General features: G+C 38.8%; 59 protein-coding genes (2 of these 59 only partly in view). 39 read left to right on the plus strand and 20 right to left on the minus strand.

Translation table 11 applies throughout. The features are described 5' to 3' along the window. Positions 1 to 905, minus strand: the 5' portion of a protein-coding gene (locus ATK78_RS02360; protein ID WP_133574449.1) for an NAD(P)/FAD-dependent oxidoreductase. 373 nt of this gene lie to the left of the window's left edge; only the first 905 of its 1278 coding nucleotides appear in the window; the start codon lies at positions 903 to 905; its stop codon lies beyond the left edge, outside the window. Positions 906 to 1130: 225 nt separating this feature from the next. Between ATK78_RS02360 and ATK78_RS02365 the strand changes: the two genes are divergently transcribed. Then, entirely contained in the window at positions 1131 to 1478 is a 348-nt protein-coding gene (locus tag ATK78_RS02365; protein WP_133574450.1) for a hypothetical protein, read from the plus strand. Positions 1479 to 1547: 69 nt separating this feature from the next. Here the strand turns inward: ATK78_RS02365 and ATK78_RS02370 are convergent, their stop codons facing one another. From ATK78_RS02370 to ATK78_RS02385, 4 genes are all read right to left on the minus strand, one after another. Continuing rightward, positions 1548 to 2183 carry a response regulator transcription factor gene (locus ATK78_RS02370; protein ID WP_133574451.1) on the minus strand — a complete coding sequence of 212 codons (636 nt, stop codon included), beginning with the start codon at positions 2181 to 2183 and terminating at the stop codon, positions 1548 to 1550. A gap of 136 nt (positions 2184 to 2319) precedes the next feature. Further along, positions 2320 to 3123 (minus strand): sensor histidine kinase, encoded by an 804-nt coding sequence (locus ATK78_RS02375; protein WP_133574452.1) that lies wholly within the window; start codon positions 3121 to 3123, stop codon positions 2320 to 2322. Then, positions 3087 to 3746: a hypothetical protein gene (locus ATK78_RS02380; RefSeq protein WP_133574453.1), complete on the minus strand. Its 660-nt coding sequence runs from the start codon at positions 3744 to 3746 to the stop codon at positions 3087 to 3089. Before ATK78_RS02380 ends, ATK78_RS02375 begins: the two co-directional genes overlap by 37 nt. Further along, positions 3746 to 4273: a hypothetical protein gene (locus tag ATK78_RS02385; protein WP_133574454.1), complete on the minus strand. Its 528-nt coding sequence runs from the start codon at positions 4271 to 4273 to the stop codon at positions 3746 to 3748. Before ATK78_RS02385 ends, ATK78_RS02380 begins: the two co-directional genes overlap by 1 nt. Before the next feature lie 282 nt (positions 4274 to 4555). On the opposite strand from ATK78_RS02385, the gene ATK78_RS02390 reads away from it, so the two are divergent. From ATK78_RS02390 to ATK78_RS02405, 4 genes are read left to right on the plus strand one after another with little or no spacing between them, the layout of a single operon-like run. Beyond that, the gene (locus ATK78_RS02390) at positions 4556 to 4912 is read left to right on the plus strand and encodes a hypothetical protein (protein WP_133574455.1); all 357 of its coding nucleotides are present in this window, start codon (positions 4556 to 4558) and stop codon (positions 4910 to 4912) included. Next, a complete protein-coding gene (locus ATK78_RS02395) occupies positions 4896 to 6959 on the plus strand; it encodes a S8 family serine peptidase (protein ID WP_133574456.1) in 2064 nt (687 codons plus the stop codon). The genes ATK78_RS02390 and ATK78_RS02395 overlap by 17 nt, the downstream gene beginning before the upstream one ends. A 20-nt stretch (positions 6960 to 6979) precedes the next feature. Further along, complete coding sequence (locus tag ATK78_RS02400) at positions 6980 to 9307, plus strand: hypothetical protein (protein ID WP_133574457.1); 2328 nt, start codon at positions 6980 to 6982, stop codon at positions 9305 to 9307. Next, positions 9304 to 10659, plus strand: coding sequence for a hypothetical protein (locus tag ATK78_RS02405; protein WP_133574458.1), 1356 nt, complete (start codon positions 9304 to 9306; stop codon positions 10657 to 10659). The genes ATK78_RS02400 and ATK78_RS02405 overlap by 4 nt, the downstream gene beginning before the upstream one ends. Positions 10660 to 10661: 2 nt before the next feature. On the opposite strand, the gene ATK78_RS02410 is transcribed toward ATK78_RS02405, so the two are convergent. Next, entirely contained in the window at positions 10662 to 11732 is a 1071-nt protein-coding gene (locus ATK78_RS02410) for a hypothetical protein (protein WP_133574459.1), read from the minus strand. Positions 11733 to 11865: 133 nt separating this feature from the next. On the opposite strand from ATK78_RS02410, the gene ATK78_RS02415 reads away from it, so the two are divergent. From ATK78_RS02415 to ATK78_RS02440, 6 genes are all read left to right on the plus strand, one after another. Next, positions 11866 to 14820 (plus strand): VIT domain-containing protein, encoded by a 2955-nt coding sequence (locus tag ATK78_RS02415; protein ID WP_133574460.1) that lies wholly within the window; start codon positions 11866 to 11868, stop codon positions 14818 to 14820. A gap of 37 nt (positions 14821 to 14857) precedes the next feature. Beyond that, positions 14858 to 15481: a DNA/RNA non-specific endonuclease gene (locus ATK78_RS02420; protein WP_133574461.1), complete on the plus strand. Its 624-nt coding sequence runs from the start codon at positions 14858 to 14860 to the stop codon at positions 15479 to 15481. A gap of 104 nt (positions 15482 to 15585) precedes the next feature. After that, positions 15586 to 18087 (plus strand): patatin-like phospholipase domain-containing protein, encoded by a 2502-nt coding sequence (locus tag ATK78_RS02425; protein ID WP_133574462.1) that lies wholly within the window; start codon positions 15586 to 15588, stop codon positions 18085 to 18087. Between the two features lie 57 nt (positions 18088 to 18144). Continuing rightward, a complete protein-coding gene (locus tag ATK78_RS02430) occupies positions 18145 to 18627 on the plus strand; it encodes a DUF4112 domain-containing protein (protein WP_166664802.1) in 483 nt (160 codons plus the stop codon). Positions 18628 to 19042: 415 nt separating this feature from the next. Next, positions 19043 to 19594 (plus strand): GNAT family N-acetyltransferase, encoded by a 552-nt coding sequence (locus tag ATK78_RS02435; protein ID WP_133574463.1) that lies wholly within the window; start codon positions 19043 to 19045, stop codon positions 19592 to 19594. 133 nt (positions 19595 to 19727) lie between these two features. Further along, positions 19728 to 21611: a gamma-glutamyltransferase family protein gene (locus ATK78_RS02440; protein WP_166664803.1), complete on the plus strand. Its 1884-nt coding sequence runs from the start codon at positions 19728 to 19730 to the stop codon at positions 21609 to 21611. Between the two features lie 108 nt (positions 21612 to 21719). On the opposite strand, the gene ATK78_RS02445 is transcribed toward ATK78_RS02440, so the two are convergent. From ATK78_RS02445 to ATK78_RS02455, 3 genes are read right to left on the minus strand one after another with little or no spacing between them, the layout of a single operon-like run. Further along, a complete protein-coding gene (locus ATK78_RS02445; RefSeq protein WP_133574464.1) occupies positions 21720 to 22844 on the minus strand; it encodes a family 10 glycosylhydrolase in 1125 nt (374 codons plus the stop codon). Further along, the gene (locus tag ATK78_RS02450) at positions 22841 to 23950 is read right to left on the minus strand and encodes a carbohydrate-binding family 9-like protein (RefSeq protein ID WP_133574465.1); all 1110 of its coding nucleotides are present in this window, start codon (positions 23948 to 23950) and stop codon (positions 22841 to 22843) included. The genes ATK78_RS02445 and ATK78_RS02450 overlap by 4 nt, the downstream gene beginning before the upstream one ends. Then, positions 23911 to 26391 (minus strand): carboxylesterase family protein, encoded by a 2481-nt coding sequence (locus ATK78_RS02455; protein ID WP_243732415.1) that lies wholly within the window; start codon positions 26389 to 26391, stop codon positions 23911 to 23913. The genes ATK78_RS02450 and ATK78_RS02455 overlap by 40 nt, the downstream gene beginning before the upstream one ends. Positions 26392 to 26610: 219 nt before the next feature. Here ATK78_RS02455 and ATK78_RS02460 point away from each other — a divergent pair, with 219 nt between their 5' ends. Continuing rightward, on the plus strand, positions 26611 to 27489 hold the full coding sequence (locus ATK78_RS02460) for an OmpA family protein (RefSeq protein WP_133574466.1): 879 nt from the start codon (positions 26611 to 26613) through the stop codon (positions 27487 to 27489). A gap of 16 nt (positions 27490 to 27505) precedes the next feature. Here ATK78_RS02460 and ATK78_RS02465 read toward each other — a convergent pair whose 3' ends face one another. Next, entirely contained in the window at positions 27506 to 27880 is a 375-nt protein-coding gene (locus ATK78_RS02465; RefSeq protein ID WP_133574467.1) for a hypothetical protein, read from the minus strand. Between the two features lie 488 nt (positions 27881 to 28368). On the opposite strand from ATK78_RS02465, the gene ATK78_RS02470 reads away from it, so the two are divergent. The 4 genes from ATK78_RS02470 to ATK78_RS02485 all read left to right on the plus strand — a co-directional run bounded on the left by ATK78_RS02470 (position 28369) and on the right by ATK78_RS02485 (position 30913). Continuing rightward, positions 28369 to 28581: a hypothetical protein gene (locus tag ATK78_RS02470; RefSeq protein ID WP_133574468.1), complete on the plus strand. Its 213-nt coding sequence runs from the start codon at positions 28369 to 28371 to the stop codon at positions 28579 to 28581. 9 nt (positions 28582 to 28590) lie between these two features. Beyond that, a complete protein-coding gene (locus tag ATK78_RS02475) occupies positions 28591 to 29808 on the plus strand; it encodes a DUF2931 family protein (protein ID WP_133574469.1) in 1218 nt (405 codons plus the stop codon). 9 nt (positions 29809 to 29817) lie between these two features. Further along, positions 29818 to 30435 (plus strand): hypothetical protein, encoded by a 618-nt coding sequence (locus tag ATK78_RS02480; RefSeq protein ID WP_133574470.1) that lies wholly within the window; start codon positions 29818 to 29820, stop codon positions 30433 to 30435. A gap of 70 nt (positions 30436 to 30505) precedes the next feature. Next, positions 30506 to 30913, plus strand: a complete 408-nt coding sequence (locus ATK78_RS02485; RefSeq protein ID WP_243732416.1) for a (deoxy)nucleoside triphosphate pyrophosphohydrolase — start codon at positions 30506 to 30508, stop codon at positions 30911 to 30913. A gap of 71 nt (positions 30914 to 30984) precedes the next feature. Here the strand turns inward: ATK78_RS02485 and ATK78_RS02490 are convergent, their stop codons facing one another. Beyond that, complete coding sequence (locus tag ATK78_RS02490) at positions 30985 to 31329, minus strand: DUF6266 family protein (protein ID WP_133574471.1); 345 nt, start codon at positions 31327 to 31329, stop codon at positions 30985 to 30987. Between the two features lies 1 nt (position 31330). Further along, entirely contained in the window at positions 31331 to 31561 is a 231-nt protein-coding gene (locus ATK78_RS23100; RefSeq protein WP_394346936.1) for a DUF6266 family protein, read from the minus strand. A gap of 55 nt (positions 31562 to 31616) precedes the next feature. Here ATK78_RS23100 and ATK78_RS02495 point away from each other — a divergent pair, with 55 nt between their 5' ends. The 5 genes from ATK78_RS02495 to ATK78_RS02515 all read left to right on the plus strand — a co-directional run bounded on the left by ATK78_RS02495 (position 31617) and on the right by ATK78_RS02515 (position 36806). Then, on the plus strand, positions 31617 to 32030 hold the full coding sequence (locus ATK78_RS02495; protein WP_243732417.1) for a very short patch repair endonuclease: 414 nt from the start codon (positions 31617 to 31619) through the stop codon (positions 32028 to 32030). A gap of 79 nt (positions 32031 to 32109) precedes the next feature. After that, entirely contained in the window at positions 32110 to 32628 is a 519-nt protein-coding gene (locus ATK78_RS02500; protein ID WP_133574472.1) for a hypothetical protein, read from the plus strand. A gap of 146 nt (positions 32629 to 32774) precedes the next feature. Then, positions 32775 to 33878, plus strand: coding sequence for a DNA cytosine methyltransferase (locus tag ATK78_RS02505; RefSeq protein ID WP_133574473.1), 1104 nt, complete (start codon positions 32775 to 32777; stop codon positions 33876 to 33878). A gap of 7 nt (positions 33879 to 33885) precedes the next feature. Continuing rightward, a complete protein-coding gene (locus tag ATK78_RS02510; RefSeq protein ID WP_133574474.1) occupies positions 33886 to 34917 on the plus strand; it encodes a restriction endonuclease PLD domain-containing protein in 1032 nt (343 codons plus the stop codon). A 5-nt stretch (positions 34918 to 34922) separates the two neighbouring features. Beyond that, on the plus strand, positions 34923 to 36806 hold the full coding sequence (locus tag ATK78_RS02515) for a Z1 domain-containing protein (RefSeq protein WP_133574475.1): 1884 nt from the start codon (positions 34923 to 34925) through the stop codon (positions 36804 to 36806). On the opposite strand, the gene ATK78_RS02520 is transcribed toward ATK78_RS02515, so the two are convergent. After that, complete coding sequence (locus ATK78_RS02520) at positions 36803 to 37516, minus strand: HNH endonuclease (protein ID WP_133574476.1); 714 nt, start codon at positions 37514 to 37516, stop codon at positions 36803 to 36805. The two genes, ATK78_RS02515 and ATK78_RS02520, sit on opposite strands and share 4 nt — an antisense overlap. A gap of 106 nt (positions 37517 to 37622) precedes the next feature. Between ATK78_RS02520 and ATK78_RS02525 the strand changes: the two genes are divergently transcribed. Next, positions 37623 to 38360, plus strand: coding sequence for a phytanoyl-CoA dioxygenase family protein (locus tag ATK78_RS02525; protein ID WP_133574477.1), 738 nt, complete (start codon positions 37623 to 37625; stop codon positions 38358 to 38360). Positions 38361 to 38516: 156 nt separating this feature from the next. Here ATK78_RS02525 and ATK78_RS02530 read toward each other — a convergent pair whose 3' ends face one another. Further along, on the minus strand, positions 38517 to 38969 hold the full coding sequence (locus tag ATK78_RS02530) for a hypothetical protein (protein WP_133574478.1): 453 nt from the start codon (positions 38967 to 38969) through the stop codon (positions 38517 to 38519). Between the two features lie 181 nt (positions 38970 to 39150). Between ATK78_RS02530 and ATK78_RS02535 the strand changes: the two genes are divergently transcribed. Continuing rightward, positions 39151 to 39918, plus strand: coding sequence for a hypothetical protein (locus ATK78_RS02535; RefSeq protein WP_133574479.1), 768 nt, complete (start codon positions 39151 to 39153; stop codon positions 39916 to 39918). Here ATK78_RS02535 and ATK78_RS02540 read toward each other — a convergent pair. After that, positions 39907 to 40560, minus strand: coding sequence for an alpha/beta fold hydrolase (locus tag ATK78_RS02540; protein ID WP_133574480.1), 654 nt, complete (start codon positions 40558 to 40560; stop codon positions 39907 to 39909). The genes ATK78_RS02535 and ATK78_RS02540 overlap by 12 nt on opposite strands. Positions 40561 to 40710: 150 nt before the next feature. Here ATK78_RS02540 and ATK78_RS02545 point away from each other — a divergent pair, with 150 nt between their 5' ends. Next, entirely contained in the window at positions 40711 to 41445 is a 735-nt protein-coding gene (locus tag ATK78_RS02545; protein WP_133574481.1) for a hypothetical protein, read from the plus strand. A gap of 9 nt (positions 41446 to 41454) precedes the next feature. After that, on the plus strand, positions 41455 to 42300 hold the full coding sequence (locus ATK78_RS02550) for a toxin-antitoxin system YwqK family antitoxin (protein WP_133574482.1): 846 nt from the start codon (positions 41455 to 41457) through the stop codon (positions 42298 to 42300). Between the two features lie 128 nt (positions 42301 to 42428). On the opposite strand, the gene ATK78_RS02555 is transcribed toward ATK78_RS02550, so the two are convergent. Further along, positions 42429 to 43322 carry a DUF4274 domain-containing protein gene (locus ATK78_RS02555; RefSeq protein WP_133574483.1) on the minus strand — a complete coding sequence of 298 codons (894 nt, stop codon included), beginning with the start codon at positions 43320 to 43322 and terminating at the stop codon, positions 42429 to 42431. Between the two features lie 137 nt (positions 43323 to 43459). Beyond that, positions 43460 to 43948: an SHOCT domain-containing protein gene (locus ATK78_RS02560; RefSeq protein ID WP_133574484.1), complete on the minus strand. Its 489-nt coding sequence runs from the start codon at positions 43946 to 43948 to the stop codon at positions 43460 to 43462. Between the two features lie 320 nt (positions 43949 to 44268). Here ATK78_RS02560 and ATK78_RS02565 point away from each other — a divergent pair, with 320 nt between their 5' ends. From ATK78_RS02565 to ATK78_RS02590, 6 genes are all read left to right on the plus strand, one after another. Beyond that, positions 44269 to 44805, plus strand: coding sequence for a hypothetical protein (locus ATK78_RS02565; RefSeq protein ID WP_133574485.1), 537 nt, complete (start codon positions 44269 to 44271; stop codon positions 44803 to 44805). A 173-nt stretch (positions 44806 to 44978) separates the two neighbouring features. After that, positions 44979 to 45905, plus strand: a complete 927-nt coding sequence (locus tag ATK78_RS02570) for an Rpn family recombination-promoting nuclease/putative transposase (protein WP_133574486.1) — start codon at positions 44979 to 44981, stop codon at positions 45903 to 45905. A 24-nt stretch (positions 45906 to 45929) separates the two neighbouring features. After that, positions 45930 to 46154, plus strand: a complete 225-nt coding sequence (locus ATK78_RS02575; protein WP_133574487.1) for a hypothetical protein — start codon at positions 45930 to 45932, stop codon at positions 46152 to 46154. Continuing rightward, positions 46151 to 46345 carry a hypothetical protein gene (locus tag ATK78_RS02580; RefSeq protein WP_133574488.1) on the plus strand — a complete coding sequence of 65 codons (195 nt, stop codon included), beginning with the start codon at positions 46151 to 46153 and terminating at the stop codon, positions 46343 to 46345. The genes ATK78_RS02575 and ATK78_RS02580 overlap by 4 nt, the downstream gene beginning before the upstream one ends. Positions 46346 to 46401: 56 nt before the next feature. After that, the gene (locus ATK78_RS02585; RefSeq protein ID WP_133574489.1) at positions 46402 to 46998 is read left to right on the plus strand and encodes a hypothetical protein; all 597 of its coding nucleotides are present in this window, start codon (positions 46402 to 46404) and stop codon (positions 46996 to 46998) included. A gap of 21 nt (positions 46999 to 47019) precedes the next feature. After that, positions 47020 to 47202, plus strand: a complete 183-nt coding sequence (locus ATK78_RS02590) for a hypothetical protein (RefSeq protein WP_133574490.1) — start codon at positions 47020 to 47022, stop codon at positions 47200 to 47202. Positions 47203 to 47314: 112 nt separating this feature from the next. On the opposite strand, the gene ATK78_RS02595 is transcribed toward ATK78_RS02590, so the two are convergent. Next, on the minus strand, positions 47315 to 47974 hold the full coding sequence (locus tag ATK78_RS02595; RefSeq protein ID WP_133574491.1) for a hypothetical protein: 660 nt from the start codon (positions 47972 to 47974) through the stop codon (positions 47315 to 47317). A 106-nt stretch (positions 47975 to 48080) separates the two neighbouring features. On the opposite strand from ATK78_RS02595, the gene ATK78_RS02600 reads away from it, so the two are divergent. The 3 genes from ATK78_RS02600 (at position 48081) to ATK78_RS02610 (ending at position 50707) form a co-directional block, all read left to right on the plus strand. Continuing rightward, positions 48081 to 48911 (plus strand): hypothetical protein, encoded by an 831-nt coding sequence (locus tag ATK78_RS02600; RefSeq protein ID WP_133574492.1) that lies wholly within the window; start codon positions 48081 to 48083, stop codon positions 48909 to 48911. Positions 48912 to 49086: 175 nt separating this feature from the next. Continuing rightward, complete coding sequence (locus ATK78_RS02605) at positions 49087 to 50061, plus strand: YARHG domain-containing protein (protein ID WP_133574493.1); 975 nt, start codon at positions 49087 to 49089, stop codon at positions 50059 to 50061. Continuing rightward, positions 50024 to 50707, plus strand: coding sequence for a DUF2306 domain-containing protein (locus ATK78_RS02610; protein ID WP_208112287.1), 684 nt, complete (start codon positions 50024 to 50026; stop codon positions 50705 to 50707). Before ATK78_RS02605 ends, ATK78_RS02610 begins: the two co-directional genes overlap by 38 nt. A 236-nt stretch (positions 50708 to 50943) precedes the next feature. Here the strand turns inward: ATK78_RS02610 and ATK78_RS02615 are convergent, their stop codons facing one another. Continuing rightward, complete coding sequence (locus ATK78_RS02615) at positions 50944 to 51741, minus strand: M48 family metallopeptidase (RefSeq protein WP_133574494.1); 798 nt, start codon at positions 51739 to 51741, stop codon at positions 50944 to 50946. A 174-nt stretch (positions 51742 to 51915) separates the two neighbouring features. On the opposite strand from ATK78_RS02615, the gene ATK78_RS02620 reads away from it, so the two are divergent. The 4 genes from ATK78_RS02620 to ATK78_RS02635 are packed head-to-tail and all read left to right on the plus strand — an operon-like array spanning position 51916 to position 56139. Next, complete coding sequence (locus ATK78_RS02620) at positions 51916 to 52617, plus strand: hypothetical protein (protein ID WP_133574495.1); 702 nt, start codon at positions 51916 to 51918, stop codon at positions 52615 to 52617. A gap of 2 nt (positions 52618 to 52619) precedes the next feature. Then, positions 52620 to 53345: a sterol desaturase family protein gene (locus ATK78_RS02625; RefSeq protein ID WP_133574496.1), complete on the plus strand. Its 726-nt coding sequence runs from the start codon at positions 52620 to 52622 to the stop codon at positions 53343 to 53345. Continuing rightward, complete coding sequence (locus ATK78_RS02630) at positions 53346 to 55220, plus strand: beta-ketoacyl-ACP synthase III (RefSeq protein WP_133574497.1); 1875 nt, start codon at positions 53346 to 53348, stop codon at positions 55218 to 55220. A gap of 10 nt (positions 55221 to 55230) precedes the next feature. Then, positions 55231 to 56139 carry a DUF6999 family protein gene (locus tag ATK78_RS02635; RefSeq protein WP_133574498.1) on the plus strand — a complete coding sequence of 303 codons (909 nt, stop codon included), beginning with the start codon at positions 55231 to 55233 and terminating at the stop codon, positions 56137 to 56139. An 8-nt stretch (positions 56140 to 56147) separates the two neighbouring features. Here ATK78_RS02635 and ATK78_RS02640 read toward each other — a convergent pair whose 3' ends face one another. Beyond that, positions 56148 to 57626, minus strand: a complete 1479-nt coding sequence (locus ATK78_RS02640) for a hypothetical protein (RefSeq protein ID WP_166664804.1) — start codon at positions 57624 to 57626, stop codon at positions 56148 to 56150. A 24-nt stretch (positions 57627 to 57650) separates the two neighbouring features. On the opposite strand from ATK78_RS02640, the gene ATK78_RS02645 reads away from it, so the two are divergent. Continuing rightward, positions 57651 to 57671: the 5' portion of a hypothetical protein gene (locus ATK78_RS02645; RefSeq protein WP_133574500.1), read on the plus strand. 648 nt of this gene lie beyond the right edge of the window; only the first 21 of its 669 coding nucleotides appear in the window; the start codon lies at positions 57651 to 57653; the stop codon falls past the right edge of the window.

A 57671-nucleotide genomic window follows, 5' to 3' on the forward strand; every position in this document is an offset into this window, starting at 1 on the left:
TCGCCAATTGCGAAGATATTTTCAGTTCCCTTAACCTTATTATATTCATCAACGAGGATTCTTCTGCCACGGGTAATTGAATCGGCTGGTAAACCGGGAGCCTCCCTGGCAACTACCCCTGATGCCCAGATCAGTGTTGCAGAATTGATGGCTTCTCCATTATTCAAAATTACTTTATCGTCTACATAGTCCTTAACCAAGGTATTCAGCTGTACTTTTACCCCAAGCTTAAGCAAAACTTTAAGGGCTTCCTCCTGCGATTTTTTGCTCATGGGTCCGAGCAGGGATTCACCACCATCCACCAAATAGATATTACCGGTTCCGCGTTGTGCGGTCGGATAATCCTTTGCACCAATATTTGCGCCCATTTCAGCCATCATACCAGCAATTTCCACACCGGTTGGGCCTCCGCCTGCAATTACAATATTTCCAAGTCTTTCTTTCTCACGGATGCTTGTAGAGCGTGTTGCTTCTTCCAGTTGTAAAAGGACATGGTTTCTTAAATGCAGCGCATCATCAATGGTTTTCATTGGTAAGGCATGTTCCTTTACATTTTCCATCCCAAAATAATTGGTTTCTGTACCCATGCCCAGAACGAGATAGTCATATTTTAGCGTTCCGCTGTCGGTTTCAATACTGTTGTCTTGTGTATCTATGTTTAATAAATGGCCCATGAAATAGCTGAGATTTGCTTTTTCCTGGAACATTCTCCGAAAGGGATAGCTAATGTTGGAGGCTTCAATAAATGCAGTAGAAACCTGATATAACAACGGAGGGAAGAAGTGATAATTGTTCTTATCAACCAATACAACCTGGTAGTACTGGTTATTTGCTAATTTTTTTGCGAGGTTAAGTCCGGCAAAACCACCGCCTACAATTATCACTCTTTTTACAGATGCCTTCATATTAAATAAACCATCCAGCTTTTTAAATGTTTTAGCTTTCTTAGAAAGTACATCAGCACTGAAGTTCTATGCAATATTAAGATATTAACTATAGAAGGCGTTCCAGAAGCGCAAAAAATAAATTAAATCCATAAATAATTAAGAAATGGGGGACTGGAAATTCAAATTTTGTTTTTCTTTAGTGCTAAGAAACGAGGAATAATGTATTTTTGCAGAAAATAGATTATGAGTACAGTAAATATAATACCAGAATATACCGACTACAAAGCATTTTATGAGCAGGCAGTTCTTCCATTAAAGGAGAAAAATCCGGAGTATATCAGGCTTGATGGCAAATTGAAAGGGTCAACCCGGAATGTAAGTGCCTATTTTTGGTATAAAGAGAAAAAATGGAAAGTTGATGCCGATACTTACATTGATCGTTTAAAACTGGCATACGAATCGGTTAATACAAATGAAGAACCTTTCATCATCAAGAATAGAAGAGACGGTAAGAGTCAGGAATTGACCATTGCTGGTCAGCCGGTAAGGGATAACAAGTTCTACGTTTACCTGGCCTCTCCAATTAAATAGCGCAATCCTGTTAGACGCAATAAGCAGTTTAGTGACTCTTAGCTGATTGTAGATCAGAGAATTGATTCCTTACAACTCAATGAGTTTATTCTTGATCGCATACAGGACCAATCCGACACGGTTTTTAACATTAAGCTTTACAAACAGGTTATCCCGGTATCCATCCACTGTTCGCATGCTGACAAACATTTTGTCAGCAATTTCCTTATAGGTAAGCTCAGAGCTCGCCAGTTTCAGGAATTCCTTTTCCCGTGCATTTAGCTTAACGTCTTCAGAAGGCTTATAAAAACTCTCTGCCATATAGCGTGATACAAAAGGAGGGAAGTAAACATTGTTTCCGGCAACGGCATCCAGTGCAGCTTTAAACTCTGAAGGTTCAGAATCCTTAAGTAAATAACCTTTAACACCGGTTTTTATCAGAGACAGAACAGATTCAGCATCATCCATCATGGAGAGTACAATCACATGTACATCCGGGTAATGTTCTTTGATCCATTCGGAGGTTTGATGGCCGCCCATTACCGGCATATTCAAGTCTAACAGTACGATTTGAGGTTTAAACTTCGGACTGATCTTTTTGCAGAACTCTTCACCGCTTCCGGCTTCAAACAGCACTTCATATTCCGGAAAGGTAGCGATCAGCGATGCAATACCCTGTCTGAAAAGACGATGATCATCAACAAGGGACAGGGTTATCTTATTCATTGGAGTATAATTGGTTTTTATGGTTTTGAAATTCTCTTTTTTGATAGTCTTTAATGCACCTAATGGGACAGCGCTAACTTTAGATTCTCAACTTTAGTTTTATCTTATATATGTGACCGTCACACTTGTACTTATGTTAGTTTAATTCTAATTTTTCTGGATTAATCTCCATCACTAAAATTGTTTTGCAGCCTTTTCCAGGCCTGCTGTTCACTTCAATAACTGCATTGATCAACTCTGCACGCTGCCGCATGTTTAACAAGCCCGAACCTTCAGAATTCAGGTTTGAAGCGTCAAATCCTTTTCCATTATCGCTAACAGTTAAGGTAAATAAATTAAAGGAATAGTTCAAATTTATTATCAATGTATTGGATTCAGCATGTTTAAGAGAATTATTAATGATCTCCTGGAAAATCCTATAAATGATTAAATCATTTTGAGCGTTAAAGCCATATGGTGTACCATTTACGGTGAGCGTTGTTTCAATGATCCCACTTCGGTTAATTCGCCCAACCTCATCGGCAATCGCCTTATTCAAGCCTTCTTTCTTTATTTTTTCAAAGCTTAAACTTTTAGAAAGGTCCCGCAGGTCGTTGATCACTTCAGAAACCAGGTTCACACTTTCTTCAATTTTAAGTTGTTTATCTTCGGTATTTAATTTAGCAGCAGTACCCAGGGATAATTTTACAAAGGATAAAACCTGTCCGATGTTATCATGAATTTCCCTGCTGATGTTATTCAGGGTCTGCTCCTGAATCTCCAGTTTGGTTTGCAGCAGTTGTTTCTCATAGTTTTCGGCAAGTTCATCTCTCTTTTTATTCAGGATCTTCTTTTTACGGACAAAGATCATGAAAAAGAGGACGGTAAATACTGAAAGAATGAGGATTACAGTCGTTGCAATTACTATTGCGATGATGATTTCTTTATCGGCTTCTTCCATAAAATAAGGGCAATAGAAATTGTAGTATACAAAATGATACTCAGATACCTGGGGATTAGCCTATACAATGGGGTATCAAATAAAGTAAGATTGTGCAGTTGGATATAATTATAGAGTGCGAGGCAGATGGTGATTCCGGCATAGAATAGCAGGAGTGAGAACGCAATCAGTATACCGGATACATTGTGCCTTTCGTTGGATAAGGTATCTGTTTTTAGATATTCATAGAAATAAAGACAGGCGAATGTGACCTGGAAAATACCGCCAATGGAAATGATATTGTTGTTTAATATGGTAAAAGAGGTGAATGCGAAGTAAATTAACGCAAACAGGATATAGCCAATTGCCAGTATTTTTATTGCCTTCTTGTGGCTTGTTAATGTCGAAAAGTTATAGATGATAAATGCATAGAAGCCCTGGGAAATGAGGTTTGAGATGTTATAGATCCATCCGGTAGATGGGCTGTAGTTAAAGTGTATGTATTTAGCGGAAAGTTCAATAACCAGGATATAGAACAGGTAGGGTACAAACCCGATTAAAAAAGAATTTTTAAGCTTGCCGATGCACAGAAGTGCAGTCAGCAAGCTTAAAAATTCAAAGTAATGTTGTATGCTTAAAGTCATTATGGATAGATTTCACCAAGGTTGTAAGGATCAACTTTAACGCTGTCTGTTTTAATCAAGTCTGTTGGCTTTAAATAAGCAGGCCCGCCTTTAAAGTAAGGGCATATGAAAATTGTAATTCTATTTAGTTTCTTATAATCTCTATTTGCGTATACATCCAGTGTCGGTTTGTCATATTTTCCCAAGCTAAATGCAATAGAGTCAACATTTGCGATATCATCTAATTTATTTAACCATTTTAATAGTTTAACTTTCTCAAACTTAACACCATTTGTTCGTGGTAATTTAGATGGATCACAGTCGATATAATCTTGCATACATTTGGCGGCTAAATCATACCTAACTGGTTGGTTAAAGCCTTCTGTTGTTTCAAATTTGTCGATAGCTAATGCTGATGTATCCGTTAATGATTTATTCACCGCTGTGCTGTCTTCGCTAGTGGTTTGTTTTTTGTCTGATTTACAGGCTTGCATGCTCATCATGGCTACCATGACAAGTGCAAATAGAATTGTTGTTTTCTTTATCATTATGAGTTTGTTTGTTTCCGTAAAACTATCAAATATTAACTGAAGTTGTATGGGTGTTTTTCACGTATTTCCGGTAAAAAACACGGTGGTAATTCCCGCTATTTAACTATACCGCAACCCATTCCTAATCCTCAATTTTGGAATGGTGTAAGGTTCTGATCTGCAAATTGCGATTGGTTCCAAACAAATTAGGTGTGTAAGCTCAGTATGGTCTTGCTGTTATTGATGATTGGATAACAGCAAAGACCAACACTGAAATATAGTTATTTAAAATCAACTCAGATGCAAAAAGTAAATGTTAAGTATGAGCTTCAGCTCGATGCAACGGTCAGAAATATCCAGCTGACTTTTATGAACACCCATATAGATTATGCTGGTGATAAAAAAGGCAGTAACTATTCAGGCAAAGTTTCCAATATACAGGCAGATTCTATGCTGAAGATCTACATGTTCCTTGCAGGGGCTACCGGTAACTGGAAACTTCAGGTATGGGTACGTGATCTGGATGAACACCAAAATGAGTGTGGCGATTGGAGACCGCTTAAAGGCAATAACAATGGATTGTTTGAAGGTGCCATCCAAACCAGGAATACCTTAAACAATTTTTACCCGATAAAAAAAAATGAAGTTCCTGCTTAACATATTACCAAAACGCTTTAGGAGAGGAGAGGTCGTAAAGAATGAACTTCTGTTATTGAAATATGTGCCATTTGATACCTGGGATGAGCAGATCGCAAAGCAAAAGCTTAACGAACTGTACCTCTCAATTATTGAATTGGTAAACAAGGATATTAACTGGTATCATTTGTACAGAGCAAAAAAAGGATGTTGGTCAAAAACGATTCGTGTAACCTCAATAATTCTATTGATAGGCAGCACGCTGATGCCCTACTTCGCTTCGCTTTGTAATTCACCGATAGCCATGCTGTATATAGGCTACATAATGGCTGGTTTTGGTGGTGGATTATTACTGCTGGACCAATATTATGGTTTTTCTAATAGCTGGGTACGGTTTGTACTAACGGGAATGGATCTGGAGAATATGCGCAATGCATTTTTACAAAGCTGGCAGGTGTTGTATTTATCAAACGCCCCGCTTACCATTGATGGTTTTAAAAACATGGTTGATGCCCTTCTTAAATTTCACGCCGCATTTAATGGAGTGAAAAGAGCAGAGACAGAAAGCTGGGCCAAGGAATTTCAGCAGAACCTTAAGGGATTGATTGCGGCACTTAAAAATCAGAGCGACCAGCTTAAAACAAGTATAGAAGAGGAACGTATTAAAGAAAAGAACAAAGAAGCAGCAACAACGGATGGTTCAGGTGATCAAACTGTAGTTGAAGAAAACCGCATCGGTGACCTGTATTACTATGCCGGAGATGAAAAGATTGGATTGACGCGTAATGGTACATCAGAATTTAAAACTAAGGATGGTCAAACCGTATCCGTAACTGAAAATCTCCTGGTTAAGTTTAAGCCAGAGATTACGCCACAGGAAATCAAAGATTATAATTTAGGGAATGATGTAACCGTGGTTTCTGCTATGGAAGGCCGGATCAATTATTATCTCCTTAAATCTGCTGGTAAATCGGCAGAACAAATTATAAAACTCGCTAATACATATCATGAAAATGAAATGGTTGAATTTGCCCAGCCAGATTTCATACGTGAATACCATAAATATGCTACAGTCAATGATCCAATGTATAACGCACAATGGGCTTTAAAAAATACCGGACAAAATGGCGGAACACCAGGAGAAGATATAAATATAGAAGCTGCGTGGGCAATTACTCAAGGTTCTCCTGACATTATCATTTCAATAATAGATACCGGTGTAGACTATAAACATCCGGAATTAGATGTAACGCTGAAAAATGGCGAGTCAAAGTTAGTAATAGGATATGATGCTTTAAAAAATGATGATAAACAACAACAGCCTTTGCCTGGTGTATCTCATGGCACCAGTTGCGCAGGTATAGCGGCTGCATCTACAAATAACAACAAAGGTATAGCAGGAATCGCTCCCGGATGCAAGATCATGGGCATACGGGTTTTCAAAGATGACGAGTATTGTGCAAGCTGCGACAGTGCCATCGCAAACGGTATAACATGGGCTGTAGATCATGGGGCGGATGTTTTAAGCTGCAGCTGGGGAGGTATTGCACGTTCAAGCACAATTATCGATGCCCTTGATCATGCGTTAAATAGGGGAAGGAATGGAAAAGGATGTGTTGTTGTTTTTGCATCCGGGAATAACTACGGAGGAAATTCTGATCTTCAGTTTCCAGCCGACTATGATGCGGTAATTACGGTTACAGCTTGTGACCATAAAGGGAATTTTAAATACTCTGGAAGTGGGGATGGATCTGGTTGGGGGAGCAATTATGGATCTAAGGTAGATCTATGCGCTCCAGGAACCGGTATCCAGACTTTAACAAATCTTTCAACTGGTGGCTATGACGATAGTTTTTTTGGAACATCTGCAGCAGCTCCGATGGTTGCTGCAACTGCAGCATTGATGCTTTCAGTAAATCCATCGCTGACGAGAAACGACGTTGAGAGTATTCTGCGAAAATCAGCAAGAGCTAAAGAGGGTAAGCCGAATAAGAAATATGGATATGGAATTTTAAATGCAGGAGAAGCTGTAAAGCAGGCAAGCTCCCTTTTTGCCCCAATTGTTTAACTAATACTAATCTCTTTATAATGAAAAAATATCGGTTTGTAATTTTACTTTGCCTGAGTTTGATGGTGCTGAAATCATATTCGCAAAATGCTCTTCATTATGTATTTAATGAGAAAGGACAACTTCTTTCTGCACCACCCAGCATATTAACAGATCATAAAAAAACCAGGATATATTTTACAGTTACCGTTAGTCCGGAGTATAGAGCGCAGAGAACAATAGCCTGGTATAATCACTTTAAAAACCAGATTGGTTTGCTTAAAAAACTTACAGATGTAAAGGCTAGTGTAGGTCTGCCAGATACTGACGGAAAATTAAATGACAAAATAAATGCAGTTAAATACACCATGGCACAACAGCTGATTAAACTGCTTAAGAGTGATCAGGTTGCAATTGATATTTTATCAAAACAGCTGAATATAGCGAATGAGATTACAGAATTAGCGAAAATAGATTCGCCTAAGACCAGCATTTGGCTGCCTCAATTAGAAGATTTAATGGTACCCGCATACGATTTAGTGACAGATCCGGAATTTCCAGTTCAATTTGGTCGGATCGGTGGAAAAAATGAGTGGAAATTCATGGCAACATTGGATCCAGTAAAGGTAGAGGAGCTTTCAATTTGTAAATTCAAGCTGGTTCAGAGTAATGAAAAATATCTAGCTGTTATCAAACAGCTAGCAAACAATAAGATTCTTTCCGCATCGTTTAAAGATACCATACCAGATTTAAAGTCAACAAACCAATATATCGCAACAGGACTTAATCTTGTTTTTTTAGATCCGGATTTTCCTAAAAGAAAAATGATCCTGGATATTTTTAATAAGCAGCGCTCTGGAACTGCTTTGAGTATTGCCGAAAGTTCATTTATCACAAATGTGTCTTCGAATGAATTTAAGTATTTGAATGGTGAACTTAACAAGCTCATGAACTCACCAGAGCTCCAATTTTTTCGAGACGATAACCATATAAACTTTCTATTGCAGTTCTCCTGGTTGATTAATCCTCTTTCTTTATCAGCGAATCCTTTTAAAGACACCATTGAAAAAGATGATTTGGAAAAAATTAATGGAGATATAAAGAGGCTCGATGCTGAATTGAAGAAAAACAAAGAGGACTTAGCAAATATTAATCAGGAGCTTTTGATTTTAGAAAATAGATCCCGTGTAAGCGGGAGCAGTGTTCAAGAACTTCAACTGCTTAAGAATACTTATGCAAGTCGGTTGATAGATAAAACGAACACCCAAATTGCCATTGAAAAAATACAGGCAGATATTAAGGAGTTAAAAGATACTCCTGATCAGCTTAAGGCATCGAATATTATAAAAGATAATTTCCTGGTTAAAGATTCTCTACTATACGATGGCTTATTGTATATAAATCACAAAACGGCACGGCCAAATCGAAATGGTTATGCGATCATTCGCCAGCATGACCGATTGAATGACTATCTATTAATGGGAAATGATAATAAAGTTCAGATCAACGAGACACAACGAATGTATGTGATGGTGCATAATTCATCTAAAGATGCCTCTTATCGGTTAAATACGACAATTACTTCAATTGCTGCAGATCAGGATTTAGGAGGTCTTGACAAATTAGCAAAGCAGGGTAATCTTGCAAGTGGCAGCCCAAACAAAAGCGATGACGCAAATGCAGCCTATCGGTTTTATCTGGTGTTGATGAATATCACTAAACCTTATGCATCTGGCATATTAAGACTGCCAATTTCACCGATTCATGATACCTCACCAAATTATGTTTCCAAATTGATTAACCATGAATTGCCTGGAGAAGCACCCGCCATGGTAAACTACCAGATTATTGATAGCGCAACTTCGAAGAACCTGAGCCCGGAAAATATAACCTATCATTACCGGTTCAATAAACTGTATCGGTTCCGTATTAAAACAGGGATGACGTACAGCTTCATGGAACGAAATATGTATACCATAGACGCATCAGATAATTCAGCAACTTATACTACAGACCGTGGCGGATTAGGAGCAACAGTAGGCGTGCAGGTATTTACTAAAAGACTTGATATACAAAGTGAAAAAATTCTTCCTCATGGTATCCTCCCTTTCTTTTATCTCGGCTATCAAATTACTGATGCTCCTGCAAATAACTTCCTGCTGGGCGGCGGTTGGGAAATCTACAGCGGCTTTGCCGTTACCGGTGGTGTACATTTTGGTAAAACGGAACGGCTTACCCTAAACGGAGGTGCACTCGCTACCACACATTATTACAAACGGGGTGCATTTATAGGCCTTTCCATCGGTTTACAAGCCTTTGATGCCATATTCAATAAAGCAAAACCTACTAACCTATTCACCAAACCATGAAAGCAAAACATCTGATTATTTTGTTGGCCGTATTGCTGACAATGTCCTGCGAGAAGCCCGCAGATCAAATTTTTAATGGCGATGCACACATCAGCGGTACCATTTACTATGAAAATATACTCACCGGTAGTCTGGACACGGCTAAAACAGCAAAATTGGTAGTTACCAAGGATGGTATCGATCAGACCAACTATGTGGTTCAGCTTAAAAATGGAACGTTCGACTTAAACTTGCTCAGTAGTGGCAATTATAAGTTTAATATTACTTTTCAAACCAAAACTGCAGGTTTATTAAACGACAATGTATATACGTTGGATACCATACTAACCGTTAGCGAAAGCCAATTGCTTAAAGATCAGAATCTGCGGCTTAATATGGAAACTAGCCTGGTCGCCAATACTGCATTGCGTCTATTTATTAAAGATGATCAGAATGCTCCGCTGGCCAATGTACAGGTCTGCCTGTACTCAGATGCCCAAACGATATTAAAAAACAGGAATACTTGCGTGGGGAACATCAGAACCGGCATTACGAATAAAAATGGGGTCGTTCTGTTCGACGGGCTCGAAGAACGGGCTTATTTTGCGGCAGCATATATTGCTGTAGGTAAAGATACCATCTCCAATAACCTCAGCGATCAGACACCGTTGACCATACTGAAAAAGAATACCATCAATGAAACGACTATAAAATTGCAGACCCAGGTAAAACCAATTGCTACCTCCCTCAAAATCACAGTTACCGATCAAAGTGGTGGTTACATTCAAAATGCAGAGATCTGCCTGTATTCTGATCTGGATCTCATTGCTCGGTACACCAATTGCTTTGGCAGTATCAAAAACGGAAGTAGTGATGCATTTGGTGTTTCTACCTTTACGGCCCTTCAGCCTTTAAAGTATTACATCTCTGCATTTAAAATTAGTGGTACGGATACCTTATCCAATATTGACTCCAGACTTTTACCGACAGCCGTACTAAATGTCAATGCAGTCAACACATTTAACGTGGTTCTGAAACCTCAAAACAAACCTCAGCCTCCGGCAGGCCCCACCACATTAAAAATAAATGTATATGATAAAAATGGCGCTTTAATTCCTAATGCAAATGTGTGCCTGTATTCTGATCCGGACCTTGTTACCAAATACCAGGCCTGTGAGGGAAGTTTGAAAAGTGGATCTACCGATACCTTTGGAAGTATATCGTTTAAAGATCTTCAGCAGTTGAAATATTATGTTCGTGCCTACAAAGTAGTTCATGATCAGGACACGCTATCAAATAACGATACACGCAGAACACCTACAGGAGTACTTATTGGAAATTCGGTGAATGAGTTTAATGTCGTGATTAAATAGGCTTAACGCTTTCTTTTGATCACATATAAGCCTTCTCCGCCGCGATCTACTAAACTGGACGTGTAAGAAACATTGATAAAAGCAAGCTCGGTTTTATTGAACCAGGGTTGGGGTGTGGTATAAAGGTTAATGTGGAATTCAGCTTTTTTGAAGAAACCAATGTCTTTAGCCCCAACCTCTTTAAAGTTTAACAGTTCATTTTTATACTTTAAGGTAAAGTAACCTGTGCCGCCCCAGCTTAATGGTATATTGGTATAGGCGGCTTCACCGGCAATGAATTCTTTTTTGAAGTAGTTTAATGTAATGGGTTCTTTTGATCCTTCCCAATTGTACTTAATGCCCTCGTAATTGTTGTTGTGCTTATAGCTTAGCAGCGGGTATTTATCTGTAATACTGCTTTTTAACGGGACGAACTGATTGCCTTTTTGCTTGAAGTTTTTAAAGTCGAGTTTATTTTCAGACGACATGTCCTGATAGATCCTGTCGTCGTTTTCAAGGGTATTCAAAGCCGTCCAGGTGCCGTTAATCCTAAAATAAAAGGTCAGGTAGTGCCAGTTCTCCGAGGGGTAATAATGTACGAAGTCTGCTGCAGCGTAGAATTTCTGAAAATTTTCATCCCAAACAGCGGCATCCATTTTGAAGTCCATGTTTAAGAATCCGGCAAACGGCTTTTTGGTTTTATCGCCATTTATGGCCCATTCCACATAATAATCTTTCCCAAACAAGGTTCCACCCGGATAAAAGTTGGTTACAAATGAACTGTCCGTCCGGAAAGAATCCAAGAGTTCGCCCTGGTTGTTGTATTTATAATAACCCAGTGTTTCATCGTTTACGTGAGCAGTCTCCACGATGGTATTCATTGATTTTGTATCAAAATCTATATTGGATAAACCGGTATATAGGAATTTAATTTCATAGTGTTCTGAAGATACACCTTCGTTTAAGTATGGATAGGAGTCCAGTTTACCTGGAAGCAGCATGGATGAGATGCTGTAATTGATGGATTTAAAACCTAGCATATAAATTATAAAGAGCAATATAAAGACAATAATATAGGTTCTCTTTTTCTTCATAAGTTAAATATAAACAATTCTTTAAGAAATTGTTAAGTCTTCATTGATCAGTAACGCAATTAATGAATTTAAATTACTGTCAATTTAATTATGGAAATCAGGAAGATTTTTCATCACTAATAAAAACAATCCTATGAAAGTACGTTCCTTACTCCTGTCACTTCTGATTACTTCGGTATCATTCAGTGCCTTTGCACAAGCGCCGCAGATCAAGATCTCTGGTACCAATCCAAAAGATGCCAGGGCTGTTAGCCTGCAATCACTTCAGGTAGATGTTAAAATAACCGGGAATATTGCCACTACGGTAATGACCATGTCCTTTTATAATGCCAGCGCACGTGTTCTGGAGGGCGAACTTACCTTTCCATTGCCAGATGGTGTAACGGTAAGCAGGTATGCATTGGATATCAATGGTAAGATGCGTGAAGCAGTTCCGGTAGAAAAGGCAAAGGCAACGGAAGTATTTGAAAGCATAGAACGCAGAAGGGTAGATCCCGGTTTGCTGGAAAAGGTAGAAGGCAATAACTTCCGTACCCGCATTTATCCGTTTCCTGTAAATGGAATAAGAACAATCACCATAGGTTATGAAGAAGAACTCCGGTTAAACGGCCAGCAGGCATTTACTTACCGCCTGCCTTTGGACTTTAAACAAGCGATTCCTGATTTTTCATTGCGTACCACCGTATTGGAAAGCAGCTCTGAACCTGTCATGTCGGAACAGCCTGATGGCAGTTTTAAATTTAAAAGCCAGGGGAATACCTATACAGCTATTTTGGAACGTAAAAACTTCCTGCCAAAACAGGCATTGGCAGTCGAGCTTCCCAAAGTTACCGATGCACTGGAAGTGGTTGTGCAGAAAGCAGGAAGCAGTGCTTATTTCTTAGCCAATATTTTTATTAAAGGATCAAGTCGCAACCACCAGTTAAGCAGCGACATCGGGCTAATTTGGGATGTGTCTTTAAGTGGTTTAAACCGCGACAAAGTAAAGGAATTTGCCTTGTTAGATGCACTGATCAAGGACAAGAAAAACCTGACCATCCATCTTGGCTTATTGAATCATGTATTCAAAAATGGAGGTGATTTTGTTATTAATAACGGAAACTGGAATGCATTAAGAGAAAAACTGGGCAGCCTGATCTATGATGGCGGGGCAGATTACAGCAAGATCAATTCGCGGCTTGTAAAAGGGGATGAGTATCTTTTCTTTACCGATGGCTTTTCTGGCTTTGGTCCAAATACAGTTTACCTGAATAAACCGGTTCATACTATAAACACTGCATTGCGTGCTGATTTTAGTCAGCTAAAATATATAGCTGCTAAAAGCGGAGGGAAGTTTATCAATCTCAATACATTTTCTGCATCACAAGCTTATCAGCAATTATCTAAAGAAGAACTCCAGCTGATCAGTATTAAAAACAATACTGCAGTTACAGAGCTGTATCCATCAGTTCCAACACCAGTAAATGGCTTAATTTCTATTGCTGGTATTTCATCGGCTGCCAATACCAGTATGACCCTTCAGTTTGGTTATGGAAATACAGTGACTATGGAGCGTAAAGTGACCATCAATGCGGGTAAAACAAACGCGAGCATGATTGATGTAAGCAGGATCTGGGCGCAGAAAAAGCTAAGCGAGATGGATCAGAATTATGAAGATAATAAAGTAGAAATTGCACAGCTTGCTCAACAATTTGGTATTGTAACCCGAAATACAAGCCTGATGGTTTTAGAATCTGTGGATGATTACATCCGGTACGGAATAGAACCTCCGGACGAACTTAAGCCACTATATGATCAAGTAAAAAAACAACGTATGGCTATGGTAGATCAGGGCAGGAGAGATCTGTTGAACAGCTCAATGACTATGGCTAAAGTTCTTCAGGAATGGTGGAACAGAGATTTTCCCAAGGTTAAAGTTTTTCCAAAACCGGATAAAGCTGACAATCAAATGTATGATGCAGTTTCAATGCCTCCAGCAGTTTTATCTTCAGAACGAAGTGTAGCTACTCATTCACGTAGAAATTCAACCGGAGCAGAGATGGAATTAAATGAGGTTGTAGTAGTTGCCAGTGGTACTCAACGCAAATCATCCATGGTAGGAGCTGCCCGTAGTGGTAGGGCAGCGGGTATTGCAGTCCAAAGGAATGCAGATCAACAAAGCAACCCAGCCGGTCCGGAAATTAAGGTGCCCGAGTTTAAAAGTGATAAAGGATATATGAAAAAGCTTCAGGGCAGCAGTTCGGGTGCTTATAAAAGCTACCTGGCGATCCGGCCTGAATATGAAAGTACGCCCTCTTTTTACCTGGATATGGCCAATTGGTTCTATCAGCAAAAAGATTCAGTACGGGCACTCCTGATCTTAAGTAACCTGACAGAGCTTGATCTCGAAAATTCAGAGATCTATAAATCACTGGCTTATAAGCTAACACAGGCTGGTGATCCTGAAACTGCCTTGTTTATCAGTAAGAAGGTTGTTAAATGGCGTCCTATGGAAGCTCAAAGCTACCGCGATTATGCCCTGGCACTTGCAAATTGCGGTAAATACCAGCAGGCATTGGATACGTTGTATCAGGTGCTTACCAAGAGTTACAATGCTGATATTTCCAACCGCGACCAGGGTATTGAAGAGATCATCCTCGCTGAGATCAATAACCTGATTGTATTGCATGGCGATCATTTAAATACCAGCCGGATAGATCCAAAGCTGATCTTTAAGCTTCCTGTCGATGTCCGTGTTGTACTGAACTGGAATAAGATCGATACGGATATAGATCTTTGGGTTACCGATCCGAATGGAGAGAAATGTTATTACAAGAACAAACTAACTGCAGCAGGCGGCAGGATCAGTGATGATTTTACAGGTGGCTATGGTCCGGAACAATTCATGATCAAAAAAGCAATTAAAGGCAAGTACATCATTCATGTCGATTATTATGGCGATAACCATATCAGCATCAGCGGTCCTACTGTAGTGATGGCGGAGATCTACACCAATTATGGAAAGGTAAACCAGGAGCGAAAGGTAATTACATTGCAGATGTCGGGTAAAAAGGATAATGGTATACTGATCGGGTCGTTTGAATTTTAATCCTTAATTTGCTGAAATCAATTGTTAAATTCAGCCAATGAAATTAAAGACGATCTTTTATAGCCTGGTTCTTACGCTTTACTGTCTGGCGGTTTCCGCACAGCAGGTTGATAAAGTGATCCAAACCAGTATCTATAAATCTTATTACTCCTATAAAGTTAAGAACCCGTTATATGTAACTTACCTGCTAAAGAAGGGCGGTGGCGATTGCGACCGCTCTGCGTTTAGCTTCAGGAAGTGTGATGAACAGACTGCCAGCGATGATGATTATTCTGGTACAGGCTATGATAAAGGACACCTGGCCAATGCAGAAGATTTTGCGTACGATTGTATCCTGGACAAAGAAACCTTTTGTTATTACAACTGCTTTCCGCAGACGGTTAAGCTGAACCGCGGGATCTGGAAAAAATGGGAGACCAAACTTAGAGCTTTGTCGCAGACCAAATCTATTTTTATTATTGCCGGAGGTATCTATACCGATAAGCTGTTAAAACCCGGGCATACCGTGGTTATTCCGGATTATTGTTATAAGATCGTGGTAGATCCTGCTACACAAGCCATAATGTATTGCCTGCTGTTTCCCAACGACGATAGCGGCCATGTTGAAGATCTAACGCTGGCACAACTTAAAGCGAAGCTGGTTTATCCGTTAGTACCTTAATATTTATACCGTTAAAATAGGGTGTTTTAACGGTATGATAGTTAGATAGATAGTAGTAATTTGAATACTCATAAGTATCTTATTGTGAACTTTATCTGTCAGGTATGTTTGGAAGTATAATCGCTCTTTTTAAAAAAGGCCACAGAGAAATCAAACTGAGTTTTAACCGCTTAAGTTTGCGGATACTCGCGCTTGATCTCTTGTCTATAGCCGCCAAAATTGGATTTGTCATCATTCCTGCATTTTTAATTGGAACCATATTGATCTGGCTTCCCCAGGGTAGAGATACTTTGTTGCTGATGGTAGAGAAGTTAGCGGACAAGAATCCTTTTCCACTCCTATTCCTTCTTATTGGCATCGTTTTATGGTGTGTTTCTTCAGAACTCGGCGTTAGATATGCCATTTATATTTCTGACAATTCTGGTAAGAATTTAAGTGAGGCAAGGGTGGAATGGCGAAAGACAGTTCAGAAAGTACTCGCCGCCTTCTTTTTACTATGGCCTCCTGTAGCTGTCATTCTGGGACTGATCTGGAGTTCTTTTACTGCAACCTACATGGATAAAGCTTCCAGTATCACGTGCTTTTCTATCTGCATTTTATCTATTCTATTGCTAATTGTCGTATTATCTAACCTGTATTTTTATAAAACAGGGAGCTATGGTCCGGGAAGATATAGAAAGACAATCCTTGGTGAACGCTCACTCCCCAACCAGGAACAACGCTACCTCAGAAAGTTGTATGGTATCTATGAGGATTATGTATATGCATTACCAAAAGAGAGCAGCTTCCAGCAACCTTATAAACAGGATCTACAACACTTTACCGGGAATTTTAAAGAGGCTACGGATGATAAGATAAACGAATTCCCTCAAAGCGAAGAGGTGCTTACATCTTTTCGGAGGGTTCCTGAAGAATTTGAGCTGAAAGAGCACAACATCAAACTTAAGAAAGGCGAATCATACCGATGGGTTTATACGATTCCTTCCAGCTATTATCAGGGGCTGCACCGCCAGATCCGGATATTGGCTTTGACCGCCTTCATCTTATTTCTTGTTCTGTGTTTTATTCCGGCTTCCTGGTCCGTATTTGAGCGCATCGCTGCACCGGCACTAGTTTGTATCGCGTTTTTCTGTTATACTGGACTGTATATTGGCCTGCTGTATCTTGACAAATCTTTTCTCAAAAAATGGGTCGTATCTGTACGTTTCTTCATGTTCATTATACTTTTGCTTTCTTCTGTATTCAATGATGATCATCCCGTAAGGGAAAATACGGCTGCTGCTCCACATCGGGAAACAGTTAGCAATCATTTCAAGAAATGGTTTATAAGGTATAAGCACACCATTAACAGTAATAAAGGTATAATACATGACTCAAAACAAAGATATCCTGTTATTTTCATTTGTGCAGAAGGCGGTGCACTTCGAACTGGTGCTTATACCAGTATCTTTCTCAGTAGCCTGGAAAAGAAATTGGCAGAACATAATATAGATTTAAAGGGTGCGCTATTTGCCATGTCAGGCGTATCTGGCGGAGCTGTAGGTTTAGGTGTTTTTAATGCAGTAACTTACAGATCTTCCTACTTTCAGGATCCCACAGCCCGTTTAGAAGCTTCCAGGAAGTTCTTTAAGAACGATGCCCTTTCACCGATTATAGGTAAAATGCTTTATGGAGATTTTATTCAACTTTTTATACCCTGGCATTTTAAAGGATTTGATCGTGCCATTGGCCTGGAGCAATCCTGGGAAAAAAGTTACGAGACCACTGGTGATCCATCAAATGTTTTTAAAACTGATTTTATTGATCACGAGCTAAGTGAAGATGCTCCATTGTTTATGATCAATACAACTGAAGTGGAGACTGGCCTGCAGTGCTGGCTGAGCAACCTGAAACCTGATCGTCTTCTCTTTGCAAAGGAACGTGATTTGTTCGATCAAAAAATCAACAATTTGAATTACAGTACTGCCATTAATTTTAGCAGCCGCTTCCCAATATTCTCCCCTGGTGGCAAAATTGGTCGTCGTTTAATGGGTAAACACCATTATTTAGATGGAGGATATGTCGAAAATACAGGTTCCGCCTCCATGCTGGAAATCTTACAGATTTTGAAAAATGATGAGTTATATGTACAGGTTGATCCTATCGTGATTAATCTTCTATTTGGCGAAGAAAGTGAAAAGCACGCCGAGAACATTGAAAGAGAGCGTTTTGAAAGAGAGCCTTTTGAAATAGAACGCGTTAAAATAGATAAAGATACTTACGGAAAGCACAAGGAAAATTCAAATATCAACTGGTTTAATGAATGGAGCGAAATTCTTAATGGTGTACTTAATACGCGTTCTGGAAGAAGTCATACCAGCAGAGCGTTATTGAAACAGCTGGTGAATATAGATTCCGGTCTTTTTCTCGATGCACCGTTACAGGCTAAAACAGGTGAAGTTCCTATGAATTGGGTATTATCTAATCAGAGCATCAGTAAAATTAATGAAGAGGTAAACCTTAAATTAGAGCAACAAAGTGGTACGGCAATTCTTAACCGACTTACCCGAAAGTATTTTACATCAATACAATTTATATCAAATCGTCCCCAACAGCGAAAACAATAGTTAGAGAAATGAAGCTGCTGCGTGCAAACAATTGCCAGCTAATTCCGTTGTGTTAAAATGGCCGTTTATCCGTACAATAAAGAAGTAAATAAAGCCCGGATGTTAAACTGGGTCACCCGGTTTTCCTATTTGATGGATGAGCAATTCCAGATTCCAGGCACCAAATTCAGGTTTGGGCTAGATCCGGTTTTAAACCTTATTCCATTTGTAGGTGATATGACCGGTTTTCTGATTTCCGGTGGATTGGTTCTCGCCATGGCAAAGAAAGGAGCAAGCAGTAAGATTGTTGTTCTGATGTGTTTGAACATTGTATTGGACGCTACAATAGGTGCGATTCCTTTTATTGGTCAGCTTTTCGATTTCTATTTTAAAGCCAATACCAGGAACCTTAAACTCATGAAAGAACATTACCTGGAAAATAAACACCAGGGAAGCGGCAAGAACATTATTGTATTTACGTTGATTGTTCTTTTTGTTTTGATGATATTATTGGCTCTTGGTTTGTGGAAAGCGGCAGAATGGGTAGGGAGTTTATTTTAATTGAAGCTATCCATTGAAGCAAAAGAATACCATTATTGGTATGATTAAAAAGGCGAGTACCCGCTGATAGAATATATTATCTTTTCGAAGTCCGAATTGAATAAGGGTAATCACAAATAAAATAGCTGAAAATAGAACGGGAATAAGACCCAGGTTTACTAATGATGTTCTGTTTATTAATCCTGAATGTTGATCCATAAAGTAGTCGATAGATACTTTAATTGCGCCAATTAATACAAGTATCCATAATGATGTTATAAAAGCACAAGCCAATAACGTTAATGGATACCGCTTTAAATTTCTAAGTGCACACTGAATCATCATATCCATTAATGCATAGAACATCTAATAAGTAACCCCGAAACCTATATATATTAATCATTCTAAATGAATACTTAAATTTATTAGTAGTATTATGATCAGACCTGCAGTTCCTTCCGATGCTCCTCAAATAGCCCGCTTAATTATTCAGGCTCTCGAAGATCTTGCTGTAAAATATGTTGATAATCCAGATCCATATCAGGCCGTTCCATTGTTTGAGCATTTTATAGGATTGCCTGTCAATCAGTATAGTTATGAAAATATATTGGTTTGTGAAGAACATGAAGAGATATGCGGTTTCATAAACGGTTATGATGGAGCAGATTTTGAAAAGCTGAGAGCACCTTTCTTGAAATTTATCCAATTGGAATATGGTGTTCAGCTTAATCCGGAACTTGAAACTGAAGCAGGAGAATATTACATAGACACGTTAAGTGTTTCTGAAGGCCATCAGGGTAAAGGGATTGGTAAACAGCTGATTCATGCGCTGATCGGAAAAGCAAAATCTTTAAAAGCGGATAAGATTGGCTTACTGGTAGATCAAAGCAATCCAAAAGCAGAGAAGCTATATACCTCAATGGGGTTTAAGATCGTGAATGAAAAGGATCTTTTAGGCGGAAAGTACAATCATATGCAATATACCTAATCACATGCAATACATCTGATCGTATTGTTAGTGCTTTATACACTACTGCAACGCTACTTCGCTATAAAGATATTACATGGCCTTACTTTGCCGCATCTCATTTTTTAGTTAAATTGGGATCTTTATAGATCTTATGAAACACTTCTTTATCTTTTTTATCGCCATTGCGCTCATTTTGCCTGCATCTGCTCAGCAAACTCAAAAACCTGTGTTGTATGGAAGTAACTGGATGGCCATTACCGGCAAACCGTTGGCGGCAACTGCTGGAGCTATGACCTTTCAAAAGGGTGGCAATGCGGTTGATGCGGCATGTACAATGCTTGCTGCAACGTGTACCATGTGGGATACGCTAAGCTGGGGCGGAGAAACACAAGTGCTGATCTATAATCCGAAAACGAAAAAAGTGATTGCAATCAATGCCATGGGTGTGGCCCCAACAGGCGCAACTCCGGAATTCTTTAAGGGTAAGGGATATAATTTCCCACCCGAATATGGCCCGCTTGCGGCAACCACACCTGGTACTCCCGGCGGACTGATCTATATGCTGGCACAATATGGAACGCTAAGTTTAGAAGAAGTATTGGCTCCAGCGATGCAGATGGCTGCTGGTTACGCCATCGAAGCACAGGCTGCAAACAGTATGGAACGTGGAAAAGCACAGATCAAACAATGGCCATACAGTAAAAAAGTATTTCTTCCTCATGCTGGTGAAAAACGGGAAGCTCCGGAAGCAGGGGAGTTATTTGTGCAAAAAGATTTGCTGCAGACGCTCAACAAGCTGGTAGAAGCTGAACGTAAAGCATTGAAACAGGGAAAAAGCAGGAAAGACGCCTTGATGGCTGCGTACGACCGCTTCTATAAAGGAGACATTGCCGAAGAATTTGTACGCGGCAGTAAAGAACAAGGTGGATTAATCACCATGGAAGATCTGGCTAAATGGAAACCTATCGAAGAAGAGCCCTTAACGGTTAACTATAAAGGAATTGATGTCTACAAAATGAAACAATGGACCCAGGGTCCGGTGATGCTGCAGGCCCTGAATATTCTGGAGAACTTTGACCTGAAGAAAATGGGTTACAACAGTACTGAATATATCCATACGGTATATCAAGCCATGAACCTGGCCTTTGCCGATCGTGATTTCTATTATGGTGATCCTTATTTTTCTCCGGAAGAACCGATCAAAGGACTATTAAGTAAAGCCTATGCAAAACAACGTGCTGGATTAATTCAGTCCGCCAGCAACAATCCCAACATCGGTCCGGGAAATCCATATCCTTTTGAAGGGAAGACAAACCCTTATCTAAATCTGCTGAAAGACAGGGGATATGAAATGGATACTACCAAACGCAATTTTGCACCCAAACATGATATGGGGATGAATACCAGTCCGGATCAGGAATACCAGGAGCGTTTATGGCTTGGTACAACATCTGTTGAGGCTGCCGATAAAGAAGGCTGGATTGTTTCCATTACCCCAAGCGGCGGCTGGCTTCCGGCATGCATTGCCGGAAACACCGGAATTGGAATGAGCCAGCGGATGCAAAGTTTTGTGCTGGACTCTGCATTAAATCCTTTCAATGTAGTTGCTCCTGGAAAAAGACCCCGTGTAACCTTATCGCCATCATTGGCCTTAAAAGATGGTAAACCTTATTTGTCTTCTGCGGTACAAGGCGGAGACACACAGGATCAAAACCTGCTGCAGTTCTTTTTAAATGTGGCCGAATTTGGGATGAATGTTCAGCAGGCATCAGAAGCGGCCAATTTTAACAGCAACCAGCTTTGGCTTTCTTTAGGAGGTACTAAAACGGACGACCGCAAGCCAAAACCCGGACAGATCCTGCTGCACGACAGCACTAAGGAATCTGTACGAAACGAATTAAAGAAAATGGGCTATGTACTTAGCTTTGACGACCGTACCAGCGGTCCGATCAATGCGATCTATTTTGACTGGAAGCACAAAACCTTTACCGGCGGTTCGAGCAACCACGGTGAAGATTATGGGATTGGCTGGTAATACAGAATCGCTTTTTATACTCAAATTGCAGTACAATTTATCCGAAGCTAAAAGCAATTACAATTGCTCTCCTATGTCGATTGCTTTACAATAATATTGAACTATATTCTAAACCGACTTTAAAATTTCGAGTACGGTATCAGTTACGTCGCCAAAGATGGAAATGCCTGCGGCACCATTCTGCATGGCATACTCCATTCCCGATTTTAATTCTTTATCGGATTTAAAGTCAGGCAGATAAAGTCCGGCATATAAAGGAAACTTACCTTTGAGGCCATTGGTTCCTTCTTTAACTGCATCACCGATCCATTCCACAGGTTCTTTGTAGAAACCGTGATAGATCATTGGACACACTCCGCTCAGATTCCAGTTTAACCAATCCTGACGTACATTTCTACGTGCCACTTCCGGTGTAGGAAATACGGCTGCAGTGATTGGCTTTTTATGTGTGCCGGCAACAACAGCCAGTTTGTTTACAATTTTAGTGATGGCATCGTAGCGGTATTGTCGCCATGAAAGGCTGGCATCCGGATGGGTTATAGATTTTAAATCTATTCCGCGGAAAGCCTTAAAACCGTCCTGACAAGTTTGGCAATAACAGAAATCATATTCCGGAAGTTCGCTGGTCTGAACAATCTTATAATTATCCCAAAGGTTAACGGGAAGGATGACATCACAATAGCGTACATAATCCAGGTGAATACCGTCTACATAATCTTTACTGAGAATCTGCTGTACATCATCTTCCAGGTATTTTTGCACTTCCGGCTTAGAAGGACAAAGCCAGCGGTAATAATCTACATAAGGCGGGTGGGTGATGCAGCTTTTTCCATTCCTGCTAATGGCATACCATTCCGGATGGGCGGCCATTAATGAATCAATCCTCCTGTTCATGGTCCACATCCAGCGGTGCGCTTCAATCTTTTGTGCTTTTGCTGCACGGTAATGCTTTTCGCTGTCTTCTTCAAAGAAGATCCCGCGAACACCAGCATCATAATATTTTTTATAGCGGATGGCAAGTTCCTGTTCCGTATCGGAATGTTTGGGGTTGATCCATATCCAGTGCTTAGCATTGCCGGCAGGAGCTGTGGAACTCGGTTCTTCTGTAAAAGGCCTGGCGGTTTCTTTTTCTTTAGAAAGACTTACAGCAGAAGCTGTGCTGCTCAATGGGAGCGTTGTTGCGGCAAGGCCGGCAATGAGTCCTGATTTTACGAAATTTCTTCTGCTGGTCATCGTTTGATCGTTTTAATGAGTCCGTCCTGGTTAATGGTTAGAGACGTTTGTTCGTTAATTTTCAGGGTGATGTAAAATTGGCTGGCCGTTGCCTCCAGGATGAGTGTGAACGGTTTGTCGGCAATCGCATAGGTATCAGACATAGCCAGTTCATTTAACGTGTTGGCATACTTGCCATTTTTCTGCTGATAATCCTTTTGCTTGTAATAGGCCAGCCACAAATATTCTTTCTGCTTTTCATAGTTTGGCTGGATGGTGTCTGTACTAAAATATAAATAGCCCCAGCGCTCCGGTAAATGCATGTTAATTACCCCTTGCGGCGACCACACCCAATTGCGTTCCGGCAAGCCCTTTCCTGCAGGGTCTTTCTTCTTGACGTATAGCCCGTTTACAATTTCAGTATCCCATTCAACCCTTGAAAAGTTAATGCGCCACAGATCACCATCTTTAGGGATCTTCGCGGTATGATCGGTTTTTATGGCTTCATAGGGGATGGCCATTTCAACCGTCCAGCCCTGGTCAAGGTCTGTTGATTTATTGATCGTACCCTGAATCTTTACCGCAGTACGAAGTCCGCGGGCTTCCCAGTTATTCAATGGGGTTCCATTATTGCGGTATGGTTTATTCAGAAACAGATCCCAAACGGTGTTTAACGCATTTAACTCTATTTCCATATACTGATGGGTATCGTTATCCGGATCCAAAAAAACTTCAAAGTCATTGTCATAAAAAATCACCTCATCATGTTTGCTGATGTTTGCCCAGACCTGTGGCTCTTTCATTTCTACGGCGATGTACAGTGATTCTTTGTCCCAGATCATTTTACAGCGGGTAGCCAGATGAGGTTTGGGTTTTTTATCTCCCTCAATATCTACGAAGTTATCCGTCCATGGAATATTTTTCCAGATGGTATCGTTTATATCACCATCAATAAGAGGCTTAACCGTCGTAAATCCCGCGGTATATTGCTTTGGCGGTGTAAAAAGGTTTTCATAACCTTTAAACAATTCCTGTGCACCTGCTGTATAGGTAACCAGGGATAACCCAAGGCACAATAATACCGGTCTTACTCCTTGCTGATTAAATCTTTTCCGCTTAAATTCCATTCGTTATCATAAAAACCTGCATATTCAACTTCATTGGCACCATCAACCAGCATTTTTAACCGATAGATCATGATGTCCGGAAATCCGCTGCCACCTGCAAAATACTGATTTGCATTGACTGCATTCATTCCATTGATCCCGCTTCCCGAGATTACCGATACAGTATTGGATTCTGTTCCGGCAATTGGCCATATAAAATAGGTTCCCAGATCACCGCCAGTCCATTTTTTGTTGCCTGCAGTAATGCCAGCTGCCGTTACTTTGATCGGGCAATCGCCCAATAGTGTTTTCCATGCCGCATTTGTGCTGGAGTTACCAATCAGCACGACATTTCTGCCTGCATATTTAGACTTTGAATATGCTTTATCGCTGATGATGTCTATTGCACCGTTTCCACGGTAATACCAGGTTTCTGCATCGAAACGTGCTTTATTTATACTCCATTCCTGTTCAGCTTTGGTTCCGCCAGTTGCGTAAACATAGACCATGTTCTTATTAAATCCTTCTTTAAAGGTTCCATAACGATGCGGGCCTTTTACTTTAGAACCCGGAGCTCCAACGATTGTCCATTCAGTAACTGTTTTCTGTATAAACAGGCTGTCGGTATCGCTTTTAGTCGTGTATTTAATTGGATTTAGTCCATCCAGTGTCAGGGTTATTGCTTTATCCTTTCCGAAGTCGGCCAGCTTAATTTTAAGCAGCTGTACGTTTTCAACGGAACCGGAAAGTGTGCCTGCATTGAGGTTACGTGTCAGTTTAACCCGGCTATAGTTAAGCGGACTGACTTGCTGATGAATCGAGATCCAATGGTTAGACGCAGAAATCCCAGGACTGGCGGTAGTAAAATCTATCGTATTGATTTCCTTTTCCGGTGCCAGTTTATGCCATTTAAAGAAATCGAAGATCGGTTTCCAGTCTACACTATGATCGCCGTACCAATGTGATCCGCCTGGATATTCATAATAGCTCAGATCAGCCTGGAAGCTGGCCAGCTGTTGTTTCATTTGCCGGGCATAGTTAACAGAAACAGTTTCATCGGCATCCCCATGGAGAATATAAACGCCCAATTGTTTGTAATTGTAGGCCAGTTTAGGAACATCGCTCTGGTTACTGGACCGTAATAAGATCTGTCCGATTGCAAATTTGCTGCTGTCTGGGATTAATCCGTCGGCAGATCCGTATCCTTTTAGCGTTGGATAGCCGGCACAAGGAGCGATGGCTGCCCATTTATCGGGATAGGTTGCGCCAAGAAACCAGGTACCGTGACCACCCATGGAGTGTCCGGTTAAATAAATATGCTGTGGATTGGGCTTCAGGTCCTTTTTAGCCAGATCCAAAACCTCAAGCGCATCGAGGCGACCCCAGTCTTCCCAGTTAAAACCTCTTGGCCGCCTGTTGGTTGGCGTTACCAGGTCTCCCCAGTCCTTAGATTGGTAAGCTTTGGCTTGGCCGATGGCTTCTACACCAGCACCATGTACAGAAAGAAACAATGCTGCGCCTGGTTCCTGACCACCAACTTTAGGTGCTACTGCATAGTATTGAAGACTGCCGTCGATGTTACTTACGAATGTATTGATGTATTTATCTGCTGCAGAGACACTTTCTATATTAACCATTTTCAGATCCAGCTCTTTACCATTTTGAACCAGTGCAATGCTGCAGATGTTTATTCCTTTAGGAATTGCAGCTTCGCCATTTATGCTGAAATAAACCTTTCTGGTGGAGTACGCTGGAACGGTCTGCAGGTTGCTTTTCATTTCCTTTGCACCCAGTTTACTGATCATTTGCAGATTGGTTAGTGGTTTTGCAGTGGTATTGATGACTACTACAGCAGCTTTCAGGTTTTGTGCGGGTTTGCCTTCAATGATGTAGGGAAGGGTTGCATCCTGAACATCCATGAAGATTGGCTTTGCAGGAAAGGTAAGGCTGGCCTGAATGTTCTGTCCGCGGACTAATACATCATTCTTTCCTTTTTTTAATTTTACCGGGATGTTTAGCCATCCGGAACTGTAAGGATCCCCGGCATGTGGTTCTTCATTGACATATACGGCGCTGTTGCCGCGGATATTTAATATCGCTACGGTTTCATTGGGAGAATTATAATCGAAATATACGTAGTTGGCTGCAGCACCTCTGCCTCTAAACCGGTTGGCCGTATCTGCTGTGATCTTTGTCCACTTTAATTCAGCACCAGTCCCAGTTTTACCGAATACCATTCCATCTGCTGGCTGGACCCATGTTTTTGTATACAGACTGTATGCAACCGGATCTGTATATAATGCTTCTCTTCCATAACGTGCTCCTGCATTTACAGAAAGGCCTGTTTTGAAGTAGTAAATATCCTGTGCGAATGATGTATAGGAGCAGAATGATAAGAAAATTAGCACTAAAAAAGGCTTTAACTGCATTTTTGCAGCATTGATAATGGCATTTTTTTGCATGGTTTGGTTTGTTGTTGAGAATTAGACTACTAAAATGAACATTTTATTGCTGATTTGATAGTTTTTAATGGGTTGCAGATGTAAAAATCTAAATAGAATTCAGGTTGGGGTAGCCAGGGAACAAACTATAACTTGCGCAGAACATGAACAAGAATGTTACTTGGCCTAATTGTTGTTTAATATATCACAAATATTAGTAATCATATAAAACAATAAATTATGAAACTTTATAAATCTGCACCATTGGTGCTATTGGTAGCTGTACTTACACAGAGTTGCGTAAGCAATAAAAAGTATGCAGCACTACAGACCAGCTATAACGAATTACAAGAAAAGAGCCGGGACCTTAACCAAAAATATCAAGGTAGTCAGCAAGAACTTTCTGGTACCAGCTCCAGGGTAAAAAGTCTGGAAGAGCAAATTGCTTCAGAGCGTTCTAATGTTAAATCGTTACAGGATGCATTGGCAAAATGTCTAAATTCCAGCAGCCAGGGAAATGTGAACATTTCTAAATTGGTAGATGAAATTAATGCTTCAAATAAATACATTCAGCACCTGGTAAATACAAAGAACAAAAGTGACTCACTTAATGTGGTGTTAACGAATAACCTAACCCGTTCATTAAGCAGAGAAGAGATTAAAGATGTCGATGTACAAGTGCTTAAAGGTGTAGTATATGTATCTCTTTCAGATAACATGCTTTACAAATCTGGTAGTTATGAAATTTCAGATAAAGCAGGGGAGACCTTGTCTAAAATTGCAAAGATCATTAAAGATTACAAAGATTATGATGTGCTGATTGAAGGTAATACAGACAACGTACCAATCGCAACGGCTACTATCCGCAACAACTGGGACTTAAGTGCTTTAAGGGCATCTTCTGTGGTTCAGTCGCTTCAAAATACCTACGGTGTTGAACCTAAACGTTTGACCGCTGGTGGCAGAGGTGAGTATAACCCGATTGCCGGTAATGATACGGAAGCTGGTAAAGTTAAAAACAGACGTACCCAGATCATCATTACTCCTAAGTTAGATCAGTTCATGGAATTGATTGGTAAAGCTCCTGAAGCTGGCGGACAACCTGCCAAAACCAATTAACCGGTATTATCAAGAATTATAGTTCATCAACTCTTTCTATGCGGTTTTCTCCGGATAGAAAGAGTTGATTTTTTTTGTCGTCTATATCAAAAGTGATGTCCATCTTATTTTCGCCTATATAGTCAATTGCCGCACAGAGTGAATATTCATTGATATCATAGCCGGCTTTAAATCTACCTCTGCCTTTTTCTGTAAACATGATGGTATCTGGAATGATGCTTACATTTTGTATTTTCCCCTTACCGTATTCATAATCCAGGATTAGCTTTTCCAACGCGCCACTCTGGTCAATTTCTTTTTTAAGCCAAACTGCAGATGCGGCAGAATCATCTAATAAGTTTTTTGGTGCGGCTGTAGTAAGGTCGAAGTGTTTTGAATATAGGGTCATCATATTGTATTTAATTGCTAATATCCGATAATAAATTTGTATCTTGCTTATCGGTTCCTGCCTCTTTTTAACTGGTCAATATTCCTTGTGAAGGATTCGTAAATGATTACCAGTTTGCTGCCTGATATTATCACCAGGTGATCGTTTCTATAAATTTTGAGTTAGTTTGGGTTCGGGTCGGGTTCGACTTGGGTTCGTGTCTAGTTGCTGTCTCCTTCGTATATACTTCGTGTCTCATTCGTATCTGGTTCGGCTATTATCCTATAAGACACGATTCATACTGCTATTTGAGTCATGCTTATATGCTAGTTATTGTAGTGCCTAACTAGGCAGTTGATATGCCCGCCCGCCTCTGGAATCTGCTAAAAGGTATGATTGATCACCCTGACGGGATGCTAGGTGTATCGTTCATTTTAAAGAAAATTATAGGATGCTTCTATTTAATTAAAACAGAAGCATCGGGTAACTGTTTTATTTGAAATAACACGATCATGGAAAATCAAGATAAGAATAACCTCCACAACCAGGAAGATGTAAATCCAGGTTCAGCACTCGATAAACTAGTAAAAGATACAGATGCCGATGATTTGCCTGATACCAACGGAACTGGTTCTAATCGCCCGGTACCAACCTCTGGATCCGTGATCATTACCGATTCGGATGCCGATGATGTTGAAGCGGACGATACTGATGAAGAAGCGTAGACCAGATCTATGCAGAATAGCGCTAAAAAAATAAAGATATTAGGAATTGCTGTTGCGTTAGTTGCGGTTGTAGCTGCTTTGGTTTATTTGTTTAAACCAAAGGCTACTCATGCTGAGAATTTCAAATGGGGCACCGCTGTGAGCGACCGCTACCTGGAACCTGTTCATGTACTCGCTGCAAACTTTATTCTTCCGGATGGGGTTTCTGTCGGTGCATCTGATTTTGGAGCAGAGATAGATATGCCTGTAAGTGGCGAATGGTCGGTTGGAAATGGAAGTATGGGATCAGATCCTTGTCCGCTTCCAGAGAAGCTCTATGTGGACTGGCTTTCTCTTTCCGAACGTCTATGGTATAAAGGTGTATTTAAGCTCCCTGTAGAGGAGATAAACACTATTTATGAGCAACTTAAAGGTAAGCAGCTTATCCTGGGATTGGCAGCTAAGGGTGGAGTGGTTCTTTGGATTAACGGAACTGCAGGTAAAAAGCAAGTTGCATCATTCAAAGCAAACGCGTATCAGCCCAATTGGGAAGGGATGTATCCCAATGGAAAAGAAACGGAAGATGAGTTTATAGATCGGGTGTATGCTAAACTTGATGCCGGGGAACGTAATGAGTTGGATTTCAGGCAATCCTTAAATAATCAGAAACCGGTAAATGGTATTTTTACAGGCATTTATGAATTTATTACTGCACAAGAAGTTGATGGGCAGTTGATGATGATTGCCAGGAAGTATAAGGACACACTCGGACTGATGACTGCACCAGAACTGGTTAGTGGTCTGGTACAGGGCGACCGGATCAGGCTAAGCTGGAAATCGAATATCTATACACCATCCGGCGATACGAGCAGTACTCCGAAGCAGCATGAACTCGCTATAAGTACTAAGCTGGTTAAGAAAGGGAAGCTGGCAAAGCTGATGAAAAAGGGGATGCCTAAATTAACTGCGTCTTATCATTCAGAAAGGCTTACTGAAGAGGGTAAGGATTTATTTTATCGTGTGCTAAAATATTACCTGGCTAATTCCACTGATCTATTGATCCGAAATTCTGTAGACAAATATCACGACCCGCTGGTGTATGAGGTAAACGACTTCGAGATTAATGGGGATTCATTTTATGAGATTGTTATATTTCCAGATCTGCCTAAGCCGCAGTATATGAAAAAGGTTTATTATCATTCCCGTCATCTTTTTAACTTCCTTGAACTCCACGAATTAAATTACTAACCTGATCTTATGCGCTATCGTTCCTTAAAATTTTCTGTATTACTTTTAAATTTTCTGTTTATTTCTGTATTTGGTTTTTCTCAATCTACTGTAAAGAAAGACCTCTTTAATCATTTGATCACCAGGGTAAAGGGAGATCTGAATAAAGATGGGATTCCAGATCAGGCCACTGTTTTTCAGGATACCGTTAATGATCAATCACCGTACCGCCTTCAGGTCTTGTTTGGAAAGCCGGGTGGCGATTATCAATTGGTGATGACCAGTTTAAAAGCCATTTCTCCGCAATATCCTGGTGGTAAGAATGGATATGTGGATGGAGGTGGTTTTCGTTCACTGGAGATCAAGTCAAACGTGCTGACGATAAATGTTGATCTTCTTCGTGGCGGTTTCTGCAATAAGTTCAGGTATCAAAATGGTAATTTCGAGCTGATTGGTTATACAGGTGGTTTTTCTGACGGTCAGGGTTCTATGTACCATACCGACTACAATTTATCAACGGGACTACTTTTAGAAACGAAGGAAAATTATGAGACGGGAAAGATGCTGAGCAATACCCGTAAAATTGTAAAGGTAAGACCATTGCCAAAGCTTCGGGATTTTGAACCTGAAAGCGAAGTATATCACTAAGCTGGTTATAAAGTAGCGCATCACTTGATATTCATGGACTGCAAATCAATAAAATGTATTACATTACAAAGTGAAAATCATAGATGTTACCTGTGCAATAATTGTTAATGCGGATCAGCAAGTTCTGGTTACGCAGCGTAGTGCGGCTATGAAGCTTCCTTTGAAGATGGAGTTTCCGGGCGGAAAAGTTGAGCCTGGTGAAACACCATCTGCATGCCTGGTTCGTGAAATTAAAGAAGAACTTAACCTGGATATCTTTACGCTGTTTGAAATGCCTTCAAATACCCATTCTTATCCAGATATTACCATAAACCTCATTCCATTTATTTGCGGCATTTGTGGCGGCAATATTGAGCTGAGGGAGCATGCTTCTTTTATGTGGACGGATGCCGCAGATCTGTTAGCGCTTGATTGGGCAGAAGCGGATGTGCCAATCGTTAAGAATTATTTATGTTCTGTAAAAGGTCAATTGTTATAGATCCTGCATAGATACTATCTCCGCGTTACTGATGCAAACGGGGCAGGCGTAACCATGGGGAAGTATGGTTTTTATACCCGTCCACGGCTATACACTATATTTTTATAGTCGATCTCCTTTTGCCTTTGTTCATTCGTGATAAATGCGCGCTCATAATTATACCTGCAAGCAGCATTTAACTTAGTTTTGCCTTTCGAATAGTTTTTAAAACCTTTATTGATCAGCTCATTGAAATGGCTTAAAAATTTCATGAGTAAGCCTAATTTAAATGATGTGATCAGCTGAGCACCGCTTGGTGGTTTATTGCTGGCATGATGCAGTCCGGTAATGATGTATTTACCTTTACCTCTTCGACCGACTAATGGACCTGTCTTGTTATAAAACCCTCCAAAAGGTCCTGATGATTGAATCCCCATATTATTTATTTAATGAGCCTGTATAGACGCTGTTAGAAACTTGTTTATGATTGGCAGCAATAAAAAACACGTAAGTCTCCATGTATTGACTTCTTAAATTTTCAGGAATTTCCAAAGTTGCTGTTCCTTTCAATCTGTTTGCTGCGTATAAGGTGTAGATCGAAGTATTTGTATTAGGGAAATAGGCAAGGAGCATGGATGATATAGTATTATTTTTAGAGTAGTTAACAATTTGTACCCATTTGAATAATTTTGATAAACAAAATTAGTATATAAACGTTGATTATATGATGGCAGATGTGCATTCTAAAGAAGTTCGCTCTTATAATATGAGCAAAATAAGAAGTAAGGATACCAAACCTGAACTTCTTGTTCGCAAATTTTTGCATGCCAATGGTTTCAGATATAGATTGCATGTGAAGGATTTACCAGGCAAACCAGATATAGTTCTTCCGAAATATAAGACCGTAATATTTGTTCATGGTTGTTTTTGGCATGGACATGAAGGATGTAGATATTATGTCGTTCCAAAAACTAATATTGAATATTGGTTGCCAAAAATTAAAAAAAATATTTGCCGGGATGAAATGGCTGAAAAAGCATTAAAATTGTTAGGCTGGAGTGTAATAACTATTTGGGAGTGTGAATTAAAAAATAATTTAATAAATTTTACTCTAAATACACTAATTGACAAAATTTAAACGTCACCTTTTAGTGATTTAAATTGACAATAATCGGCTGGTAAAAATTTCATGTTATATTTGTGTCCTAATGTAGATTATGCTAAAAGAGTTAACACAAGTTGATCACGAAATTCATAAGTATAAAATTCCATATGCAGTTTTTATAAAACTGCGTAGTTTTGCTTTGAATCACTTAAACTTATCTAACATTAATCATCTAAGAGATAAATTTGAAGGTCAAGATTACCTTAATAGATTCTTGCTGAAATGTTATTCTGAGATTGCGTTTAATAAAGCATTTCAATCTGAAACATTTGATTTAGAAATTTATAAAAAGTATAAAAGCTATAAACAGACGTTCAAGCTAGCGGATAAAAAAACGGAATTAATCTTTTCTGATTTTGAAAATTACCCGCTGATTCCAAAGGGCGATTATGAAATTGCAACGATAATTTTTGTCAATTTATTTTCAAGAGAAACATGGATCTTAGGATATCTAGAAATGGATATATTAAAGATTCTAACTAAGACTCAATCGCTTTCACCTATTCTTTCTAGAAATAATTTAGGCTATTTCAAATTTTTCAAAGAGATTAAAACTATAAACAGTTGCTAATATAATTAGTATTTGTACTTTTGACCTTTATCACGTATTTTATTATTAACTTTTTACTATATAACTTATTTTAATCGTTGATAGTTTTTGATGCGATTTGGTAATAATCTTTTTTTTAATGAGTATTTTTCTTAACCTTTATAAATATGATACAAAATAATACTATCCATAAACCAAAAGTTATTTCTTTGTTTAGTGGATGTGGCGGGCTAGATCTTGGATTTCATCAAGAAGGATATGAAACTGTATGGGCAAATGATTATGATCACTGGGCTTGTGAAACGTTTAAGAATTATTTTGGAGATAATATTATTGTCGAAGGAGACATTGAAAAAATTGATCCCTATACTGATAAGAGTATACCTGAATGTGATTTAGTACTCGGCGGTTTTCCATGTCAAGATTTTTCAATGATATGGAAAAGACCCGGACTAAATGGAGAGCGAGGAAATTTATATAAAAGTTTTTTAAGATTTGTTGATGCTAAAAAGCCAAAGGCGTTTGTGGCAGAAAATGTTAAAGGACTTTTAACCGCGAATAATAAAAAAGCAATTCAACAAATAATCGAAGATTTCGAGAATATTTTACCTGGATATATTGTTACACCTAAGTTATATAATTTTGCAGAATATGGAGTACCTCAATTTAGAGAAAGAGTTTTAATTGTTGGAGTTAGAATAGATACTGGCTTTAATTTTATGCATCCTCAACCAACACATGGACCTAAGGGTAAGACACCATATAGAACGTCAGGTGAGGCAATTCAAGGAGCTCAAAATATTTTGTTAAATAATGAACATGCAAATATTGCTGACAAGACTAGAAGTTTATTGAGTCTTATACCTGAGGGTGGGAATTTTACAAGCATACCAAAAGATCATCCATTATATGTTAAAGGTATGATAAGCCATGTGTATAGACGTTTGAAGTTAGATGAGCCGTCAAAAACGGTTATTGCGGCAGGTGGAGGAGGAACATGGGGTTATCATTATCCCGAACCGAGACCTTTGACAAATAGAGAAAGAGCAAGACTTCAATCATTTCCAGATGACTTTAAATTTGAAGGCAGTATTACAGAAGTCAGAAGGCAAATAGGTAATGCTGTTCCGCCTAGTGGAGTAAACGCTATTGCTAAGTCTTTACTTCCACTATTTGAAAATAAATATAATAGAATTAACTTAGAAGATGTAAGAGATGAGGTAGCTTCGTTTTCTTTTAATAAAAGATTAGATATGATTGTATCAAGATAGCTTAAATATGGAATTGCTCTTGTCTAATTTTTCACCTGCTAAACTTGAAAAGAGATCTTTTAAAGATTTTTTTTCAATTCAACTTTCTGAATGTAATTTATTAAGGATAGCTTCAGGTTATATTTCTGCTGAATCATTAGTAGATTTAAAGAATGTTATTGAAATTAATGGTGGTCCTAAGGTTGAATTAATGATAGGAATGCATTATTTTGATGGATTCACTAAAGGACAACTAAATGCAGCGATTGAATTAAATGATTTTTTACTAAAATCAAGTATGGGTTTTGTAAGTGTATCTATAGCTTCGAAATTTCATGGAAAGATGTACTCTTTTATTAAGTTTGATAATACAATAAATAGTGTAATAGGATCTTCTAATCTTGGAAGTATTTTGAACTCTATAGAAAAGCTTTACGAAGCAGATCTATTAGTTTCAGGCAAATTAGCGGAAGATATTAATACAAGAATAATTGATTTAACTAAAAAGCTAGCCGTAAATATAGATGACTTAAATAATTTTAAGATTATTGAAGAAAATGATTTGTTATCAGGCAATGAAGGAGTTGAAAGAGTGAGTAAAGCCGAGTTATTAACTATCTTAAATAATTTATTAGAATTAAGTTTTGATATTCCCGTTAAGAGTGAACCAAAGAGTAACATGAATGTTTTTTTTGGTAAAGGCCGTAAATCACCATTGAACGGATATATAATGCCAAGGTCATGGTATGAGGTTGAAATAATTGTTTCTAAATCAATAACTTCAGTTTCTAAATATCCGATTAATCAAGAGTTTTATGTAGTAACTGATGACGGCTGGAAGTTCAAATGTAAAACGAGTGGAACTTTTAGTAAAAATTTTAGATCTTCTAATGATTTAAAAATTTTGGGTAAGTGGATTAAAGGTCGATTAGAAAACTCTGGAGCTTTAAAAGTAGGTGAACGAGTGGATTCGGAAATTTTAAAGAAGTATGGTAGGGACTATATTACTTTGACAGCGACTTCAATACCTGAGGTTTGGTTTTTAGATTATAAATCATAATTATTATGCATTTTGAAAATTATTTGCAACACATATCCTCTAAAGGAGATGGCTTGACATTAAGTGTTAAATCGACATCTGATAATATAGAATCAATTGTGAATTCTGGATTTGATTACAAATCACATTTCACTGGATTACTACTTGGTAATGTACAAAGTGGTAAAACAGCTCAAATGTTTGGTGTAATTGGAAAACTAGCAGATAATAGTTTTGATCTTTTTCTAGTGTTAACCTCAGATAATAAAAATTTACAGGAGCAGACTCTATATAGAGCAAGAGAGTCGTTAACAACCTTTAGTATTTATGGCGAAACAGAAGATAGTCTTTTAAGATTCGAAGATTTAAGCCGTCCGGTACTAATTGTCATTAAAAAAAATTCTAATGTATTAAAGCGTTGGAAAAATAATTTAGCTGGCTCAAATTTTTGTAGCGGGAGATCTATTGTCATTATTGATGATGAAGCAGATGCGGCATCTTTAAATACTAAGATAAATAAAAGACAGGTATCAACTATTAATTCTAGATTATTTGATATAAAAAATCTTTGTACAAGTAGCATATATCTAGAGGTTACTGCTACCCCTCAGGCATTAATATTACAAACTCAAACTTCTGGTTGGAAGCCAGATTTTGTACATTATTTTTCTCCAGGACTTAATTATCTGGGTGGGGAGTTTATTTATTCAGTGCCTAAATCGTTCTGCATTAGGGATACACCTGAAAACGAATTAATCGAAATGAGAAACGATGACTCTCCTATGCCTATAGGATTGAAATCTGCAATGCTAAATTTTTTAATCGTTTGCGGTGATTTTAAACTAAGAAATAAGGACAATTGTAATTTTCTTATACATCCTAGTGTTCGAATTGGAGACCATGAAAATGTAGCGACAAAAATTGGTGAAATACTAAATGATTCTCTGCATTTAATCAATGAAAGTACTGGTCACTTTTATAAAGAATTAGAGGTTGAATGGAAAGATCTTCAAACATCAAAGCCCGATATTTACCCTCTTGAAGATATTTTTGATATAGTATTGCAATTAATTAATGATGATAAATTTAATATTCAAGTTTTAAATTCTAATAATAGTTTAGAGATTAATTATTATAAAGGCTATAATATTTTAGTAGGAGGAAATAGTTTAGGTAGAGGGGTGACATTTCCTGCGCTTCAAACGGTTTATTATTGTAGAAAAGCTAAAACTCCAAATGCAGATTCTTATTGGCAACACTCTAGGATGTTTGGTTATGATAGAATACCTGGCTTACTGCGAGTTTTTATCCCGAATACTTTGAATAAAATTTTCACCGAACTTACATATTCTAATAAAATATTAATTGAGCAAATTACTAAATATGGTTTGGACGGTGTACAATTAATATATCCTAAAAATATTAGGCCTACTCGTAAAAATGTAATTGATCAAAGTGCATTAAATTTATTGACAGGCGGGATTAATTTCTTTCCAAATGATCCTATTGAGTCGAATTTTAGCCTATTAGATGAGATATTAAAAGACTTTGACGAAAATGTTGAATATTACGATGTAGACTCACAATTAATTCTTAAATGTTTAAATAACACAGGGTCAAATAATAAGGAGGATTGGAATAAGGATAAATATATTAATAGTATAAATGGACTTTTGGAGAAAAGACCTACTGAGAAATTCGCGCTAATCGTTAGAAGAAATAGGGATATTTCAAAAAATACAAGAACTTTACTATCTCCTAACGACAGAACCCTTGGTGAGCGTCTAAATGGTCAAACAGTATTAACTATGTACAGAGTTACTGGAAAAGTAGAAAAAAAATGGAAAGGTAATCCATTTTGGATTCCAAATATAAAACTTCCTGAGGGTATTTGTTTTTATGATGTTTAAACTCTAGATAAATAGTTTTTTAGACTTGCAAAAGCCAAATTACTTTTTCTATGTAACATTCTGTGACAATTTGAGCATACCAAAGCTAGATCTTCAGGTTTTGTTTTTGTATTTGGCTCCAAGTCAGAAAGTGGTGTAATATGATGACATTCAATAAATCCGAATCCTACTTCACCATATTTTGAATAAAAGTCAAAACCACAAATCTCGCATTGTAGTTTATTGAATTTATTTAAGGCATCATTTTTCTTTTTTAAAACTATGTTTTTATTTCTCTCTCTAAGTTTATGAAGTCTATACAATACTTTTCCTTCTGGAACGCTTTCTTCATCATCATCACTATTTATCAAATGAATTTCCTTATTAAGATTTTGATCAACAGTTATTTGCCTAATTGATAACGCAATTTTGTTTAGACTTTGCTTATCATTCTTAAATTCATTAAATATTTGAGCATCTAGTATACTATAAGAAGACATCCCTTTTCCAGGACGATCAATCGCTAAAAAATTGCTCAATTTTAAACTTACACCATTTGGATTTCTAAATTTTGCCTCATCTGGCTTAACTTCATGAATGGGTAAAAGATTTATAATTCTTGACAATTCAATAATGTCTGGATTTCCCGCATGAACTTTTCCTGATTCTAGCTTAAAATAAAGGTCTAAAGCCAATATTATTTCATCTCTATGCCATTTTGGATTTCTCATAAAATTGAATTTTATATCAAAATAAGTAAAAATTATCAATTTTTATTTATTAAGTTCAATTTCTTGTGAGCAGATAATTTTCAATTGTATCTGTATATTCGTTGCCATGTTAGGTCTTAATTCATATCAGGAGCAATTGGAATTTGATGGCTATACAATTATTGAAAATGTATTTTCTGAAGCACAGATTCATAAAATGCTTCTGATAATTGATCGGGCGGATACTTCCAGGAAAACCTTTAGGAAATCAGCTGATCTGTTTGCCATTCGTCAGTTCCTAAAAGAAGTACCTGAGATAAATGAATTGATCTTTAATGATGATTTTAAGAATCTGATCCAACAGCTTTTCGGTAAGGGTCAATTTGTGGTAAAGTCTATCTATTTCGATAAACCCGGACAATCCAACTGGTTTGTTTCCTATCATCAGGATCTCACCATTTCTGTTGATCAAAAAGTTGACCTTGAAAACTATAACTTTTGGACGGTTAAGCAGGATCAGTTTGCCGTTCAGCCTCCTTTAGAAATATTAAAACAGATCTATACCGTTAGAATCCATCTGGATGATACTGATGAAAACAATGGTGCATTGAAAGTGATTAAAGGCTCTCATTTAAAGAATATATACAGACCGGAAGATATTGACTGGGCTAATGAGCAGGAGCGTACCTGCAACGTTCCCCAAGGTGGTATAATGATCATGAAGCCGCTACTGCTCCACAGTTCCAGCAGAACCGTTAACAATAAGAAAAGGAGAGTGATCCACATCGAGTTCTGCAATCAGGAACTTCCCCAGGAAATTAATTGGGCAGAAAGAATGGAATTTGCTGCTACTGAATTTGAATAGGACTATAATTTACGACTGCCATAAAAATTTCGCAGTTTTTCCTTCCTTACAATCGAATAAATAGGCGACTCCGCCTCCGCCGAAATTCATTACTGTGCGATGGTCAGGTCCTTCTTCCAATTGGGCAACAAAGTTCATGGGCTTGCCGCAACAGTCTCAGTCAGGCCTTTCATCTCCCTGAATCCAGGAGGGCGATCCATAGAGCTGTCCTAAAACTTCTCTTTGATTTCCTGTCCAGTTTTCTCTTGCAATGTCATAATCATCTTCTGCTGTTTCTACAAGTTTCACGGCGTATTCAGTTGCTCTGAGCGATAATTCACTATCAATTGGTTCGAAAAATTCGATATTTTCAGCAGTGACCACATTCACTTTATTTCCACCACCTTCTGCATCCCATTCATCACACATCCCCGGATCGTTGTTACACATAAAAATTTGTTCTAAGCCAATGTCCGTTTTGATCTTCCCAAGAAACTGCATTTCAGCATCGCAAGTTTTGCATTTTGGCCATTCTACCGTTACTCCGGCTTCTTTTACAGGAAGTCCGCCAAAACTGGTTTCATCAAGTATGTTCTTTTTAGAATCGTCATTAATCAGTAGATGGATCATATCTTTTGGGTTTAGTGTAACTAACCTACAAACGTTTAGGAGCAGCAGTTTGTTCTCCAATCTGTGCAATAGCTTTTTAAAGCTAATAAATTTACAACTGGTCAAACAATATGGCATGTTATAAGTTCTTCAATTACAGACTGAAGATTAATTGCCTGCACAAGATAAAACTACATCACCTATGGGATTTTTTGATAAACTATTTAAGAAAGAGGTAGCAGAACCTCTTGTAAATGTGATTGACAAAGCGAAGGTACTGGTTTATCCAATGATTAAGAGTTCCGATTGGAAAGGCATGGGGCTTGCCAGGTCGCAGCCTTTTCTTGACATCGACGGAAAGCCTGAACTAGCACTAGTTTTTGCACAGGATGCTGGTGATAGTTTTCAGTATATTACCGAGGCTGACCTGCTGCTGCCTGGGGTACAAGAGAATTTCGACCAGTGGCAGCACAATATCAATACTTACCCCTATGAGATAACGCTGGCTAAATCCCTTGATAACCGCGTTATTACTGCTTCTGGTGAAGATCATTCTGCCGAAAAGGTATTGTCCGCTGCATTTCTTGCCGAAGCTTGTGCAGCATTGAATACGGATAGACTCGTTATTTCAATACCGAGACGACGGTGTTTGATGATTACCAGCTATTATGAAGATTTCCAAAGCCTTGAAAACTTTTTCCGTCTGCATTTTTTAGCCTGGCAGGAAGAGGACTACGGCAATGAACAGATCTCTGAGATGGTTTTTCTGGCAGATAAAAATAAAATAGAATATGCAGTGCCTTTAGGATTTCGTATCAACCTATATGAGAGAGACGGACAATTCAAATTGGTTTATAGCACAATGGACGATCTTTTCCAGGAGAACGATCAAATCGATTTTCAAAAAATCATGGAGAAGAATAAAATTCCGGTGTCAATTTATAACTCCGGAACTTCCTCAGGAAATTAATTGGGCAGAAAGAATGGAATTTACTGCTGCTGCTTTTGAGTAGACCATGAGATGTCCGCCTCCATCAATGATATGATCTGGCTTTACGTATTTAATGGGCATGATCTTGTCGCCGGTTCCGTGGATATGAGTTAGGTTTTCTGGCCGTTCGGTATTTTTCCAATCCAATATACTGTTCAGTGCCCATTTTAGAAAAACAGGATCCGTATCAATCAATATATTTTTCAGCATTTTCTTTTCGCCTGTGGTTCGGGCTCCAAAGATCCAGTAAGCCATTCTATTGGTGTGTTTTAACAGGGATGCCGGAATGATCTTCTGAAGTCTAAAACTCCCTGCCAACCGATAATACCAGGGCAATTCGTTGGATGTTGCGGCGCTTGATATAATAAAGGTGTGTTTCGGTTTTAATACTTTAGCTATTTCAGTAGCGATAAAACCACCGAAGGATACACCAACGAGGTAAAAAGGAGCAGAGTGGTCTATAGCTAGTGCAAGTCTGGGGGCATAACCGCTCAGGGATTCTTTTGGATCTGGTGTGATCCAGTCCAGATAGATGATTTCAAATTCTTCAGAAAACACCAGCTTTCTGAAAACTCTTCTGTCTGCACCAAGGCCGCTAATGAAGTATATTTTTTCGGCCATGTCTAATGAATCAATTGATATTATTTATAAATGGATATTCCTTTAAACAGAATATTTTATCAAATATAGCAGAACTAATTTTAACGTTTAATTATTTTACTGGCATCCCTTTTGAATAGATGAACTTGTATTATCTATTTAAACGCAATCATGAGATATCCCTTAGTTAAGCGCGTCGCAGGTATACTGCTCTTATCAATAATCTTTGCCTGCAATGGAGGTAAAGAACCTGCCAGGAAGGTGGAAGTTAACACAACTTCTACAGCTGGTGCCATTGCAAAAGAAATCGTAAAAGAAGCTAACCCTACAGATACCATTCATACCGATGTACTGGAATTTATTGATGTGGATGGAAATGGCGACAATGAACTGCTTATCGCACATCGTGCTAATGACACCACGGATTATATTTGCCAAACCATTTATGAAGGTAAGTTTAACAGGGGTGATCTGATCAGCCTTAAATGGAGAACCGGCCCTTATGTAAACCCCGGTGATCCCGAAACGACCATACAGGAAAATTTTGTAGTGGAATATAAACTGGTTAAAGCCGGTAAGCTTTCTATTGCCAAACAGAAAGGAATGCCCCGTTTATCTCCTTACTATTATGATGAAAACATTAGCGACTATGGAAAGGACAGGATTAATAATGAGGTGAGCTACTATCTTATAAATACCAATAATCCAGACTTAAGGAAGGTTGTAGACCGGCCTGCCAGGGAAATACCTTTTACCGTTGAAAAAAGAACCGTTAACGGGATGGAGCTTTACGAGATCTGGTTTACCACTGCGGCCAATAAACCCCAACCCATTCATAACGTATTTTACCATTTTAACTATCCTTACCAGCTCTTTGAGGGCGATGATTTAAAACCTGCACTTTAACCCAATTTTATGAGAAAGCTACTTACGCTATTGCCCCTGTTATTTGTTCAGCTTGCAAATGCACAGGATTATAAAGAATTAAAAAAGGAGGACATCCGTATTGTGATGAGCGATAATAAACACAGTGTAACCATTGATGTTTTAACAAAAGACAACACCGCGCTTCCAACTGGTTATTATTCGGCTCCTTTTGACAAAGGTGATAATAAAATCTTCTTCTACGTTGGACCGAACGGTAAACTTAGCAAAACCGCTAAATTAGTAGATGAGGAAGTTTATTCTCTGGTGCCATTAGAAAATAGCAAAGCACATGGTAAGGCCAGCGTTTTTAAAAACGACAAGCTGATTAAAGAAATTACATTTGAAAATGGCATCATCCGGTCTTCTAAAGAATTTGAGAAGAACAGACGTACGGACGAAGTTCATGATATTGATGGAGTTCTTACTTCAAGAAAGGAATTTGAAGACGATTTGCTTGTTTCTGATACCCAATTTAGTGATGGTGGTTCTATGGAGAAACAATATAAGAACGGGAAGGTGATCTCTTCTCACGACAGTAAAACTGAGCAATATTTTACCTATCATCCAAACGGTAAAATGGAAACTGCTTCTGATGTGATGAATGGTAAAAAGGTAGAGAAGGAGTTTAATATTAATGGTGTATTGACTACGGAAAAAACAACTAGTTATGAGCCATTCGGTATCACTACCAAATGGTTTTACCTGAACGGAAAACTGAGAAAAATAGAGGAAGAAGATAGCATGCACATCAAGTTTAAGGAATACAATACTACTGGTAAGTTAATCAAATCTGGTGTTAAAGATGCTCCGCCAACCATTATGATCGGCAATTAATCAGAGACTAGTTTAATATTTCAAGCGTTGACAATAGGTTATCCTTTAATGCTTTTTTAAAGCCGTTGATATTGTTGATAATAACCATCAATGCCTCTTTGAATGATGGCTTTGATGGTGTTTTGCTCTTATAAATTAGTGATCATGAGTAATCCGATTCCGAAATAAGGATTTGGCTTATCCTTAAAGTTGCCTTCCAGATCTGCCAGGTCATTGAAAAAATCAACAATGAAGGACGTTGGCTTTAATCCATTATTGGTATGCAGTATAATATTATCGCCGATGCTGCTCCATTTTCTGGATGGATGCGATACGCCAATGCTGCTGCCTGTTTCCCAATCCCATACCATCCAGTTCCAGCCATGTTTTTGTTGCACGCAATCGTCGAATAAGTAATAAAGGGTTTTGATTTTCATCTTCCCCTGATCTTTATCTTTCCAATATTCTACTGTGTTCGCTATTTCCTGAATGGTCTGATCGCAGTCGACTGGCGTAAAATCAGGATTGGTGATCTGTATGATCTTTATGGCTTCGTCAATCTTTTTTTGAATGGTATTGCTTTCTTTCCCATTGGGAGTTCTTAAGTAGGCCAGAGACAGGTTTATAGGGTCGAACGGAATTCCTAATGTCTTTTCCAGCATTTCTCCTGGAATAAAAGGAGGAATGGTATGGTCTGTATTGAATTGATCTGCCGGATTAAATGAAAACTGTTCGCGCTCATAAAATCCAGTAGTATACTTTTCTTCGATATCCATGATCAGCTTGAATTCCGGGTTGTTTGGATTCCGTGTTTCCTGCGTTTGATAGTAGTCGGGCTGCAGGTGCCAGTAAAGACAAAGTACAGTGCCTTTATCGATGATCTTTTGTTCGATCATCCATTGCATTGGCCCAATACCGTCGTCGTAATTGTAGTGCTGTACAAATTGATGCCATTCTTCTGCATTCAGGTTTTTGTACGATTCTGATCCTTCTAAGGCTTTTTGAACGTTAATCTTATTGTGCTTGTTAAAAGTTACTGTCATTATAAATTAATTGAACGGAACATAAAGGTTTCTGTTGGTTAAAGAACAATGCAGGATTGGTATTGTTTGGGGCACAAAAAAAACCCCTGTAAAGTGTATGCTTATACAGAGACTTTTTTTGGTTATTTTAATTTTACTTAATTTGGGCTGAGCAGCCTTTTTTTCTGCCCATCGTATTCCGCTTGCGTAACGGCACCGCTGTCCAGCAGTTTCTTGAATTTTTCAATTTCATCCGCCACACTGTATATAAGATTGCCAGGTTTGTTTTTGTTGGGTATTACTTCTCCGGCATCAATTGCATCTTCAACAGGAATTTCGAAATTAACAACATCACCGTCAGCGATAATGATTACCTTCTTAATACCGTTAAATTTCTCTATAGAGATTTTCTTGATGAGGACAGGCATGTTTGTATAGCGTCGGTCTGCCATGGCGTCGTCCGGGATACTAAAATTCCATCTTGAAGTGACGTAGAGAAATCTGCCGTCAATCCCAGTGCCCCGGCTCAGTTTAATGGAGTCGCCGACATTGTAAGTTACGCCATTGGAGGCTTTGTAGGTTGTGATTTTCTGTGCATAACAGCTTACTGAAGCCATTAGGGCAATGAATAAGATAATTTGTTTCATGTGTGTGTTTATATTGTGTGTAAAGCAATTTAGTAAAAACACATAAGGATTGACGTAACAAAATTGAAACAGCAGTTAAATTAGGGTGTAGCGTTCTACAGTCTGGAAGGGGTTGTAAAATTGGTGGAGCAGTTTTTTCCTTCGATCACGTTTGATACGTCAACTTCTAATATCATATGGATAAACTTAGGAATAAACCGGCCAACTTCGAAACAGATTGGTACATTTATGGAAATAAATAATTGATCGTTATTCTGATGTTTCTGAGTAAGTATATAATCGTTCGCAGTGTTAAGTGGTTCTGGCTCTTGCCTGTATTAATGGCTGGATGTAATTTTTCGCCGAAAGATGAGGCTCGTGAGAGGAAGCCAATTGAGCATACTATAGAACCGCGTGCTGTTATAAAAAATCAACAAGTTCATAAACAAATTGACACTGGGGCGTATGTTGCCGATATTGCTAAATACTGTGATAGTGTAGACCGGCAGTTGAACCATTTCATTTTGAAGACTGTTGATGATCCTGATAAATCTGGCGAAGGGGGAGAGCAGAATTATTACCTGGATGCTAAAGATACAGTAAAAGTAACTGCAATTTATTATGGGGAGACCGGCAAGACGGCTTATACGCTCTATTTCAAAAATGGAATGATCGCACTATTGAATCAGGAAGTAACGTTTTATACTGCTCCAATCTATGTCAAGGATTCTAAACCTGACCGGTTAGAAACGGAGCGGGTTACATTTAAGGATGGAAAGATTGTCCAATGGATTAATAAAGGAACTAAGGTAGGTTCTATTGAATTTGATAAGAAAGACGCTGAACTCAAAGATCTTTATATTGAGCTTTTTCGTTAAGTCGCAAATTGTTGAATTACGTTTCATCTGTTTGAGCGATATTCTAATTAATTGACTTTTATTTCATTAATATTAATATATTTTGTTTTGATATTTACTATTATTTCATATTTATTAATAATAACTTGTTTTTACAGATAAATTGATCTAACTTTGCTCTTAACGTATTCATTATGTATGCGAATGTTAGTGTCAATTCCAAACGGGATTATTTAAAGATCAGCAATAGAAGAACGTTCATTGACCCATTTTTAGATTTTTCCTTTAAGCGGATATTTGCTTCCGAATCGAGCAAGGAAGTATTGATCGGTTTCTTAAATGAATTGCTGAAAGGGCAAAGGCAGATTGAAACCATTGTTTATAATAATAACGAATACCCAGGAGAGATTGGCGATGAAGGCGGGGCAATCTTCGATATAACTTGTACAGATAAGTTTGGTGCAGTGTTTTTAATTGAGATCCAAAAAGGTGTACAGCGATATTTTAAGGAACGTGCACTTTTTTATACTTCAAGGTTGATCAGTGAGCAGGCACCAAAAGGAAACAGGAGAGATTGGGCTTATAAATTGACTGATGTTTACCTGGTTGCTATACTGGAAGATTTCAACTTGCCCGATAGCGATACTAATGACTATTTACATCACGTTTGCCTGATCAATCAAACAACTGGTAAGGTATTTTATAATAAGTTAGGATATACCTACGTGGAGGTTCGTAAATTCAATAAATCTATGGAACAATTGGAAACCCAGTTGGATAAGTGGATTTATATTCTTAAAAATTTAACCAGGTTTAACGACAGACCAGCGCTGTTTCTAGGATCTGAATTTGACCATTTTTTTAATTTAGCTAGTTTAACTAGCCTTACAAAGGAGGAAAGAAAGATGTTTAATGCAAGTTTAAAGTACAAATGGGATAATAAGAACGTGTTGGATTATGCCAAGGAGTTGTCTAGAGAAGAAGGTAAAGTTGAAGGTAGAGTTGAGGGTAGAATTGAGGGTGCAAGCGATAAAGCTCAAGAAATTGCACTAATTCTAAAGCGGGATGGGTTTTCCAATAAAGCGATTCTAAAGGCTACTGGTTTTAACTTAGTTGATTAACATCCATAATTAGTCATTAAAAATATGAATGCAAGTTTAAAGTACAAATGGGATAATAAGAACGTGTTGGATTATGCCAAGGAGTTGTCTAGAGAAGAAGGTAGCGTTATAGGAGCAATTAATAAAGCTAAAGAAATAGCCATCAAAATGAAAAATAAAGGATTTTCGGATATTGATATTTTAGAGGTTACAGATATTAATTTAACCGAAGTCCAAAGTTCCAAGAATTTTAATTATAAAATAACATGAATAAACTTGATCCAAGATTAAAGTATAGATGGGATAATAAGAACGTGTTGGATTACGCTAAGGAGTTAGCGGGAGAAAAAAAAGCAAAGGAAATTGCGCATTCATTGCGAAAATCTGGAGAATCTGTTCAATTTATTTTAGATGTTACCGGCATTGATTTAGAAAATAGCAATGAAATAACTACATCATAGCAGTACTTAATGAAGATTCTATATATTAGCAGATACTAAATTAGTTGCTCTTAATTATGAAAAAGATTCTTTTAAGCATATTTCTTTTAATTTCAAGTCTTCAGATTCTTAATGCGCAAAGTAAAGATATTGAAGATCTGTATGAAGATTATACCAATGCACTTACAGATTCTGAGAAAAAACCGCAAGCCATAAAATTAGGATTGGCAATTTTAAGCAGGAAATCTGAACTCAGTAAGGAGCGTATCGTTAATTTGAACTATCATCTGGCTCATTTGTATGAAGAATCTTTAGATCCTCAAAAAGCCAAGCTATATTATATCGAGGTTCTCAAAATGGTGCCAGGTCATTATATATCCAGTCGGGCTCTAGGCAGGATCTATTCTAATGAATGTATGGATCTGGGTAAACAAGTAGGCGAAGCCGCTCGATTAAAAGATGCCAGGTTGAATGCTGAAAAATTTAAGGCATACAAAATTCACGTTTTAAATACTTTACCTCTTCTGGAAAAAGCCCAGGCTTGCGATCCTGAAACCGAACTGCTAACTTTAATCACTTATTTCTACAACAGCATTAAAGATACCACTGGACTGGCGAACTTAAATGACCGGCTAAAAGTGCTTTCTAAAGATTGTGTTGAGTTCCTTGACTAATAATTCTTTACCTTGCATCCCATGATTAGATTGAACAGTGATACCCCGTCAAGCGTGCTCCAGGATGTAAGGGAAGGTCAGCTTGTAACCGATACCTTTAGTAAAACCGGCCTGGTAGAGGAAATCATAATTACCGATGACGGATTGTATCGGGTTTATGAATTTAAACTGGTTACCGGCAGAAGTATCACCATCAAGAAATAGTATACTTATGAAAAATACCTTAAAACCAGCTTGTGGTGAATATGGGTCTATTTGGGATTTTGAAATCCGGAACGGTAAACTAGTACTGGTAAAACAGCAGACTGCTGGTTAATTAATAAACCAGCGTGAACTTATATTTAGGAATCTCAACTGCAGTTTTTCTCGGGTAAAAGCCATCCATTTTCTGCAGCTTGAAAGGATAACTAAAACTATAAATCCGATCTTCAGGAATTTTTTTACCTTCATCACAATCCCCATAAGTCTCAGCGACGTTTACTTTTTTAATGGAGAAATTGATGTCATACTGAAAATCATATTCGCAGGTGTCGTAATCATTGGTAGTGGCGCCAATTAAATACCAGTCTCCATTCTGGTAGCGGTATATGCTCTTGTATGAACTCCTATGTCTCGAGTTACCATTGAATGTTTGTTTAATAATCAACGTGTTGTTTTTAACAGACATTTCAAATGCCATTCCTTCATCATATTTGAAACCATAATCCTCACTTTTCCAAAGTACCGTGGTGTTTTTCTTCCACAGCTTCACTTTACCATTGATCTTTTTACAGATATACAGCACCCTGTCATAACCGAAATCGACCGTTTTATGAGTGGTATTGTAGGCATATACAATTTCACTGACGCCATCTTTGTCCAGATCGCCTTCGGCTTGTTCTACAAATTCAAATCCCTTTTCCGGGATAAAGTCCTTTAGATCCTGTGCAGATCCTTTAATCGTTAATAACAGCAGGCAAATGATTAGATATTTCATAGTATAAGAGCTTATGGCTTTGTTAATCTTTAACAAATTTACGGCCAACTACCCGCCATTATTTTATATTTCCATTAATTCATATAACTTGGCGGTTAACAGCCCTATGAAAAAACGTTATAAACTTCTTATTTTGATCCTGGGTCTTTGGTCGTCGCCATATATCCTGGCCGGGATCAACAACATCCCTGACCTGTATTATATCTTTTTTCATGGTGATATCAATACAGGTGATTCTTCAAAGAACCATTCATTAAAAAGAATCCATGTTCCAGGATTGATCCTAAACCAGATCGCATACAGCAAGATTATTGATTCTATGTATGTAGATACCATTAAGCTGACTAAAGATGGTGAGATTGATTCTTTGCATCCGGATCCGCCAACCTATCTAACCTACGAAGGGAGGGTCTATGCGGATACAGTGAATTTTACCTATAAAATGGAAACCGAAGACGGGAAAGGCTTTGAAGTGGATGGTGGCAACAAGCACTTAATTACGCTGAATAAAGATGGTAAAGTAATAGCTGATGTGATCAATGTGAATCCGGATAGTGCTGGATTGTTAAAAAACTGTTTGCTGCTCGAAGATGTCATTAAGCCCTTTCAAAATTGGGAAGATAAGTCGGGCCCGGTCTATATGAACCATTACTCAAAATATAAGTTCAATTCCGAATGCTTAAATCCATTCAGGGGTTTTGGAAGTCCAAATGGGGCCAGTACTTGTTATTTTTGGGAAGGAACCGGATATTTTACGGTTGTATTCCATAAGGAGAAATTGAGATTCAAAATCCCTGTTTCCAACCAGGCGGCCTTCTATACCGGGGACTACGATTATTCTGACGGCATCAACTATTACCCGGTTCCGGATAGATTTAAATCAAAGCTGAATGCTGCTTTTTTAGTTTATGATTACCGGGTATATATGATTAAGTAAAAGCCCGTTAATGGCCCTTACTTAATTCTTGTGCTTTTCTGAGGTCTTTCAATATTAAAGGTAATGTATACTCTATATGCCTGCTAACCAAATAAATGATATGCATCATGTTTTAATTAATTTTAATGGCTATTTTAACGGTTTCTTTTTAAATTCAATATAACGCTGATTCCCTATGAAAATGAACATGCAATCCCGAAATCTACCACTTAATGTGTTCTTGCTCATTCTTTTTAGCTTTTCTGTACTGATTGGCTGTGGTGATGGAATGGTTAAGAATAAAGTACCGGCAGAAAACAAAAGCTTATCTGAGCAGCCAGATTCACTTGCTGGTGCTGAGCCCGTATCTTTAACCAGCAGCCTGATTATTCAGGATGAGAAGGATCTTAAAGGCTATTGGGTTGGAATGTTTGAACCTGACACCTCAATTGATGGTGTATATACCGGTGAGGTGAGGGCATGGGATTACAGCAATAAAATTAATATTTCTATTGATGAGATTAATGGCAGCAATGTGAAAGGCCATAGTGTGGTAGCTGGAAACGACAGGCCATTTACGGGTACGTTCGAGAAAGCTGGTGCGGCCTTTAATTTTTTCGTTAAAGAGCCTGGCGATGATAAATATGATGGACAGTTTTCATTTAGGATTGATAAAGGAGACAGTACGCTTACTGGTATCTGGATTGCTTATGGTAAGATCAGAATTCCACAGCGTAAGTACGAGTTGGTCAAAAAGAACTTCAGGTATGATCCTAATGTAAAGTTAGAAGCCGGCAGGTATATTGACTGGAAGAAGTCGAAAAAGGTTACTGATGAAATTGACGGGGAGCCTGTCTACGATAATTCTTACTTTACAACAACGGATGAGGTTAATAAATATAATGCTTCTGCAGATCTGCTGACTAAAGATCAGGTGGCGAATATGAAAAAAGCGGATCTCTTTATCATTCGAAATACCATATATGCGCGCCATGGTTATTCCTATAAGGATCAGCAGCTGCGTGCCTATTTTGACATGCAGCCCTGGTATATTCCGGTAAGCACAAACGTTAAAAGTCAGTTTACAGACCTGGAAAAGAAGAATATTGCGTTACTGCTGCGTTATGAAAAAAATGCAAAAGAATATTATGACGTTTTCGGCAGGGGTTAAGAAAACCAGCCATTGGTTGTGGTACATCGCGCTGTTATATTTTTCATACCTCATGCTGCTAATTACCCTTCAGTATGTTCCGATAAATGCTGATGTTGCCTTTTTAAGGGTTAAAACAGACGTAACCGGGTTATGGTATTATAACGTTGCTTTTTTTACCCATGTCTACAGCAGTATGTTTGTATTGCTGGCCGGTATTATCCAGTTTTCATCCTTTATCCGTACGCGTTTTATACCGCTGCACCGCTGGAGCGGACGTGTTTATGTTGCGGTTATTATTTGTATTTCTGGTCCCAGTGGTTTGATCATGGGATTTTATGGCAATGGCGGATGGATTGGTCAGTTGGCCTTTTGCCTGCTCGCCATGCTATGGATCTGGTTTACCTGGAAGGGGTTTTTCGCGATATTATCGGGAGATCTGATCCTCCATAAAGCTTGGATGTACCGGAGCTACGCGTTGACCTTATCTGCAATCAGTTTGAGGCTTTGGAAATTTGTGCTGGTTTATCTGTTTGAGCCCAAACCTATGGACCTTTACCAGTTAGTTGCCTGGCTGGGCTGGACCGGTAACTTAGTTATTGCAGAAGTTTTTATCTATTTTACCATCGGCAGGTTGTACCGGAAACGTAAATCAATTGTGATTTAAACCTTCATTTTAAGCGATGTCAGAAGTTTATATGATCAGTATGGTTATCCCTCTTCAATAAAGATCATACACCAGGATGACCAAATTTGGCGTATGGGATTGTTTCAGGAGAAAAAAAAGAAAATTGCAGAACAGCATTAAATAAATAATCCCGGCGGTTGGCCAGGACTATTTATTCACTTAATCATAATAAGATCTTGTTAACTGCCTTAATCATAAGAAGATCGTATTACTAGCTACAATGCAGCTAATCCGTCTTTTTTAGCTTTTTCTAAAATTTTAGCAGCGCGGACTGCACTTTCCGGATGTGAACTCATCATCTTTTCTGTTTTAGTCCTGTTGTCGCCAGATGCCTTCTCCATATCTGCAAACTTTTGGAATGCACTGGCTAAAGCTGTTACTTTATAATTGTGGCTTTTCATAAAAGTGTAAGAATAGTCATCCGCTTCACTTTCCTGTTTACGGTTATACTTGCTATCCAGTAATGCATTGGCAAATTTACCCAGCTGACTTTCTGTTAATGTATTTACTACACCAGATTGTGATGAAGCAGCATCCATCAATGCTTCTCTTTTGTAAGCACTTCTTACAGCATCACGGCTATCTTTATTTGCTACGTGTCCGATCTCGTGACCAATGATGCCCAATAGCTCTTCGTCACTCATGATATCCATTAATGATGAAAATACGCGAACGCTTCCATCTGCACATGCAAATGCATTGATGTCCTTTACTTTGTATACTTTATAGTTTAGCGCTAATCCGCCTTCATTTTTATGTTTGCCAAAGATCTTATTCAATCGCTTAGTATATGGATCATTTGGTCCAGCAACAGGATTGTTAGCATCCATCCAAGCTACGGCTTCCCCAGCCAGTTTAGCTGCATCTGCATCAGAAAATGTGGCTGCTTTCAGTCCTTTTTCTGCCGCGCCAATTCCTTTTGTATTGATCTTAATTTTTTGTGCTGAAGCTTCATTCATTCCGATTGAAAGGATCAGTGCCAGCATGCTGAGCGATAACGTAATTTTTTTCATAGTTGTTTAATTGAGATGAGGTATTATTTTAGTTTGTATATGTATCCGTTACAACAGCATCTATAGGTTATGGTTTTAATTTTATTTGTTTAATTAACACAACTGATTAAATGGTAATTTTAAATTAACTTTTATCCAACGAGGCATAATCTTTGTATTGTCAATGGATACGCTATGGAAAAAGATTTCGAACTATTTAAAAAGGGCTGCAGCTGGTTTAATCATTCCAATGATCCCATTGAATTCTCAACTCCTGAAATCAGGTATTCGAATGATTTTATTCAAACCTTTCCAGTTTTGCATCTGCTTGTCTCATCTGCCAGAACGTTAGACCTTACTTTAAACGCTAAGAAAGAGGTGATAAACTACAGGCTTTTTAGCTGGACCAACAATGCCGGACAAAATAGCGGCTGGCTATGCCGCTTTGATCCAGGCATGCCCGGGTTTAATATATTACCAGAACACCTGCTTTTGATCAATCATATTGGTGGCATTGAGGAAAGTTATTCTGAAGTTGATAAAGATGAAGAATTGCTCACTTTAAATATGGACTCCATTTTTATTGGTTCAAACTGTTATCAGGATATGCGTTATGCAGATTATTATAAGGAAGTGACAGCTGAAGAAGGTGCTACAGCACTCCATACCGCTGATTTTATCGGTTTTGCTACTGAGGTTAACGGGAATGAAACTTTTTATGACCTGAATACCAAAGCGGTGTATTTGTATGCTACTGATCATTGCTTCGATAATATTCAAGTGGTTGGTGGACAGCCGGAGTATACTTTTTACACCATAAACGGCGTTAATGATTTTATAGACTACGTGGAAATGCTTGCCAGTCAATGGATCAGTTACAATTCAATTAAGCTATAAAGATGCTCGAAACTTTATTCCGCTGGACTTTTGACACCTGGTATAATGCCTTTATTTCCCTATTAGTATTTTTTAACCTGTTATACTGGTCGGTTACCTTAACTGGAATTTTGATATTCAGGTATATGGAACGAAGCCGGGGACTGGTTATGGTTGATAACCATTATAAATATCCTGATCAGGTTCGTAAAGAGATCTGGCAGTCCATGCGCTCTATCTTTGTGTTTAGCTTACAGGGTATTATTATTCAGCAGGGGCTGTTGTTTGGCTGGTTTAACATCAGCTACGATCTAAACGGCTGGTTCTTTCTGCAGATCGTACTGCTTTTTCTATGGAATGAAATTCACTTTTTCGGATGCCATTATTTACTGCATACCAGGTTTATGATGAAAAGGGTTCATTGGGTTCATCACCATTCCAAAGAACCTACGGTATTTTCTACGTTCAGTTTTCATTGGATTGAAGCATTTTTACTGGGTACTGTAATCGTGTTCCCATTATTGGTTTATCCATTTCAGACTGCGGCGATACTTTCTCTTCCCATAATGAGCCTGGTCATTAACTTGCTTGGGCACTGCAATTACGATTTTTTCAGTGCGCATGCTCCTGAACATATTCTTAAGTTTTCTTACCGTCACAGCATGCACCATAAACGGGGCAGGGGTAATCTGGGTTTCCTGTTGCCCTGGCTTGACACTCTTTTTAAAACCACACACAAATCCATATAAATGAATAAAGTATATATTACTTCGACAGGCTCATTTCTGCCCAATGCCCCTGTGGCTAATGACGACATGGAAAGCTTTCTTGGATTGTTTAATGACGTTCCCTCTCGTACTAAAGCGATATTTTTACGCAAAAATGGTATTAAAACCAGGTATTATGCGCTGGATACCAATCAGAATACAACCCATAAAGCTTATGAAATGGCTGCTCTTGCGGTTAAGGACTGTTTGAATGCAAGCAGTCTTGGATATGATGAAGTCGAGATGCTGAGCACTGCAACGACACAAAGCGATTTGCCGGTTCCGGGTTTTGCAAGCATGGTTCATGCTGAAAGCGGTATTGGACGCTGTGGAATTGCATCACACCAAAGCGTGTGTGCGGCAAGTATGATGGCGATTCAGAATGCGTATCTGCAGGTTAAGTCTGGCACTGCACACAATGCAGTAGCTTGTGCTGCAGAACTGCCAAGCCGGATGTTTAAGTCCAAACGCTTTGCCGGTCAGCATGCCTTTAGCGCAGAAAATGCAACGCTTCCGATAGAGATTGATTTTTTACGGTGGATGCTGAGTGATGGTGCCGGAGCAATGCTGCTACAGGATGAGGCTTCAAAACAAGGGCTTTCACTGGAAATTGACTGGATTGACCTGAAGTCTTATGCGCATGCTTATGAATTGTGTATGTATACGGGTACAAATAAGGAAACGGATGGTTCTGTACTTAAGACCTGGCTGGATTACGATACCATTGCTGAAGCCAATACCGCTGGTGCGCTGAACCTTAAACAGGACATGGCACAGGTTGACCATATTGTGAAGATTGGTATTCAGCGTTTTTTTGAGATGGTTGATGCGGGTAGTTTTGATCCCCAGGATATAGACTGGCTCGTATGCCATTATTCCTCTCATCATTTTAAGCCACAGATCATTGACCTGCTGCAGAAGGGCGGGGTGGAGATAGCTCCTGAAAAATGGTTTACCAATTTGTATACTGTGGGCAACATTGGTTCTGCCTCTGTTTTTGTGATGCTGGATGAACTGATGAAAAGCGGTAAGCTTAAAGCTGGTCAGAAAGTGCTTTGTATGGTTCCCGAAAGCGGCAGGTTCATTACCGGATTTATGATGCTTACAGTTACCGGTTCGGGTGATGGTTTAGGATTTACTGAACAGATCGATGAAATTAAAGCACCGGAGATCCGGGTGCAGGACAAGCCGGTTCAGGAATGGCTGGTGCGTCAGCTTACGGGTGTTTGGTTTGATTTTGAACGCGGGTTGCAGCAGGTGCCTGTGGTTAAAAAGATCTTTAAGGGTCAGCTTTCACTGGAAGAATATAAACGGTTGCTGGTAAATCTGCGTCAGCAGGTAATTGACGGATCGCAATGGATTGCCCGTGCTGCATCTAATGTGAGTATGGAACACTTTCCGGTGCGTTCTGCATTTATCCGGCATTCATCTGATGAACACCGTGATTACCAGATCCTGGAGAAGAACTACATCAATTGCGGGGGACTAGAATCTGAGATCCTTACCGGAAATAAGAATATTGGCAGTGAGGCACTGAGTGCCTACATGTTTCACAGGGCCAGTCAGCCGAACCCTTTCGATCTGCTCGGCGGTATGTTTATCATTGAAGGTTTAGGCAACCGGGTATCCGGCAAATGGGGCAGGGCCATCCAACAGCAGCTTAACCTGGATAAGGACCAGGTTTCTTTCTTTATCTACCATGAATCCAGCGACAGCAACGATAATCATTTCGAGCGTTTTGAGCAAGCCATCCAATCGGATCTGTTAACGCGGGAGATGGCTGAAAAAATAGTTAAAACGGCGAAGGTTGTGGCTAAACTTTATACCTTGCAGCTGGAAGAATTAGATAATTTTTAACTGAACGATCATGTTACATCAAAGAGATTATTTTGAAAAAATGGTTAATGAGCCGCGTAACCCCAGTCACTGGCATGCCCTGTACCTGGATAAAAGCGTTCCGTTTAACCCGGATGCCAAGGCGGCATTTCTATATGATTCTTCTACCAAAAGCAGGCAGTTCCTGTATCCGGTTGCCAAGGTATTTGCCCGCTTGTCCATCGTTTTAATGCAGCTGTTTAAGATCTTTATTCCCAATTTGATCAATGCTCCCAGGATGCTTCATAAGTGCTTATACTGGGGGATGAAGTATTTCATTACGCCGGAAGCAAACTTCGTGATCTTAAGACATTTCTATCTCGGATCTGAAGTACTGAGGTTTATTAAGGATAATGTTGAAGGTGCAGAAGATATTCCAATGAACCCGCTTAAGCCGTTGTCTGTGAATGATGTAAAGGATAATTTGTTTCTGGAACATGATCTTAACCTGTATAATTTTATCATTAACCTGAATCATGCCATTGCAGATAAGGGACTGAAAATAGTTAAGAAGGACAGGCCCAATTACACCGCCATTTCAGAAGGCCCTATTCCTTTTTCGGAATTCCGTGATGGCTGGAGTAACTTCATTGATTTGGGTACTGCCATTGAACTGTTTACCCCGGTTTACCAGTTTTACCTTACGGATAATGATTTTTGGAGGGCTACAAATTCACTGCAGCTGGATGAGGTGATCGGTGTATATGCTGCTACGATTATGGATTGTCCGGAAAAGCTAATTGCGCTGAATAATAAACATCCGATGATCCCATTGCCTACAGCAGGGGCAGCGTTCCGGCTTTTACTGCATGGTTTTTCAACTGAGGTGCTCCATGCGATGCTTGTTCAGGGAAAGATGGGCGTTTTGAAATCTGATGATGCACACGCAACTATAGATTAAGTAAGATATTATTCCAGCAGTTTTACAGTGTACTTACCGGTTACTTTACCATTGAGATCAAACTGTGTGTATTCGTTTTTGTTCAAAGATCCGATATAGCCGTCTTTGAACTTAACCAGGTTTTCGAGGAGGCAGCAGGCCGGCAAATCTGCTGTCCATTCAATTTTTCCATTTTGAATGTTGATCTTCTGCAGTTTATAGTTTTTTTCCGGACTTGCATCTCCTTTCATTTGGATCAGCAGGCTGTTATCATCTTCATAGGCGATTTTCGCATAGAAATAATCTCTGTCGGGCGTCAGGTCCTTTGCACTTAAAATCCGGCATGAAGCTTCATTGTAAACGCCAAACAGTGATTTGACATAGGGATCATTACTGGAATAAAAACCATTACCTCCGGCAGCGTAGTAATCTCTGAACCAGGACATGCGATCCAGTATTTTCTTCGGTCCGGGTCCATTGTCTAAATAGGTTACCTTTAGCAGCTGGATTTTCTCCTCGGGAAAGTCTGAACTTTCTTCGCTGAATAGGTGGTATACCTTTTTCTTACCCACAGGAAGCAGGTTTTTAAATCCCCATTCTGCCCTTGCACGGTCGTCTGTTGTGGATTTATATACTTTTTGGATCAGTGGATAGTAATAATACTTCTTTCCGTCATTGGTATTTATGACCAGGGCATCTCCGTGCTCTTTGGAGTCAAAATAGACGCTTGCGATCCCAACTTCAAATTTTGGCTGTGCGCTAAAGTAGTTTCTTCCGGCCTCAATCACTTTAAGACCATCTTTCTCCAGTCTGTATAACTTGCTGTCTCCAAGCAGATATACGTTGCCATCTGAGAAGGTCCGGATTTTAAAATCACGGGTCTTTATCTCATCTCCCAGTTTTATTTCTTTTATTAATTTCTTCTTTACCGGATTATGGAATGCGAAGTAGATCCCTGTTTTTTGAACATCCAGGGAGTCTTTGTAATCACGGTGCGTAATGTACATGACTATAGGGTCTCCGGTTGCTGGCTGACTGAACACAAAACTGGCTATGTTCATCTCTGCGTATGGTATTTGTACTTTTTCTTTCTGTTCTGTTTGTTCCGTTTCTGAGACTACGGACCCATCATTTTGGGATACGGAAAAGACGCTGATCAACACACTCAACAGAACCATCGCCACCACAAATATGACAATGCCGGTAATTAAATTTTTAGTCTGTCCCGGATTAAGTATAGGCTTAGTAGTATTTGAATTGTGGTTGTGGTTGTAGTTGACGGTAATGTCATCGTTATCGAGATAATATTCGGTTTGGCAGTTATTACAGCGGTATATTTCTGGTTTAATTTCTGTCTTCGATGTGCTTGAACATTGCGGGCATTTAATCGCTTTAATTTCTTTGGCCATTGGTTGATCTTCTCGTTCGTTAATTTTATTGATGTTGCAATTATTATACCACAGAATCCCAACAATCCTGCGGGTCTGTTGTTTTAATTGAAAATACATTAAATATAAATTAAAGCTAAATCCATGATTTTTACTGAAGAACTC

It is taken from the genome of Pedobacter metabolipauper, assembly GCF_004362715.1.
Classification (GTDB): Bacteria; Bacteroidota; Bacteroidia; order Sphingobacteriales; family Sphingobacteriaceae; genus Pedobacter; species Pedobacter metabolipauper.

What these genes read in the sequence shown, in the direction of transcription:
- ATK78_RS02595 (WP_133574491.1), bottom strand. Translation starts at nt 47,974, where the DNA reads ATGAAATATCTAATCATTTGCCTGCTGTTATTAACGATTAAAGGATCT.
- ATK78_RS02365 (WP_133574450.1), top strand. Translation starts at nt 1,131, where the DNA reads ATGAGTACAGTAAATATAATACCAGAATATACCGACTACAAAGCATTT.
- ATK78_RS02440 (WP_166664803.1), top strand. Translation starts at nt 19,728, where the DNA reads ATGAAACACTTCTTTATCTTTTTTATCGCCATTGCGCTCATTTTGCCT.
- ATK78_RS02520 (WP_133574476.1), bottom strand. Translation starts at nt 37,516, where the DNA reads ATGAGAAATCCAAAATGGCATAGAGATGAAATAATATTGGCTTTAGAC.
- ATK78_RS02530 (WP_133574478.1), bottom strand. Translation starts at nt 38,969, where the DNA reads ATGATCCATCTACTGATTAATGACGATTCTAAAAAGAACATACTTGAT.
- ATK78_RS02580 (WP_133574488.1), top strand. Translation starts at nt 46,151, where the DNA reads ATGAATAAACTTGATCCAAGATTAAAGTATAGATGGGATAATAAGAAC.
- ATK78_RS02430 (WP_166664802.1), top strand. Translation starts at nt 18,145, where the DNA reads ATGGCCGTTTATCCGTACAATAAAGAAGTAAATAAAGCCCGGATGTTA.
- ATK78_RS02500 (WP_133574472.1), top strand. Translation starts at nt 32,110, where the DNA reads ATGCTAAAAGAGTTAACACAAGTTGATCACGAAATTCATAAGTATAAA.
- ATK78_RS02615 (WP_133574494.1), bottom strand. Translation starts at nt 51,741, where the DNA reads ATGAAAAAAATTACGTTATCGCTCAGCATGCTGGCACTGATCCTTTCA.
- ATK78_RS02390 (WP_133574455.1), top strand. Translation starts at nt 4,556, where the DNA reads ATGCAAAAAGTAAATGTTAAGTATGAGCTTCAGCTCGATGCAACGGTC.
- ATK78_RS02435 (WP_133574463.1), top strand. Translation starts at nt 19,043, where the DNA reads ATGATCAGACCTGCAGTTCCTTCCGATGCTCCTCAAATAGCCCGCTTA.
- ATK78_RS02635 (WP_133574498.1), top strand. Translation starts at nt 55,231, where the DNA reads ATGTTACATCAAAGAGATTATTTTGAAAAAATGGTTAATGAGCCGCGT.
- ATK78_RS02605 (WP_133574493.1), top strand. Translation starts at nt 49,087, where the DNA reads ATGAAAATGAACATGCAATCCCGAAATCTACCACTTAATGTGTTCTTG.
- ATK78_RS02380 (WP_133574453.1), bottom strand. Translation starts at nt 3,746, where the DNA reads ATGACTTTAAGCATACAACATTACTTTGAATTTTTAAGCTTGCTGACT.
- ATK78_RS02620 (WP_133574495.1), top strand. Translation starts at nt 51,916, where the DNA reads ATGGAAAAAGATTTCGAACTATTTAAAAAGGGCTGCAGCTGGTTTAAT.
- ATK78_RS02460 (WP_133574466.1), top strand. Translation starts at nt 26,611, where the DNA reads ATGAAACTTTATAAATCTGCACCATTGGTGCTATTGGTAGCTGTACTT.
- ATK78_RS02400 (WP_133574457.1), top strand. Translation starts at nt 6,980, where the DNA reads ATGAAAAAATATCGGTTTGTAATTTTACTTTGCCTGAGTTTGATGGTG.
- ATK78_RS02535 (WP_133574479.1), top strand. Translation starts at nt 39,151, where the DNA reads ATGGGATTTTTTGATAAACTATTTAAGAAAGAGGTAGCAGAACCTCTT.
- ATK78_RS02465 (WP_133574467.1), bottom strand. Translation starts at nt 27,880, where the DNA reads ATGATGACCCTATATTCAAAACACTTCGACCTTACTACAGCCGCACCA.
- ATK78_RS02625 (WP_133574496.1), top strand. Translation starts at nt 52,620, where the DNA reads ATGCTCGAAACTTTATTCCGCTGGACTTTTGACACCTGGTATAATGCC.
- ATK78_RS02445 (WP_133574464.1), bottom strand. Translation starts at nt 22,844, where the DNA reads ATGACCAGCAGAAGAAATTTCGTAAAATCAGGACTCATTGCCGGCCTT.
- ATK78_RS02590 (WP_133574490.1), top strand. Translation starts at nt 47,020, where the DNA reads ATGATTAGATTGAACAGTGATACCCCGTCAAGCGTGCTCCAGGATGTA.
- ATK78_RS02610 (WP_208112287.1), top strand. Translation starts at nt 50,024, where the DNA reads ATGCAAAAGAATATTATGACGTTTTCGGCAGGGGTTAAGAAAACCAGC.
- ATK78_RS02415 (WP_133574460.1), top strand. Translation starts at nt 11,866, where the DNA reads ATGAAAGTACGTTCCTTACTCCTGTCACTTCTGATTACTTCGGTATCA.
- ATK78_RS02540 (WP_133574480.1), bottom strand. Translation starts at nt 40,560, where the DNA reads ATGGCCGAAAAAATATACTTCATTAGCGGCCTTGGTGCAGACAGAAGA.
- ATK78_RS02640 (WP_166664804.1), bottom strand. Translation starts at nt 57,626, where the DNA reads ATGTATTTTCAATTAAAACAACAGACCCGCAGGATTGTTGGGATTCTG.
- ATK78_RS02475 (WP_133574469.1), top strand. Translation starts at nt 28,591, where the DNA reads ATGCAGAATAGCGCTAAAAAAATAAAGATATTAGGAATTGCTGTTGCG.
- ATK78_RS02600 (WP_133574492.1), top strand. Translation starts at nt 48,081, where the DNA reads ATGAAAAAACGTTATAAACTTCTTATTTTGATCCTGGGTCTTTGGTCG.
- ATK78_RS02450 (WP_133574465.1), bottom strand. Translation starts at nt 23,950, where the DNA reads ATGGAATTTAAGCGGAAAAGATTTAATCAGCAAGGAGTAAGACCGGTA.
- ATK78_RS02370 (WP_133574451.1), bottom strand. Translation starts at nt 2,183, where the DNA reads ATGAATAAGATAACCCTGTCCCTTGTTGATGATCATCGTCTTTTCAGA.
- ATK78_RS02455 (WP_243732415.1), bottom strand. Translation starts at nt 26,391, where the DNA reads ATGCAAAAAAATGCCATTATCAATGCTGCAAAAATGCAGTTAAAGCCT.
- ATK78_RS02555 (WP_133574483.1), bottom strand. Translation starts at nt 43,322, where the DNA reads ATGACAGTAACTTTTAACAAGCACAATAAGATTAACGTTCAAAAAGCC.
- ATK78_RS02425 (WP_133574462.1), top strand. Translation starts at nt 15,586, where the DNA reads ATGTTTGGAAGTATAATCGCTCTTTTTAAAAAAGGCCACAGAGAAATC.
- ATK78_RS02510 (WP_133574474.1), top strand. Translation starts at nt 33,886, where the DNA reads ATGGAATTGCTCTTGTCTAATTTTTCACCTGCTAAACTTGAAAAGAGA.
- ATK78_RS02545 (WP_133574481.1), top strand. Translation starts at nt 40,711, where the DNA reads ATGAGATATCCCTTAGTTAAGCGCGTCGCAGGTATACTGCTCTTATCA.
- ATK78_RS02385 (WP_133574454.1), bottom strand. Translation starts at nt 4,273, where the DNA reads ATGATAAAGAAAACAACAATTCTATTTGCACTTGTCATGGTAGCCATG.
- ATK78_RS02505 (WP_133574473.1), top strand. Translation starts at nt 32,775, where the DNA reads ATGATACAAAATAATACTATCCATAAACCAAAAGTTATTTCTTTGTTT.
- ATK78_RS02570 (WP_133574486.1), top strand. Translation starts at nt 44,979, where the DNA reads ATGTATGCGAATGTTAGTGTCAATTCCAAACGGGATTATTTAAAGATC.
- ATK78_RS02585 (WP_133574489.1), top strand. Translation starts at nt 46,402, where the DNA reads ATGAAAAAGATTCTTTTAAGCATATTTCTTTTAATTTCAAGTCTTCAG.
- ATK78_RS02495 (WP_243732417.1), top strand. Translation starts at nt 31,617, where the DNA reads ATGATGGCAGATGTGCATTCTAAAGAAGTTCGCTCTTATAATATGAGC.
- ATK78_RS02515 (WP_133574475.1), top strand. Translation starts at nt 34,923, where the DNA reads ATGCATTTTGAAAATTATTTGCAACACATATCCTCTAAAGGAGATGGC.
- ATK78_RS02395 (WP_133574456.1), top strand. Translation starts at nt 4,896, where the DNA reads ATGAAGTTCCTGCTTAACATATTACCAAAACGCTTTAGGAGAGGAGAG.
- ATK78_RS02565 (WP_133574485.1), top strand. Translation starts at nt 44,269, where the DNA reads ATGGCTGGATGTAATTTTTCGCCGAAAGATGAGGCTCGTGAGAGGAAG.
- ATK78_RS02375 (WP_133574452.1), bottom strand. Translation starts at nt 3,123, where the DNA reads ATGGAAGAAGCCGATAAAGAAATCATCATCGCAATAGTAATTGCAACG.
- ATK78_RS02420 (WP_133574461.1), top strand. Translation starts at nt 14,858, where the DNA reads ATGAAATTAAAGACGATCTTTTATAGCCTGGTTCTTACGCTTTACTGT.
- ATK78_RS02470 (WP_133574468.1), top strand. Translation starts at nt 28,369, where the DNA reads ATGGAAAATCAAGATAAGAATAACCTCCACAACCAGGAAGATGTAAAT.
- ATK78_RS02550 (WP_133574482.1), top strand. Translation starts at nt 41,455, where the DNA reads ATGAGAAAGCTACTTACGCTATTGCCCCTGTTATTTGTTCAGCTTGCA.
- ATK78_RS02480 (WP_133574470.1), top strand. Translation starts at nt 29,818, where the DNA reads ATGCGCTATCGTTCCTTAAAATTTTCTGTATTACTTTTAAATTTTCTG.
- ATK78_RS02630 (WP_133574497.1), top strand. Translation starts at nt 53,346, where the DNA reads ATGAATAAAGTATATATTACTTCGACAGGCTCATTTCTGCCCAATGCC.
- ATK78_RS02405 (WP_133574458.1), top strand. Translation starts at nt 9,304, where the DNA reads ATGAAAGCAAAACATCTGATTATTTTGTTGGCCGTATTGCTGACAATG.
- ATK78_RS02525 (WP_133574477.1), top strand. Translation starts at nt 37,623, where the DNA reads ATGTTAGGTCTTAATTCATATCAGGAGCAATTGGAATTTGATGGCTAT.
- ATK78_RS02410 (WP_133574459.1), bottom strand. Translation starts at nt 11,732, where the DNA reads ATGAAGAAAAAGAGAACCTATATTATTGTCTTTATATTGCTCTTTATA.
- ATK78_RS02490 (WP_133574471.1), bottom strand. Translation starts at nt 31,329, where the DNA reads ATGGGGATTCAATCATCAGGACCTTTTGGAGGGTTTTATAACAAGACA.
- ATK78_RS02575 (WP_133574487.1), top strand. Translation starts at nt 45,930, where the DNA reads ATGAATGCAAGTTTAAAGTACAAATGGGATAATAAGAACGTGTTGGAT.
- ATK78_RS02560 (WP_133574484.1), bottom strand. Translation starts at nt 43,948, where the DNA reads ATGAAACAAATTATCTTATTCATTGCCCTAATGGCTTCAGTAAGCTGT.